The sequence below is a fragment of the Methylosarcina fibrata AML-C10 genome, assembly GCF_000372865.1.
In the GTDB taxonomy this organism is placed as follows: Bacteria; Pseudomonadota; Gammaproteobacteria; order Methylococcales; family Methylomonadaceae; genus Methylosarcina; species Methylosarcina fibrata.
Window position 1 is genome coordinate 4,646,867 of sequence record NZ_KB889965.1, and the last position, 57,671, is coordinate 4,704,537.

Consider the following 57,671-nt stretch of genomic DNA (forward strand, 5'->3'; position numbering starts at 1 on the left):
TTGGGGAGCTTGTATCCCTTGGTTTGGCTGTGGTGACAATCATTCAGATAATCCAAGATTGGAATGATCTTTGGCGTGAAGCAGACCGGATTTCAGCATCTGAGTCATAAATTAGCCATATAGCCCGCATAGGGCGGATTAGCAGAGCGTAATCCGCCGCATGGAAGGGATACAAAATGAGAGCAAGGTATTTAACAAACATACGAGGAGACAAGATCATGTCCTCAACAGATGAAACCTACACCTACCGCGGCGGCGAAAAACTGCCGCTGATGAAAAGCGCCAACGAATTCGTCGTACGGGCGAGTCCGGAGCGGCTCGAAACGCTGGGCATTACGGAGGCCGAGCAACTTTCGCCAGGTTCATCCAAGGTCACTACGACCGAGGACGAACTGGATGCGATGATGGCCCAGGCGGAAAATGTCGCCGTCACCCAACCGGCTTATTACGAAGCCGACAGCGGTCAGGAGTTTCTGGCGACCGACCGGATTCTGGTTACGTTCCGGGAAGCGCTGGCGCCTGAGAAGATCGACGAATTCGCCGGGCGTTACGGGCTGGTCATCAAGGAAACCTACAGCCCCCGTGACTATTTGTTCCAATTGACTGCGCACACCGGCATGGATGCCGTTGCGCTGGTGGTCGAACTGACCGAGAACGAGCCCTCGGTCGAAGCCGCCGAGAACGACCTCAATTACCGGGTGCAAACCTACCAGTTTGCCGTACCTGTCGATCCTAACTATGCGCGGCAATGGCATTTGCACAATCGCCTCAGCGATCCGGCAGTGGATGCCCGGTCGTCGTCCCGCTGCGAAGAGGCCTGGCGGATTTTAGATCATTTCGGCAGCTTTGACGTGGTGGTCGGCGTTACCGACGACGGCTGCAAACTCGGCCATCCCGACTTCGATTCCGCCAACAAGTTTGCCGGTTGGGGCTATTTCCGGGGCAACCGTTTGATTGTGCGCGAAGCGATCGATGCCAATCCTGCGGAAATGCACAAGACCGGCTCTAATCACGGCACATCCTGCGCCGGGGTGATCGCCGGGGAAGCGGATGCGGTGCTCACCGTCGGCGCCGCGCCGGGATGCAGGCTGCTGCCGATCCAATGGGAATCCGACGGTCCATCCTTGTTCATCAGTGACTCCAAGCTGCTGTCCGCCATTAATTATATGGCGGACAAGGTGGATGTGATTTCCAACTCCTGGGGCAGTAGTCCGACCAATTTGTTCGCAACAACGGTGCTGAACCGCATCGCGGCGCTGGCAACCTCGGGCGGGCGGCGCGGACGGGGCATCGTGTTCCTGTGGGCGGCGGGCAATGAAAACTGCCCGATTCAGCATACCGCATCAGTGGACGTCCCTTTTACCCGAGGCTGGCAATTCAATGCCGACGACACGCGCACCTGGGTGGGCGTCGAAACGTCGCGCCAGTTCCGGCACAATCTGGTCAATGTTTCCAACGTGATGTACGTGGCGGCGTTGGCAAGCAATGCGCAGCGCAGCCATTATTCAAACTACGGCACCGGCATAGCCATCTGTGCGCCTTCGAGCAACTCACACGAATATCTCCGACTCAGCGTAACGGGTCTTGGCATTACCACGACAACGGGCGACGGCAGCGGCGTAACGCCCAGTTTCGGCGGCACTTCCAGCGCCACGCCCTTGGTGGCGGGAATCGCCGCATTGACGATTTCCGCGAATCCGGATTTGACGGCGACCGAGGTGATTTCCGTGCTTAAACGCACGGCCGCCAAGGATTTGAGCATGACGGGTTATGCGCGCACGCCGCCGGCCAATTTCGACCCGACGCCGACGTGGGACGTTTCCCCGGTCGCGCCGTTTGACCGGGGCAATTTCACCCATACCGGCGCCCCGGAAAGAACCTGGAGTCCCTGGTTCGGGCATGGCCGGGTCGATGCCGCCGCCGCGGTCGCCGAAGCGCGCAGGCTGGCCGGCAATGGCGGGGCTGATCAAACAATCCAGATAAAAGAAGCGCCGAGCATTGCCATCCACGACAACAACCAGGGCGGCATCGAACGTCTGCTCAACGTAGCCAGCAACGGCAACATCCGCGATATCGCCTTGAATGTGGACATCACCCACACCTACGTTGGCGATTTGAACGTCAACCTTATCACCCCGAACGGCACGCGCATCGCCCTGCACCAGCGCAGCGGCGGCGACACCGACAACCTGATCCAAACCTATACGACTGCCACCACGCCGGGCTTGGCTTCCCTGCGTGGCCAGCCGGTGCAAGGCGCCTGGCGATTGCTGGCCAGCGATCTGGAAGCCAGGGATGTCGGCAAACTCAACCGCTGGAGTCTCAGGATCGAGCGGGACGCTTAGGAGAGATTATTTATGGCTGGCCAACTGCAAACCGAAAGCAAGGTTCCGATAGGCAAGGGGTTTACGCCGGCCCCGACCGGACTGTTACAGCGTAAATGTGCCTGCGGTAGGTATTCGATGGCGGGGGGCGAGTGTGAGGAATGCTCTAAAAACAAAGGCATCCTGCAACGAAAGCTGATGATTGGGGCCAGCAACGATCCCTTGGAACAGGAAGCGGATCGGGTGGCCGATCAGGTGATGTTAGCGCCAGTGCGTCACGGTGTTAGCGGCACTCCACTAAGACTTCAACGCTTTGCTGGGCAATCGAATGGACTGACGGACAGTGCGCCTGTCAGTGTGGACCAGGCACTTGCAAGTCCTGGAAGGCCGTTGGAGCCGGCTTTACGACTGGATATGGAGCAACGCTTCGGCTATGACTTTTCGCAAGTTCGGGTATATTCCGGGGCGATCGCGGAACGGTCGGCGCGGGATGTGAACGCCCAAGCCTACACAGTGCGAAATAAAATCGTGTTTGGTGAGGGGCGATTTTGTCCAGGAACGCAGGAGGGAAGGAGACTGCTTGTCCATGAGTTAACCCATGTTGTGCAACAGTCAGGTAAAAGTGAGATTGGCTCTTTTGAAAATAAGGAGACAGGCAGTTTAACCCACAACAATCTCCAACACCGAACAATTGGTTCTTTATCTGGTGATGACGCACAAAACTCGATATTACGCCGTCAGACATTGAGGGAACGCGCCGCACAAGTTGTAGCTCGTATCGAACACGCTATCGATCCTCGGACGCGTCAATTTATTTCAGATTTAATTGAGTCAGTGCGGCAGTCTCCACGGTATGTTGGAGAATTTATAACCGGGGATTTATGGGACGCAATACGAGAACACTGGCCTCAGATTCTTGCGGTAACGCTGGGCCTATTGGCAGTAGAAGGCATCATTGGCGCTCTCGGTGCAGCGCCCACTGGTGTTACTCAGATCATTGCCGCAATTCTTGAGGTCATCGTGCTCGCTGTGTTACTTACTTTCGTGGCAGTCGAAGTTACTGGTGTCGTACAAGAGGGTATACGGTGGTGGACAGCGGCACGTGAAGCGAATGGCGATTCGCAGCGGATTGCCGACGCATCCCGAGCATTTGTAAGGATGGTGTGGCATATATTGATGACCGTTCTTGCACTCGCTGGCGTGCGGGCTCGAGTACGTGGAGGAGCAGTCGGCCGAGTTACCGCTCCTTTCCGTGAAACACCTCCGCCAGTCTCTCCGGCTCAACTTCGACTTATACAAGGTGGTGATCAAAGCCCTGTACAGCTACGTGATGGCCGCGTAGTTTCGACACCACGATCGGCGCCACGATCAGGTCCACATGGACCAATGGCATCAGCTCGCGGTGCAGCAGAACCCGCTCGTTTACCTGAATCAGAACCTGTTCCTCAATCGCCAGAGCCTGTAGTACGCCCAGTTCCACAATCACAAGCAGACGTTTCGGGAGTGTCAGCGCCTCAACCAGGAGTGCAAGCTGGCCCTGCTCTGGGGGCTGGGGTTGCAACTGCGACCAGAACGGGGAGCACCCAGCGCAGGGACGCAGGTGCCTATCCCATCTTCTGGCCCGTGGTGTTTGGGCCGCCTTCGTTGTTTGATGTGCCGATTGTATTCTTTACACGGACGCCCAATGCGGAGCGCGACGAGAATTTCACTTTCGAAGTGCGCCGCGAGCTCTGGGCCCGATCTGGCAGAGATCCAGATCTACTTCCTAGCGACTACCATGCTCACCATATCGTCCCGCTGTTTCTAGGTGGAATGGACCAAGCACGCGGAAACATCATGTTTTTGCCAGGTCGCGTACATCTTCGCGGACACGCCGCCCTGGCTAACCAACCGCAAATGGAGACACCGCCACCTCCATTACAGCCGCTACCGGCAAACATCCTCAGACATCCGGCAGGCACTCGGTATGAGTTAGTGGGGTTTAAGTAAAATGAAAGCGGAAGTCAGGAGAATGCAATGAGCCTAAGACTTTTCGGAGAAGACGTTCTGTTCCTGCAACGGTTTTTGACCAGTGCGGGATTTTATAAAGATGAACTGGACGGCCGATATGGGGAGAATACGGATAAAGCACTCACCGAGTTTGAGCAAAAATCGCAGGAAATTGCCGATGAATTCGGCGCGTTCGATCCTCGTAGCGAGCGAAACATCAGGAGTCTGCAACTCAAAGCGCAGCGCGTGGCGCGAGTATTTTTGCGGACGGTGCGGGATGCGGAAATCGAAGCCCGTATTATTTCCGGTACGCGGACTTATGCGGAGCAAAACAATTTATTCAGGCAGGGCCGCTTCGGCAATCCTGGGCCGAAAGTCACGAAAGCCAGAGGCGGGCAGAGTAACCATAACTTCGGCATTGCCTGGGACGTCGGTATTTTCCGCGGCGGAGAATACCTGGATGAATCGCCTTTGTACCAAAAAGCCGCCGAAGTGGGCTTGACCGGTGAATTGGAATGGGGCGGCAACTGGCGCAGTTTTCCTGATCGTCCACATTATCAATTGTCAACCGGGCTCAAGCTGGCGATGGTGCGGGAAAAATTTGAAGGTGGGCAAGTTATTGTTTAGACGTTCCTAAACCCATCCTCATGCAGAAAATGGGCGTTTGAAAAAGAATAAACCAGGGTAAAACAAATTGGGACATGTCCTATGAGCGGCTTTTCTAATTCACCCAAACTGTTAAAAGGCGGCATCGTGCTGATCGATTCCGTGACTTCGTCGGTCAGGCGCATCATCGCGCTGCAATACAATCCCGACAGCATCTCGCGCACCCTGCAGGTGCAGGGCGTGGGTGCGGAAAGCGGTGACCGTTCGGAAGCACTGCGCTTAAAAGGCCCGCCCGTGGAAACCGTTAAGGTCGAGGCGGAAATGGACGCTACCGATCAGCTTGAAGAAAAAAATGGCGTAACCACGGAGGTCGGTTTGCATCCGCAACTGGCGACACTGGAATTGATCGTCTATCCAACCAGTTCTCAACTGCAAACCAATAACAGCTTGGCGCAATCCGGTACGCTGGAAATTGCGCCGATGGAAACGCCGTTGATGTTGTTCATCTGGAGCAAGCAACGCATCGTGCCGGTGCGTTTGACCGAATTCAGCATTACCGAGGAAGCTTTTGACGCCACCTTGAATCCTATTCGCGCCAAAGTCAGCCTGGGCATGCGCGTACTTAGCGTCAATGACATCGGTTTCAATCATAAAGGCGGCAGTTTGTTCATGAGCTATTTGCAGAACAAAGAACAGCTCGGGCAAAAAAGTCTCGGCGGAGATTTCAGCGCCTTGGGGATTACCGGCATTTGATAAGAGGACACAGCAATGACCGATCCGAACCTGGCATTACAACAACTTCTGCAAAGAGCCGAATTACCTTCCAGGCATTTCTCACCCACCAGCCGTTATTATGCGATTGAAACGGTAGTTTTTGAAACGGCTGAAGGTAAGCAAATCATTCACCTTAAACGCCGTTTCCTTCCACAACCAGAACGCTTCGAATTATTGCAAGAGCACTTGGTAACCCAAGGCGACCGGATCGACAACATCACAGCCCGCTATTTGGGTGATCCGGAGGCTTTCTGGCGTATCTGCGATGCAAATCGAGCTATGCGGCCGGAAGAATTGGAAGAGATTGGCCGCCGGTTACGGATTACCTTACCTGAAGGCATACCTGGAGCTCCGAATGCTTAAAGGAATTCATCTAACGTTGATGATTGGTCCGGCAGTGCCGATTCCTGCACCGCAAGCGGTGACGGATGCGCTGGCCAGCATCCAGGTGAACAGCGGGGGCCAACGCAGCGGATTCCAGCTTATTTTTAACGTCAGTAAAAATTCGCTGTTGCTGACGACCCTGTTGCCTGCCGGCTATTTCGACCCGATTTCCACGCGCGTTGTCATCATCGTGACTTTGGGCGGATTTCCGAACGTTATTATGGACGGGATTGTGACGCGTCAAGAAATGCAATCGAGCAACGAACCGGGGCAATCGACGTTGACCGTGACGGGGGAGGATCTGAGCGTATTGATGGACGTGATTCATATCAGGCGTCCTTTGCCGATGCCGGATGTAGCGAAAGTCTTTACCGTGCTGGCGCCGTATGCCGCTTTCGGCATCGTGCCTCTGGTCATCCCGCCGTTCATTCCGGTTTTGGAATTGGTGACTCGGGGTTGGAAGAGCCAGAATGAAACCGATCGCGCCTATCTGCAGCGCGTGGCGAGGGACAACGGCTTCGTATTTTATATCGAACCTGGACCGCTGCCTTTACAAAGTATCGCTTATTTCGGGCCGGACATTAATGTTCCGATACCGCAGCATGCCCTGAATACGAATATGGACGGCAATAGTAATGTCGATAGTCTCAGCTTTTCGCTGGATGGCATGGCAAAAAAGATACGAATTTATATCATAAACGATCCGATCACCAGGAAAATTCCGATCCCGATCCCAGTGCCGAACATCAATGCCTTCAAGCCACCTCTCGGACTGCGTCCGACGCCGCCGGCCCGTATTGAATTTGCCGATGACGTTGCCAGCAAGCAGCCGGATGAGGCCGCTCAAAGTATTCTGTCGTTTCTTATAAACAATTCCGATGCCATCTCTGCATCGGGAAGTCTGGACGTGCTTCGCTATGGCCATGTCCTGCGAGCGCGCCTTCTGGTGGGTGTAAGAGGCGCTGGAATTGCTTACGACGGTATGTATTATGTTAACAGTGTGACGCATAACATCAAGCGGGGTGAATACAAGCAGAATTTCCAACTCACACGAGACGGGCTGATTTCGAATACGCCAAAGGTGCTGCCATGACTGATGAAACGAAGTATTGGGGTAAATACCAAGGGACCGTCATCAATAATCTCGATCCGGAGAAGCGTGGGCGGTTGCAACTCGTCGTTACTAATGTCCATTCGCTTTTGCCGACAACCTGGGCCGAGGCGTGTGTTCCATTGGCCGGGCCAACAGGACCTCCAATGGGAGTGTATATGGTGCCGCCGATCGGGGCTGGCGTTTGGGTGGAGTTCGAAAACGGAAATGCCGATAAACCGATTTGGGTGGGGTGCCGTTGGGGGGCTCAATCCGATATTCCACTTGCGGCACTGGCAAGCAATCCCGCCGATCCCAGTATCGTCATTCAATCGCTGTTGCAGCAGGCGGTTATCGTCAGCGACATGCCGCCTTCGCCACCGCCGCCGGTGATGCCGCCTGTGCCGACGACAGGGGGAGTCATTCTACGTAGCTCAACCGGCGCTTATATTGTAGTCAATGATGCAGGCGTTTTTATCAGTAACGGGAAAGGGGCTTCCATTGACTTGATGGGCTTGTCTGTAATGATCAACAAACTGGCCTTAGTGGTGACCTGATATGGCTGAGTTTCTCGTTAAAATAATTGAACTACAGGTGACGTAATGCCGGGTTTTTTGATACAGGTCGGCGGAATTACCACCTGCTTTCACCAAAGCGGACTGGTGACACCGACGTTGGTGAATCCGCCCAGGGTCAAAGTCAATGGGGTTCAGCAAGTTCTTACGATTGCGGATGCGATGGTCGTGGCGGGCTGTTTGTTCAATGTGTCGGGAGCGCCCCATCCTTGCGTCAAGGTGCAGGTCGAGGCCGCGGCTCGCGTCAAAATCAATGGCCAGCCCGCAGCCATCCTGACGCCGGCAGCGCTGTGTTTGGCCGCCGATCTGGCCCCGCAGGGAATTCCGAATTCGGCAGCGACACAAAAGCGGGTGACGGCTACTTGAGGAGCAAACCAATGGCTATGAACATCGATTACCCTTTTCACTTCGACAGCCACGGACGTACCGCCACCACCGGCGACGACGACCACATCCGCGACATGATCGAGCAGTTTCTGTTCACCAATGCGGGCGAGCGAGTCAACCGGCCCGATTTCGGCAGCGGTTTGTTGCAATTGATATTTGCCTCGAACAGCCCGGAACTCGCCGCCGCCCTGCAGTTCACCGTGCAGGCGGGGTTGCAGCAGTGGTTGGGTGACGTTTTGGAGGTATTGGCTTTAGAGGTGATCAGCGTCGAATCCAGATTGCAGGTGGATCTGCAATACCGAGTACGGCGGACGCAGGAAGTACGAGTTGCAACATTTGAACGGAGCGTGCCATGAGTTGTGCAGACACATTGAATTGCAAACAGGAGCAACGCCGTCAGTTGATACGCCAAAAATATTCAAACGGTCTCGATTATCTGGAAGTGAGCGAAGACCAACTGACGCTGACGGTATTCTTCTTGGGCAAAGCGCCTCTTCATCTTGAAAAAGAGAATTTTCGGATTGAAGGAGGCAGGCGGATTACCGACATTCAGGTGACAAGGCTGCAAATCGACAGGAGCGAAGACACTGAAATAGACGATTGCGTCCATGTCACTGTGAATAAGCCGGGAGACTTTTCGACTTATTGTTTATGCTTGATCGAGATCGATCCCTTAACCAAAAAACCGGTTGTCGAGCGTGATGAAAACTGCCAACGGCGGTTTAAGCGCATGAGCGGCATCGATCCGCGCTATGACTGTCTCGAATTCAATTTCAAGGCCGGTTGTCCCAGCGACCTGGATTGTACGCCGCAACCTGCTTGCCCGCCCGAAAAACGCCCGGAGCCCGAGATTAACTATCTGGCGAAGGATTACGCCAGCTTTCGGCAATTGATTCTTGACCGTCTTGCCCTGATCATGCCGGATTGGAAAGAACGGCACGTTCCCGACTTGGACATTGCATTGGTCGAATTGCTGGCCTATGTCGGCGATCACTTGAGCTATTACCAGGATGCGGTCGCCACGGAGGCTTATCTGGATACGGCGCGGCTGCGGACCTCGGTGCGCCGCCATGTGCGCTTGATGGATTATCAATTGCACGAAGGCTGTAATGCCAGAACCTGGGCGTGTTTCAGCGTTGCCGGCGATTTGGCCGGCCTAAAACCAGACGATTTTTATCTGATTACCGATCCGGGGAGCGCCACGTTGGGCACTGTGCTGGATCATACGGCATTGCCCAAAACCTTGCCCAAGCCTTACCTGATTTTTGAACCGTTGGTAGAGGATGGAAATAAAACGCTTTCCTTCTGTTCGCACCATAATGAAATAGCGCTATACACGTGGGGCGATACGCAATGCTGTTTGCCCGAAGGTTCCACTTCGGCAACCTTGCTCGACCCCGGAGAAGCAACGCCGCCGGTGTCGGACCCTTCCTATGAATCTAAACCATGTCCTGGACCAGACGAGGATAAGAAAGAGAGCGCCATCCATCCGCCAAAAGATGCGGATTACCGGTTAAATCTGCAACCCTGCGACATCATTCTCTTTGAAGAAGTGAAAGGCCCGAAGACCGGAAATACCGCAGATGCCGACCCGTCCCATCGTCATGCCGTGCGTTTGACCAAAGCCGACAAAGCGCAGGACCCGCTGACCGGCACCCTGCTGTGGGAAGTCGAATGGTCGAAAGAAGACGCTTTGCCATTCCCTTTATGCATTTCCTCGATCAAACTGGCAGATTGCTCGTTGATTACCGACGTCAGCGTCGTGCGGGGCAACGTCGTGTTGATCGATCATGGTGAGACCCCTATCTCTTCCAAAGAGGACGTCTTAGGGCCGGTGCCTTCGGAACCCGTTCTGGCCGACTGCGGCGACGATTGCATCCCGCGTGAAAGTACTCTTATTCCCGGACGTTTTGAACCCCGCTTGCCCAGGGCCGACCTTACTTTCAGCCAACCCTTGTTCCCCTGCCGATCGAAGGAGCCACTCTGTTCTTCTGAACCCAAACTGACGCCGGCATCAGCCTTGCTCAAACAGGACGTTCGATCAGCCGTGCCGCAAGTGCGGCTTTATCAGGTTCGGACGGAAGCTGACAAGTGGGTTGTCGCCGATCATCCCGCCTGGGAAGCGCGGCTGGACTTGCTGAGCAGCGATGCCGAAGATAGGCATTTTGTGGTCGAAATGGAGGACGACCGGCGCGCCAGGTTACGTTTCGGCAATAACGAGCTGGGGCGATTCCCGGAGGCGGACACGCTCTTCCAGGCCGTCTACAGGATCGGCAACGGCTCTGTGGGCAATGTGGGCGCGGAATCCATTACTCGCATCGTCTTTCGAAATAATTTGCCGAACGGCGCCGAAATTACCGTTAGAAATCCTCTCCCTGCCGTGGGCGGCGTCAATCCGGAACCGGTGGCCGAGGCTAGGCTCTTCGCTCCGGACGCTTTTCGTAAAACCTTACAACGGGCGATCACCGCGGACGATTATGCCCGAATCGTCATGCGCGATTTCGCCGGCAAAGTGCAACGAGCTGCCGCCAAGCTGCTTTGGACGGGAAGTTGGCATGAAGTCCTGGTAGCCGTTGACCCGTTGGATACGGAAGAAACCGATCCGGAATTGCTGTGTGAAATTCGGCGCCATCTCTATCGTTACCAACGGATTGGACACGATGTGGCCGTGGCGCAGGCAGCTTATGTGCCTCTGGACATGGCCATGACCGTGTGCGTACTGCCCCATTATTTACGGGGACACGTTAACGCGGCGCTGCTCGAAGTATTCAGCAACCGGATTGGAAGCGCCGGCAGAAAGGGCTTTTTTCATCCGGATAACCTGAGTTTTGGCGACAATATTTATCTGAGCAAATTGGTCGCGGCGGCGCAAGCGGTCGAAGGCGTCGAAAGCGTGACGGTGACCAGACTGCGGCGATTTTCGGTTAATTCCGCCGATGCGTTCCCAGGCTCGTCCGAAATCGATGAAGCACTGATTACCGGCCTCATCAAACTCGGCCCGTTTGAGGTCGCGCAGTTGGACAACGATCCGAGTTTTCCGGAAAACGGCAGATTCACACTGGACATGCGAGGTGGACGATGAAACCCATGACCGAAGCCTGCGGATGTTGCGAAGGGATCGAGATCGTAACGCCCGAACCGACCGCGAACCGGCCGGGGCTTTCCTCGCTGTCGTATCGCATCGGTACGCATGCGGCCTTTCTGGAAACGATGCTGGCGCGTTTGTCGAGCAGCGATTACCCGGAACTCGCCGGGTTAGGAACGCGCGAAACCAATGATCCCGCCATCGCATTATTGGATGCCTGGGCCGTGATCGCCGATGTGCTGACGTTTTACAACGAGCGCATCATCAACGAAGGCTATTTACGCACCGCCACCGAACGTCGGTCGATATTGGAACTGGCGCGGCTGGTCGGTTACCAATTACGGCCCGGAGTGGCTTCCAGCGTGTATCTGGCTTATACCGTGGACGACAATTTCAAGGAAGAGGCGATCATTTCGAAAGGCGCAAAATCGCAAAGCATTCCGGGGCCGAACGAATTGCCGCAAACGTTCGAAACCAGCGAAGAATTGAAGGCGCGGGCGAAGTGGAATAATTTGAAGCCGAGGATGACGCAGCCGCAAACAAAGGACTCCATTCGCCAAGGCGACGGCAAAAATGCTCAGATCTATCTTAAGGGCATTTCAACTAACCTCAAGCCCAATGACCCGCTGCTTATTGATTTTATAGGCAACGATGACCCCACGACCTTCGATGAGCCCGATAACTTTATATTTGATCGTGTGAAGGAAGTTAAACCGGATCCTGAGAACAACCGAACATTGGTAATACTGCAAGCGGATTCCATTAAGAATTCCACTATAACGTCTGGCCAGGATGAGAATAACGGTATTGGGCTTATCGAAGCTCTCACCCAGGCCCCATCAGTTCAGCCTGCCAATTCGCTCAAACTCGAACGCGATCTTAAAGATCAATTCGGGAGAAGACAGAAGGAAGACGACATCTCTATTAATAGCAATGATACTAAAGTTACCAGTTCGGATCTTCGCAAAACACTCACAAGCGGAGAAGCCAGTAATGCCGTTTTAAAGGCTTTCGCACCGCTACTTCATGAAACCCTCGCGAATGCGGCTGCAAATGCCGAAGTAACTAAGCCGAATGGCATGAAGGTTTACGCCCTACGCGCCAAGGCAGGGCTCTTTGGCTCTAACTATCAGGGGATCCCTATCTCTGTCAAGTTAAACGATAGCTCATTCTTGACTGTTCAAATTCCAGTTGCTCTTGACAAATTATGGCCAAAGGAATTGGTAAGCAACATTACGGCGGGATTGGCAAAAATCGCTTTGGAACCACAAAACGAACAGCTCCAGAAAAATGGATGGCTTGTGATCGAACGTCCTGCATTGGAAATTGCCGATGCCCAAGTTGAACCAGACTTGGGATTACATATTGTCGATAGATCCGAATTTTTTGCGAATCTTAATCTATTCCAAACTAGAGCCTGCAAGGTGACAGGCCGAAAGCCTACAGTCCATAAAATAGAGGACGTTCAACAGATAAGCGTACAAGCCAGCCTTTTCACTGGAGCGGCTTCTAAAACCGATTTATTGACTATCGAAAAACAATGGCTGGCTGAAGAAGCGACAAAACCAGATGACTTTGCAAAATTGTTGAGTTGTATCTCTTTGCTTAAGGAAACCATCGTTTACACTCAAAGCGAAAAACTCGAGCTTGCCGAAGTACCGATAGAGAACGCCGTTTGCGGTAATGAACAAGAGATCATTGAGCTAGACGATCTTTATGACGGACTCGAAGCCGGTCGTTGGGTCGTTATTTCCGGCGAGCGCGAAATCAGCGGCACGAGCGGGATAAGGTTCAGCGAATTAGCGATGCTGGCGAGCGTTAGCCAAGATACGCGAAATATGGGCGCAGAAGAATTACAAGGGGACAAGCTCCATACTTTCATTAAGCTCGCCAACAAACTCAAGTATTGCTTCAAACGCGACACCGTCGCCATCTACGGCAACGTCGTCAAAGCCACCCACGGCGATACCCGCAAGGAAACACTGGGCAGCGGCGACGGAGCCAAGGCGCTGCCATCGTTCGTTCTCAAACAGCCGCCGCTGACCCATGTTCCGGCTGCCAAATCTTCCGGCGTGGACAGCACTCTCAAGGTCTTCGTCAACGATGTTCAATGGGATGAAACGGATGCGCTGGCAGGACTGTCCCCGGCCGACCGCCATTTCGTCGCCAAGACCGACGACGACGGCAAGACCACGGTGATCTTCGGCAATGGCAGGGAAGGCGCGCGCTTGCCGACCGGCATCGAGAACGTCAAGGCCGAATACCGCAACGGCATCGGCAAGCCGGGCAACGTTAAGGCCGGCCAGATCAGCCTGCCGATCACTCGGCCTCTGGGTGTGAAAGAGGTGATCAACCCCTTGCCCGCGTCCGGCGGCGCGGACAAGGAAAGCCGCGACCAAGCGCGCAAAAATGCGCCGCTGGCGGTGAAAGCGCTGGATCGGCTCGTCTCTGTGCGGGACTATGAAGACTTCGCACGAATTTATGCCGGCATCGGCAAAGCCCGCGCGGCGGAACTGAGCAATGGCCGCCGTCAGTCGGTGCATGTCACTATCGCCGGCAGCGACGACATTCCGATCGATCTTAACTCCGATTTGTACCGGAACCTGCGCCAATCCCTGCTGGATTTCGGCGATCCCTTCCAATCCTTACAGTTAGAGATACGCGAACTGATGTTTGTCGTCATCCAGGCCAATATCCGAATCCTGCCGGATTACCAATGGGAACCCGTGGTGACAGAAGTGCGCAGCGCCTTACTGGACGCCTTCAGTTTCGAGCGGCGCGAATTGGGTCAGGATGTGGTGTTGAGCGAAGTACTCAGCGTGATGCAGGCGGTGCGCGGCGTGGCCTATGTGGACGTCGATGCGTTCGGCGGCATACCGGAGAAACAATTTAAACCGGACAAAGGTCGGCAATTGCTTACTCCTGCCGAGATCGCCAAACATGTGCAAGAGTTTGTCGCCTTGCAGAAAAATCGCCCCAATACACGATTAACAGTTAATTTGGCGAATTTCGAACCAGAAGATCACGATCTGATCCACCCGGCCCAGCTTGCCTTTCTGACGCCGGAAGTTCCGGAAACCCTGATTCTCAATCAAATCCATTGAGGCCGCGCCATGACTGCCGTCGATAGAGATCGTCTCTACAAACTTCTGCCTTACATCTACCAATTACGCGACCACGAGCAAGGCGAACCGTTGCGCGCGCTGCTGCAGGTGATATCCGAACAGGTCGACAACGTTGAAGAAAATATTGCCCGGCTTTACGACAACTGGTTTATCGAGACCTGCGAAGACTGGGTCGTCCCTTATCTCGGTGATTTAGTCGGTTACACGCCGGTACACGAGGCCGGGGAGTCCGGCGAAATCACTACGCCGCAAGGCAGGCTGCGCAATAAAATCCTGATTCCGCGCCGCGAAGTCGCCAATACCATCCGTTACCGCCGACGCAAGGGCACACTGGCCTTGCTGGAGCAACTGGCGAACGACGTTTCCGGTTGGCCGGCGCGGGCGGTGGAGTTTTATAAACTGCTGGGCTGGACGCAGCATGTCAATCATTTAAGGCCATTTCAGGGCCGGACCGTGAATCTTCGCGATGGGAAGGTTTTAAACAAACTCGATACGCCCTTTGACGAATCGGCGCATACCGTGGATGTGCGGCGGATCAATTCCCCTCTAACGCAAGGCCGTCACAATATTCCCAGTATCGGTTTATTCGTCTGGCGTTTGAAAACTTATTCGGTCACGCAAACGCCGGCAAATCGATTGGAACATCGGCATTGTTACACCTTCAGCGTATTAGGAAACGAGGCACCGCTTTACACCCAATCGGAGCGCGAGACCGAACCAACCCAAATTGCAGGTGAACTTGATTTGCCGGTGCCTATAAGCCGACGTGCCCTGACTGAATTGACAAGGATTGATGGCGTCGAAATGCCGCGTGCTTCGTCGTCTTATTACGGCGATACCCGAAGTCTGGCGATTTGGGCGGAGGATTGGCCTGACAAAGGCTCTGTACAACCTATCCCTCGTAAACGTATTGTTCCCGCCGATTTAAGTGACTGGGAGAGCTACAAGCCGGCTAGAAATATGGTCGCCGTGGATCCTGAGCTGGGGCGAATCCTGTTTCATCCTAAACACCCTCCCAGGAAAGGCGTGAAGGTATCTTATCAGTACGCGTTCAGCGCGGATATGGGAGGAGGGGAATACCCGAGAAAGTTATCCCAACCGGCTGGAAGCAAACTGTATCGAGTTAACGCCAGTATCAAGGACAAAGAGTCTGAAGATATTTTCAATACGCTTCAAAAAGCCTTGAACAAATGGCAATCCGATTCGCCGCCGCAACATGCCGTTATTGAAATAACCGACAGCGGTTTGTACGAAGAGGCGCTGAACATCCGGTTAAAAGCGCGGCAAACGCTGCAAATCCGCGCCGCCAATAAAAAAAGGCCGGTCATTCTTATTCCCGACCGTTTCGATCAATTTACTGTGAACGGGGAAGAGGGTAGCTATCTCACGCTGGACGGACTGCTCATCGCCGGACGCGGCTTACAGATGGATGGGACAGAAACGGCGGGCTCTGGCTCTATGGCGGGAATTATAATCCGTCATTCAACCCTGGTTCCGGGCTGGTCGCTCGAACCGGACTGCGAATCCGATCAGATGGAAGAGTTGAGCATTGAGATCGCCAATGCTTATCCGTGCCTGACGATCGAGCACAGCATTATAGGCTCCATTCAGGTCAACAACGATGAAGTAAACAAGGAACCTATCCGGATTCGCATCAGCGACAGCATTCTGGATGCCGCCGGCAACGATGTCGCCGTATCCGGTTCGGGTTTTGCCCATGCCGTATTAACCATTGCCCGCAGCACCGTCTTCGGCCGTATCGATATCCATGCGATTGCCCTGGCCGAGAACAGCATTTTTATGGAAACGGTGAACGTCGCGCGCCGCCAATCGGGCTGTATGCGCTTTTGTTATGCGAGACCGGGTTCGCGCACGCCCAGGCGTTATCGCTGTCAACCGGATTTGGCGGAACAAGCCGCTGAAAGCGATTTAATTAAAACGGCTAAAGAAAACGGTCAATCGCTTCCCGGCCAAGAGGCTGTTAAAGCGGCGAAACGGTACGCGCAAGAACGGGTGCGGCCGCAATTTAGTTGTCATCGCTACGGTACCCCGGTGTATTGCCAATTATCCGATCATTGCGCCGAGGAAATAAAGCGCGGCGCGGACGATGAATCCGAAATGGGGGTGTTCCACGATCTGTTCCAACCCCAGCGTGAAGCCAATCTTCGCGCCCGCCTGGACGAATACATTCCTGCCCGGGCCGACGTCGGCATTATCCTGGCGAACTAACCATTGACTGAATAAGGAGCGTATCATGAAAGGCGATTTTTCCAGGCTGACGTTCGACGTCACCAAACATTTCAGCCGGGTCTTGATGCAGCAAGGACGGGTGCAACTGGACGCCGACTGGAATGAGCAGACGGCTATATTGCTGCATTATTTGCAGACGCTGGCCAAAGACTTGATTGGGGAGCATGGCGGGCCACGGGACAATTTGAGTTTTGAAATCACGCCCATAGACAAGGTCTCAAACGATTTTCAAATCGGCAGCGGTCATTATTATGTTGACGGCATTCTTGTTGAACAAGAAACAAATTTAATCTCCATAGAAATTGGAAACAATCATGACCAAATCAAAGTATCCGCATTAACTATTAACGAAGCAAAATTAAAAATAGGCCAATATCTTGAAGTAAGTAATGAAAACGAGACCAAGGTCGTTAAAATTACGGCTATTGTCCCGGAAAAATTATCGTTAACGGTAGACCCCAGTTTTAATACAAGCGGAGCGGCATTTGCGCGGCGCGTTGTAACTTATAGATCACAAGAAGACTATCCTTCCTCCACTTCTATTGAGCAAAATAAAACTTATCTTGTTTATCTTGATGTTTGGGAAAGGCATGTCGCTTATATTGAAGATGACAAAATTCGTGAGGTCGCGCTAGGTGGGCCGGATACTGCGACACGGGCAAAAATGGTTTGGCAGGTCAAAATAACAGATAAGCAGCCTGACGCAATAAAAGAGCTTAAAGACGTAACGCTGGATGGTAATGATTGGCGTGAATGGGTGTATGAGAAAGGGAAAAATCGATGGTCCGATTGGAAAAATCAATGGCAACCCGCCAATCGAGGTCTGCTCAAGGCGCAGGCAAAGCAAGACCGGAAAAAAGATGACGAGCCCTGTATAACGTCGCCCGAGTCCAGCTATCGCGGCGCGGAGAATCAACTTTACCGGGTTGAGATCCATCAAGGCGGAGAAGCGTGGGATGGTAAAAGCATGAAAGAGGGAAAAGCAACCTTCAAATGGTCCCGCGATAATGGCAGCGTTGTTACGGGGGTAAAACTCAGCGGAACGGAGCTCACCGTTGACAATCCCCGCGGACTATCCGAGAGAAAATGGCTGGAACTGACCAACGACAACCAGGAACTGCGCGGCTATCCGGGTTTATTGATTCAAATAAAAAGAATTGAATGCGATACCATAATGCTGGATATTACCGGTGCTATTAATCCGCCTGATGATGTGCCTCAGGGAGAAGTTTGGCCGACAAAAGCGCGATTATGGGAAAGCGACCAGATAACCATCTTGGAAAGTAACGGTAACACGGATAAAGATTGGCATAAGCTGGAATACGGCGTCCAAATCCAATTTCAACCTTCAAACCCTATAAACCACTACCGTACCGGCGATTACTGGCTCATTCCCGCCCGCGTTGCCACCGGCGACGTGGAATGGTCGGGCGAAGAAGGGAAGCCGGAAGCCTTGCCGCCGCACGGCATTGAACACCATTATGCGCCGCTTGCTATTATTAAAATTACCGCTACTGAAGTCACAAAAGAGGCAGAGCTTCGCAAGGAATTTGAGCCATCAGCGAAAGACATACCATAAAAAAACGACTTTCACATCCGCCAATGCGCTATTTGAAAAGCCGGTTTCCGAAGATTAAAAACAAGCGAGGATAACGATCATGAAAAAATTGACAGTTACCGCAGACGCCCTCAATCTTCGTTCTAAACCCAGTTTGCAAGGCGAAGTGATTGACGTCCTGAACAAAGGCGACGTGGTGGAATGGCTGGATTCATCCGGTGATGATTACTGGCGGAAAATTAAATTCGGCGCCAACACCGGCTGGGCATCGCACAAATACCTTACACCTGAAAGCGTTGATCTTCCCGATGAAATCAGATCGGAACCACCCTCGCCGTTTCCGTGGTTTGCCATCGCCCTGGGCGAAATAGGCGTCAAGGAAGTGTCGGGCAACGGCGACAACCCCCGGATCGTTGAATATCACAGATCGACCACCCTTCCTGCGCCTGATCGCTCCAACGATGAAACGGCCTGGTGTTCGTCATTTGCAAACTGGTGCGTCGAAAAATCCGGTCATGCCGGGACCGATTCGGCCTGGGCGCGTTCCTGGCTGAATTGGGGCCGAAGCACAGCCACTCCCGTGGTCGGGTGTATTGTCGTTTTTCGGCGCAACGTGAATTTCGGGCACGTCGGTTTTTTCATTTCAAAGACTGAAAGTACCATTAAAATTCTTGGCGGGAACATGAGCGATTCAGTCCGGATAGACGATTACCCGGTAAGAGATTTTCTGGGCTACCGGGTGCCGAGGTAAGTTGTGTTTTAAAGCCTGCCCGGCTTTTAGCTTGACCGGCCATCATGAATAAAGTCTGTATTTTGCCGGCAATTTTTCTGTTGGCCGGCACCTTTTGTCTGGCTGATCAACCGGCCTCCGTGCAAGTCATGGTTGGCAGCGATGATAATCTGGACGCATGTTCGGCCCTTGGCATGGTCTCCGGTCTTAAGTCCGGGCGGAATAGCTTTCTCGCGGTCAGGGCCGGCCCCGATAAACGATTTGCCATGATCGATAGGCTAAAAGCAGGCCAAAGAGTCTCTATTTGCCGTTCTTCCGAAAACGGAAAGTGGTACGGGGTTGTTTATTCTCGTAAGAGTGCCGAAGACTGCGGTGTCACCAGCCCGATTAACCCGGCCAGGCCGTACAACGGAAAATGCAGATCCGGCTGGGTAAATGCCCATTGGATCAAGTTACTCGCCGGATAGCGCATCGTCAGCTCAGGATTTTTCAGGCTTGCATGCCGAGGGGGGCACAATCTGTTCAGTCGGGCGTCTGGGATAATAATTATATGAACCGATGAGTTTTTGTTCTTTCTGTCCTCCCTCATAGGTTTGCACCTTGTGTGGTGAGCGAGTAAAGTGACGCCGGAGCCTCCGGCAGATTAAAATATATCTCAATAACCCCTGAAAATTTCCCATCCTCATCCGTTTTATTTAATGAAAACCCTATTGATTACCGGCAGCAATTCGGATATCGGCATGGCGGTTGCCCGCGCTCTGGCGGGCCGGAACTGCCGGCTCGGACTGCATTATTTCTCTCACCGCGAAAAACTCGAGCCGCTGACCGCCTGGCTGGACGGGCAGGGGAGAGAGTACCGTCTGTTTCAAGCCGATCTGACGGTGCCGGACAAGGCCAAAGCTTTAATCGGCGAGATCGTGACTGAATTCGGCCGTCTTGACGTGCTGGTCAATGGCGTCGGACCTTTCGTGTACAAGTCCGTTCTGGAGGTAACGCCCGACGAGTGGCTGGCCGACATCGATCTGAATTTGCACACCTGTTTTCATACCAGCCATTACGCTCTCGATGAGCTTAGGAAAAACCGCGGACAGATCATCAATTTTGCTTTTTCCGGCGTTGACAACAACAAGGCCTGGCCGATGTCGGCCGGCTACTGTGCCGCCAAAACCGGCGTGGTCGCTTTGACCAAGAGCCTTGCGGTCGCCCTGGCTCCGGACGGGGTCCGAGTCAACGCCATTTGCCCGGGATTGGTCGAGGAAGGCCATATCAGCCAGGAGGAAAGGCGGCACATGGCCGGTCAAATTCCTTTCGGACGGCCGGTCATGCCCGACGAAATCGGCAAAACGGCCGCCTGGCTGGTTTATGAAAGCCCGGAGGCGATGACGGGATCCTTGCTGGCGGTATCGGGCGGATGGGAATATTGATGGCGGGCGGTTTTTTTGAGTATGGCTGGGAAAAAAGGAAGACTATGTCCGAATACGCTGAATCTTCGATAGAGAATGAAGAAATGGTTCCGTTTGACCGGAAGAGTGTTTTTTTGGAGGTTTCGATCGGTGCGCAAACGCTTTCCCTAATTAATCAGGGAGAAGTGCTGAAGAGTTATCCGGTCTCTACGGCTAAAAACGGACCCGGCGAGCAGAGAGGCAGCGAATGCACGCCCAGAGGCTGGCATGTCGTCCGGGCAAAAATAGGCGAAGGGCAACCTTTGTACAGCGTGTTTATCGGCCGGCGGCCTACCGGAGAAGTGTACAGCCCCGAGTTGGGTCTTTCATATCCGCAGCGGGACTGGATTTTGACCCGGATCCTCTGGCTGGGCGGACTGGAGTCCGGCAAAAACCGTTACGGTCCGGTCGACAGTGCCTGGCGCTATATTTACATTCACGGATGCCCGGACGAGAGCATGCGTGGCCGGCCCGAATCGCACGGCTGCATCCGGATGCACAATGCCGACGTGCTGGACTTGTTCGAACGCGTGACGGCGGGAGTCAGGGTATTTATTCATGAATGATCCGGGATCTCTCCCTTGTTGCCGGGGCAGAGTTTTGCCTTGGCATTCCGTCATCATTAGCCCTTCTCCGTCTCCAACGAGGCATGAATGATGCGCATCGTTCTGGGTCTCGAGTACGACGGCAGTGCCTTTTGCGGATGGCAATGGCAGTCCGGCCTGCGCAGCATTCAATCGGTGCTGGAGCAGGCTTTATCGAAAATTGCCGATCATCCGGTCACGGTCGTTTGCGCCGGCAGAACCGACGCCGGCGTTCATGCCTTCGAGCAGGTAGTGCATTTCGATACCGAAGCGAAACGGGAACTCCATGCCTGGGTGCTGGGCGGTAACAGCCATCTGCCGGACGACGTCCGGATTCTCTGGGCGAAACCGGCGCAGGGCGATTTCCATGCACGGTACAGTGCGATTGCCCGGTATTACCGCTACATCATACACAATCGTGCCGTCCGGTCGGCCTTGTTGCCGAGGCAAGCGACCTGGTGTTATCCGCCTCTGGCGGCGGAAAAGATGCACGAGGCCGCGCAGTCTTTGCTCGGACACCACGATTTTTCCTCGTTCCGGGCTCAGGGTTGCCAGTCCAAAAGCCCGTTCCGTCTGGTTCATTTTATCGATGTGTTCCGGGAGGGCGACCGGGTCGTCGTCGATATCGCCGCAAATGCGTTTTTGCATCATATGGTCAGAAACATCGCCGGCGTCTTGATGGAGATCGGCACGGGCAAGCAGCCGGTAGGCTGGACCCGGGAACTGCTGGAAGTGAAAAGCCGGAAGCTGGGCGGCGTCACGGCGCCTCCCGACGGTTTGTATCTTGCGGGAGTGTATTATCCGGAGCGCTACGGCTTGGTCAATCATCCTGTTTTCGGCAAACTGCCCGCCGATGCCAGGCGCCATGAGCCGTAAAAGCGGCCATGACGTTTGAAGTATTGGAGCGCCCGGCTACGGGCAGCGCACGGGGAAGATGTTCGGTTGCGTTTTAAAAGCCTGAAGACTCAAATCGAACCCCGCAGGTAGCAAATCCAGATCGAGCCATTGTTCCCGGCCGAATCGTACCTGCAAGGGGTTCGAAAGAATAAAGGAGCGCTCGCTCCTTTATGTTTATTTAGGGATAGACCACTTTGGGTTCAAAGCTGGCGGCCGGATATTTGGGATCGAACTCGCTTTGTTTGGCTTTTGCCTGTTGCTGGCCCGGGCATCCGCTCGAACCGGCTGCGGGTGCGCTGGAGGCTGCCGCGGCCGCTTCCTGGTCGATGAAGACGACTTTGGGTTGGAAGTCGGAGGCGGGGTATTGGCTGTCGCTGGCGGCGGAGGCAGTGAATGAACCTAATGAAATCGCAACGGAAGTCAATCCCAAGATAACAGTTTTTTTCATATGATGATCCTCGAGTCATTATAATAAGCCGGGCTTTATTCTGAGGTTCCAAAAGAAAGCCTAATCGTCTTAGTATCCGGCAATTTGAGCGAATTGGCAACCCCGAATTTTCCCTTCTCGAATGAGCGGTGCTTACACAAGCTGCCGGATCAGCGGGTGATTTTGAATCAGATGCCGACGGAATGTTTCGACGGTATTTTCGTCGCTTCGCTCGTCTCTGGGGATTGGCACCCGGATTTCGCTGACGACCGTCATGGGCGCAGCGGACAGGAAAATGAGACGGTCGGCCAGAGCAATCGCTTCGCGCAGATCGTGGGTGACGAAAAGCACCGTATGCGGACGTTGCTGCCAGAGTTTCACCAACAGTTCACGGACCTGCCTGGCCGTCGGGGTGTCCAGCGATACGAACGGTTCGTCCATCAACAACAATTCGGGATCGATGGCAAAGGCGCGGATGATGGCCGCCCTTCGGCTCATGCCCAGGGACAAACGCTCGGGGTAGACGTGCTGCGAACGGGAAAGCTGCATGGCTTCCAGCAGGGAATCGATGACTCGGGGAGATGGCTCTCCGGTCGTCGCCAGTTCAATATTTTCCCGAACCGTACGCCACGGCAGCAGCCTCGGATTTTGAAAAACATAGCCGATTTTGGGTTGAACGTGCTGGTCGGCGAGGGTGATGTCGCCTTCGTAATCCAGGTCCAGACCGGCAACGATGTTCAGCAGCGTGGTTTTGCCGCAGCCGGAAGGTCCGACCAGACAGACAAATTCTCCGGATTCGAGTGAAAAATCCAGATCGGCGATGGCCCGATGCGGTCCGGCTTTGTCGACGGCCGGAAAGGTTTTATCGGTTATGCGGATGTGGATTCGGGTCACCGGCGCCATCTCTGGGATTTTTTGTCGAGAGGCTTCAATACGCTGACTTCGATCAGTTGAATCACGGCCACGAAGGCGACGGTATAGGCCAGAATGCTTGCCACGTCGAACAGTTGAAAAAACAGATGCAACTGGAAGCCGACGCCGTTGTTCCGGCCCAGGAGTTCCACCACTAAAATGATTTTCCAGATCAACGCCAAGCCCGAGCGAGTCGCGCTCATCAGGTACGGATGCAATTGCGGCAGAATGACGTGCACCAGCGTTTTGCGCCGGCTAAACCGGTAGCAGCGGGCCATGTCCAGCAGATCCTGGTCCAGGGCGCGCACGCCTTCCCTGATGGTGACGACGGCATTGGGCAGTTTGTTGACGACTACCGCCAATATCGCGGCCGATTCGGTCAGCCCGAACCAGACGTAGCAGAGAATGATGGTGACGAGAGCGGGAATGTTCAGAAAAATGACCAGCCAGTTGTCGAAAAAAGCGTCCAGTTTCTTGTTCCGGCCGAGGGCGATGCCGATGGCGCAGCCGAGCAGCATCGCTACCGTAAAACTGATCGCGAGTCTGAACAGGGTGGTGCCCAGGTGATAGGTTAATTGCCCGGAGGCGAGTTCCAGCCAGAACACGCCCGCCACGATCGCCGGCGACGGCAGGAGAGCGCTGTTTAAAGCCATGGCAAGGCCTTGCCAAAGTGCAAAAAAACTCAGCAGGGACAGGACGGGAAAATAGCTCTTCAGTCTGGCCAAAATCAACTGTTATTCTTCGATCGACCAGAAGGTGCCGGGTTGCAGATGCTCGGATTGTCCTGTCAGCTTGTTGCCGCTGAGCGTGCGCAGCAGGGCGTGGATGCGTTCGGCCGCCTGCTGTTCCTGCTTGCCCCAGCGTACGATCCGCCCTTCGCAATAACGCTGCCTTAGTCTGGCTTGCGTGGCCGGACCGTCCACCTTGGTCATCGGGATGATTTTACGCCAGGCGGCATCGCTGTCGCATAAGCTATTTTTGGCTTTTTGGCTTGCCTTGAAAAAATCGTTGACCGCTTTTTTGTGTTGCAGCGCCCAATTTCGATTAAACACATAGCCGAGGCTGGGGACCTCCTCTTTAATGCCCAATGCTTTCAACAAGTCCTTGCCGTCAATAATTTGCCGGTAACCGAGCGTTTCCAGCCGGACGGCGAAATGCCAGTAATTCAGCGCGGCGTCGATACGGTTTTGTTTGAGCTGCTCGTTGATCAGTGGCGGCGCGCCGAACACCTGTTCGGTCGCAGCTTTCAGATCGAACTGTTCCTTTTGCGCCAGGGCCTGCAATAACAGCCAGTTTTTGTCCAGCTCGCCGCCGGCGATGCCCAGCCGTTTGCCCTTGAGATCCTTGAGGGTGCGGATGGGGCTGGTATCCTTGACCATCAGCGCGCCCGATGTGGTCGAATACGGGTAGAAGGTGAAATCGGCGCCGCTCGAGCGAAGCTTCGAAACCCAGATCCAGTCGGAGACGATCATGTCGACAGCGTCCGATTGCAAGGCAATCTTGCCGGCTTCGGCATTTGCCAGGCGTTGTACGGACAATTGAAAATCGGCTGAAGCGGTATCGGGATCGTCCTGAAGCGCGGCCAGCTCCCAGTCGAAGGTACCCGAGGCCTGGACCCCGATGCGGAGGGTGATTTTATCAGCGGCCGCATGGTCGAACACGAACAGCAACCCTAAAGCGATATAGAAAAAAATAGTTTTCATGTCCTCTATCGTGACGGAAGCAATGGATTCTGTCTATTTTAACGTTATGCAAAGATTCCTGCGAGAGGGTCGAAATGGCTGATCAGGTTGAAATTCACCGATGTGCCCGGTCAGACAGGAATGCAGGATTGCCATGGGATCCTTTAAAGACTCGGCAGCTTCGAAATTGTTCGATTCCTGCTTCCGCCGGATGACGGCAACGCTCGGCTTTTCCAGGGAGCGTCCCGCTCGGCTGCCGGAAGTCGATATCTGAATCGGTACCCGGCAAAGGAAAGAACTTCGTATTTCTATGCCGAGCCGGATCCCGACGCTAAAGATTCTTTGTGTTCTGTGGAAAGAAGGTGTCATCAGGTTAGACAGGCGTTCCGGCCGCCGGGAGCCGGTTTTCCGAAAGCGCTAAGGCCGCGATTTCAGCTTCAGCGTTCGCTTTCTCTTTGTCCAGGTTGCAAATGAACGGAACTTCGGTAAACCGGGATCCTAATAATTCCGTTGCACCGAAAATTTGGCCAACAAGATCAAAGCTTCCTTGTATTCGGAATCGGGCAGGTGCTTGATGGCATTGATGGCGGTTTCGGCTTCCTGGTCGGCGCGCTGTTCGGTGTAGGCGATCGCCTGGGTGCGCTGCACGACGCCGTAGACTTCATGGAAGGCGTCGCGATTGCCGTTTTTGATGGCGTTGATGATGATTTCGGCTTCTTTTTCGGTGCCGTTCTGAATGGCGTAGATTAACGGCAGGGTGGGCTTGCCTTCGGCCAGATCGTCGCCCAGGTTTTTCCCCAAGTCTTCTTTATTGGCTTTATAGTCGAGTGCGTCGTCGATGAGCTGGAAGGCGATTCCCAGATGCTGGCCGTACCGGGCCAGACTTTCTTCGGTTTCGGCATCGGCATTGCAGATGACCGCGCTTAACCGCGTCGCGGCGCTGAATAGTATGGCGGTTTTTCGGGCAATCACCTGGAGATATTTTTCTTCCGTGGTTTCCGGGTTGTTGCAGTTCAAAAGCTGCAGAACTTCTCCTTCGGCAATGGCGGTGGTTGTTTTTGAAAGAATTTCCATGACGCGCAAATTGCCGGTGCGGACCATCATCTCGAACGCTCTGGAATAGAGATAGTCGCCGACGAGTACGCTCGCGGCATTGCCCCAGACCGCATTGGCCGAGTCCTTGCCGCGGCGAAGGTCCGATTCGTCCACCACGTCGTCGTGCAGAAGCGTTGCCGTATGAATAAATTCGATGACCGCCGCCAAAATCAGATGTTTGTCGTCGACTCCGGTCAGGGCTTTGGCCGCCAGCAACAACAGCATCGGACGCAGTCGTTTGCCGCCGTTGCCGACGATATAATGTCCCATTTGATTGATGAGCACGACATCGGAACTGAGTTCATCGATAATGAGCTGATCGACTGCCTTGGTTTCAGTTTTCGTTAAGTGCTTGATTGAATTAAAATCAATGGGCGCCGGGGAACTGAAGGCTTGGTGAGAGTGCAATGCCATGCTGTCTACTTAAGTATGGAAATTTTATTATTTTTCATAAGCTTGTTAACTATAAAACACTAAGCGGTTAAGCTGTTCTTAATGCGATAGTAAATCGCCCATGCTATTGAAAAAAGTATATTGATGTCAATAGCTTTTTTGTGATATTTTATTACGATCTTGGTAGCGCCGTGCAAACCCCGATTTGACACGGTATGGTTTTAAAAATAAAATTCTCTGTTCACTTTTAACAGATTAATGCTTGATGGAGCTTGCTCAGATGTATGCGGTAATTCAAACGGGTGGTAAACAATATAGGGTAGCCGAAGGGACTACCTTAAAAATAGAAAAACTGGAGCTGGGTACAGGCGACAGCATTGAATTTGATAAAGTGTTGATGATTCAATCCGGTGACGGAGTCAAAGTAGGTCTGCCTTACATCGAGGGCGGCAAGGTGACTGCGACGGTCAAGTCTCAAGGCCGGCACAAAAAGGTCAAGATCATCAAATTTAGAAGACGCAAGCACCATATGAAACAGATGGGGCACCGTCAATACTATACGGAAGTCCAGATTACTGGCATTTCCGCTTAATCGCTTAATTAGAGGGGATTCATTGTGGCTCATAAAAAAGCTGGCGGCAGTACACGCAACGGCCGCGACTCGAATGCGAAAAGGTTGGGCGTCAAGCGTTTCGGTGGTCAGTTGGTAACGGCTGGAAACATCATTGTCCGTCAACGCGGCACTCGTTTTCACGCAGGCGATAACGTCGGTTGCGGAAAAGACCATACCTTGTTTGCAACGGCTGACGGCAAGGTGGTTTTTGAAGTCAAGGGCAATAAAGGGCGTAAATTCGTCAGTGTTGTCGCTGCTTAAAACCTGCCGCCGCCCTCTATAATACCGGCGCGGCGGTAAAGTTTATGCTTAAAAAAGCTCCGCCACTCAACAGCGGGGCTTTTTTTGTTTTTATCGATTGGCAATCAGTGCGGCGTGTTTGAGATATGAAATTTGTCGACGAAGCAGAGGTTCGCGTCGAAGCGGGCGACGGCGGTAACGGCGCAATAGGCTTTCGGCGCGAAAAATACATTCCGCTGGGCGGTCCGGACGGCGGCGACGGCGGCGACGGCGGCAGCGTCTATCTGCTCGCTGTGGAAAACGTCAATACGCTGGCCGACTTTCGTTATCATACCGTGTTTCGGGCCGAGCGCGGACAGAACGGTATGAGCCGCAACTGCACCGGCAGAAAAGGCGAAGACTGCTACGTCCCCGTGCCGCTCGGCACGCTGGTGACCGATGCCGATACCGGAGAGGTGATCGGCGATCTGACCAGAACCGGAGAAACCCTGCTGGTAGCCCAGGGCGGATTTCACGGTCTCGGCAATACCCGTTTTAAAAGCAGCGTTAACCGGGCTCCTCAAAAAGCCACCAAAGGCACCGAGGGCGAGCATCGTACTCTTCATCTGGAATTGACCCTGATCGCCGACGTCGGCTTGTTGGGAATGCCGAATGCCGGCAAATCCAGCCTGATTCGCGCGGTTTCCTCGGCCAGGCCGAAAGTAGCCGATTATCCGTTTACCACGCTGCACCCCAATCTGGGCGTGGTCAGGGTGGATGATCTGCGCAGCTTCGTTATCGCCGACATTCCCGGCGTGATTGAGGGTGCGGCGGAGGGTGCCGGTCTGGGTTTGCAGTTTCTCAAGCATTTGTCGAGAACGGGATTGCTGCTGCACGTTGTTGACGTAGCGCCGTACGAGAGCGCCGATACGCCGGTCGAGGCGGCGAGAAAAATCGTTCATGAACTCGAAGAATGGAGCGACGAACTGGCCGCGAAGCCTCGCTGGCTGGTATTGAACAAAATCGACCGATTGCCCGGAGAAGAGAGGGGGGCTCATTGCCGGGCCATTGTTGAAGAATTGAATTGGGCCGGGCCGGTATACAACATATCGGCGATCAACGGGGAGGGCACCCGGGAGCTCATGTTTGCGATCATGGAATTTTTGGAACAGCAGCGACGGAAAAACAGTGAACAGGTCTGATTTTGCGCGGGTTAAGCGGGTTGTCGTAAAAATAGGGAGCTCGTTGCTCACCAAGGGTGGGCAGGGGCTCGATCAGGCGGCCATCGCGGATTGGGTTCGGCAGATGGCCGGATTAAGGAAAAAGTCGATTGAGGTGGTTCTGGTCTCGTCCGGATCGGTGGCCGAAGGCATGTGTCGGCTAGGTTTGAAAGTGCGTCCGAAGACCTTGCACGAGCTGCAGGCGGCCGCCGCGGTCGGTCAAATGGGATTGGTGCGTGTTTTCGATGATAATTTTCAGCGGCATGGCCTGCATGCGGCGCAAGTTTTGCTGACGCACGATGATTTGTCCGACAGACAGCGTTATCTCAACGCCAGAAGCACTCTATTAACTTTGCTTAAATTCGGCATTGTGCCGGTGATCAATGAAAACGATACCGTCGCCACCGAAGAGATTCGTTTCGGTGATAACGATACCCTGGCGGCATTGGTTGCCAATCTGGTCGAAGCGGAGCTGCTGATTATTCTGACCGATCAGAAAGGTTTGTTTACTGCGGATCCGGGCCTGTATCCCGAGGCGACGCTCATTTCCGAAATCGGCGTGAACGATGCCCGTCTGGAGAAAATGGCCGGAGAAAGCCGAAGCGGTCTGGGCCGCGGCGGCATGTACACCAAGGTGCGCGCGGCTCGGTTGGCTTCGAGATCGGGGGCGGCCACCGTGATTGCGGCGGGGGTGGTCGAGGACGTGATCACTGCCGTGATCGCCGGGAAAGAACTGGGTACTTTCTTTTTGCCGGACATGGAGCCTTTGGTGGCGAGAAAACGCTGGCTCGCCGGACAATTGCAAGTCAAAGGCCGGCTCGTGCTCGATGCGGGAGCGGTCAGGGTTCTCAAACGCGACGGTAAAAGCTTGTTGGCGGTCGGCGTAAAGTCGGTCGCCGGCCGGTTCGAGCGGGGGGAGCTGGTTTCCTGCGTCGATGAAGAAGGCTTGGAAATCGCCCGAGGGCTAATCAACTACGGCAAGAAGGAAGCCCAATTGATCGCCGGGAAAAGCAGTCTGGAATTCGAAAGGATTCTCGGCTACGCGGACGATGCTGAACTGATTCACCGGGACAATATGGTTCTGATCTAGAGAAGAGCCGATTCCGTGATACAAAAAAGGCCGCGAGTAATATTGTCCGGCCTTTTCTTAATCATTGATCCGGGAGAGGCTTTTTAAGCGATCGATTTTACTCTGGCGTTCAGACGGCTTTTGCTGCGGGCGGCTTTGTTTTTGTGAATGATGCCCTTGTTGACTGCCGAATCGATAATAGGCACAGCCGTATTGTAAGCAGCTTGCGCTTTTTCTTTGTCGCCCGCGTTAACGGCGGCAATGACTTTTTTAACGAATGTACGCAGATTGCTGCGTTGTCCTGCGTTGCGAATACGGCTTTTTTCCGCTTGTTTCGCGCGTTTTTTAGCTTGTGCTGTATTAGCCATAGTGTCTCGATGAGTGCAATGTTAAGTTAAATAGACCGCATATTATCTTTCCAAAACGCGCCATTGTCAACCGGTCCCTCGGTTAAAACAGTTCCATCGCGAGCATGATGGCGTCTTCGCGGCCGTTCTCCGCCGGATAATAGCCTTTCCTTATGCCGATTTCGTTGAAACCGATCTTTTTATATAAAGAAATTGCCACGGCATTGCTCGGCCTGACTTCGAGGAAGACGGTTTGCGCTTTGCCCCTGGAGTTTTCAATGACGTATTCGAGCATTTTCCGCCCGATGCCCTGATTTTGTTCGACAGGATCCACGCTGACGTTCAAGATGTGCACCTCGCCGACTGCCACCGACACGATGCAATAGCCTAGAATCCTGTCCATTTCTTCGCAGACCCTAAGGTCGTAATGTGCTTTGAAACAGTCCCGGAAAATGTCCTCGCCCCAGGGAAATTGATAGTTTTTTCTTTCGATCTCCATGACCGCGGGAAGATCCGATGCGGTCATTCGGCGTATCCGCATTAAATCCTTTCTCGAAACCGAATCGGGAAAGACCTTGGCATAAAACTCTTTGTCGGCATCGTACACTAGGAAGTTTTTAATCTTGTCCAGTAACCCTTGCATAATTAACCTTTAATATCTCGATAAGTTTGCAAAGCAAATTGCAGATCCGCCCAGGCTTTCTTCTTGTCCGGCAGATTTCGCAACAGATACGCAGGATGATAGACTACAACAAGCGGAATGCCATTTAAAGTATGGATTTTACCTCTCAGTCTGGCCAGAGGTTCGTCTGTCGCCAGCAGGGTTTGCGCCGCGATTCGGCCGACGGCCAGAATGATTTTGGGGCGAATCAGAGCCAGTTGCCGATTCAGATAATCCCGGCAGCTCGCCGCTTCTTCCGGCTTCGGATCGCGGTTTCCGGGAGGCCTGCATTTAAGAATATTGGCGATATAGACTTCTTCCCGGCCAAGGCCTATTGCACGCAACATTTCGGTGAGCAGCGCGCCGGCGTTGCCGACAAAAGGCTGGCCCTGCAAATCTTCCTGTTGCCCCGGTGCTTCGCCGATAATCATCCACTCGGTCTGCCGGTTTCCGGAACCGAAAACGGTTTGCGTCCGGCTTTCGCAGAGTGAGCATTTTCGGCATTGAGCCACTTCGGATTGCAGCAAATCCCATGATTCGGCTTCCGATAAGGCGATTGACGGTCGGGGTTCGGCGGAAGTTAGAACGGCGTTCGGGACGGGTGGTGCCGGTTGCTCGATTACCGGGGGCTTTTCTTCGTCGGGTACAGGATTTCTGGAAATCCAGACGTCGATTCCCATCGCTTTCAGATAATCAAGACGCGTCGTACGGTCGGCCATTACTTCGGCTTCTTCCGGGGAAACGAAGAAACTGCATAGAAAGTGGCGGCTAAGCCGTCTTTTTTCCGAAAGGTCTCGCCGGGGCTTTGCCCGGTTCCTCGTTCGGCGGGAAGCGGTCGGGGCTGTACAAGCACTTGCAAAAGTGATATTGCAGGCTTGCGGAATTTATCCACGCAATGTGCGGGAGTGGAAAAACATTTTCTTTCGTTCGCTGGCCGTGAATGAGAACGGAACGGCTCATTGGGGCTTTGCCCGGGCAGAATGCTTTTCGGCATCCTGCCCGTTGATCCTGGCGAATGCGGCCGGTTACACATCACCTTTTTGCGGATGACGGCGCCGTTCCGGGCTGTGCAGCTTGTTGACGGCATTGATGTAGGCTTTGGCCGAGGCGATGACGATATCGGTATCCGCGCCCAGACCGTTGACGATCCGTCCTTCCTTTTCGAGACGAACCGTCACTTCGCCCTGAGAGTCGGTGCCGTTGGTAATGTTGTTGACCGAATAAAGCTCGAGGCTGGCGTTGGACATGACCAACTGCTCGATGGCTTTCAAGCTGGCGTCAACGGCTCCGCCCCCATGGGAATTGCCGGTGACTTCTTTGTTGTCGATGCGCAGGGTGACTTTGGCATTAGGCACTTCGCCGGTTTCGGAGCATACCTTCAGGGAAATGAGCTTGACGTACTCGTCTTCCGACTCGAAGCTGGCTTCCGAAATCAATGCTTGCAAGTCTTCGTCGAAGATATCGTGTTTTTTATCGGCCAATTGCTTGAAGCGTAAAAAAACGTCGTTCAGCTCTTCTTCCGAAGTGAATTCAATGCCCAGTTCGGTCATCCGACTCTTGAAGGCGTTTCTGCCCGAATGCTTGCCGAGAACCATTCGGTTGGCCGACCAGCCGACGTCTTCCGCACGCATGATTTCATAGGTTTCGCGGCTTTTCAGGACGCCGTCCTGATGAATTCCCGCTTCATGCGCAAAAGCATTGGCGCCGACGATGGCTTTGTTGGGCTGTACGGGAAAGCCGGTAATGGAAGACACCAGTTTCGAGCAGGTCAGTATTTCCCGGGTATCGATGCCGGTATCGCAGGTGAAGACGTCCTGACGGGTGCGCACGGCCATCACCACTTCTTCCAGCGAGGCGTTGCCGGCGCGTTCGCCCAGACCGTTGATGGTGCATTCGATCTGCCGGGCGCCGTTCATGACGGCCGACAACGAATTGGCCACCGCCAGACCGAGATCGTTGTGGCAATGAACGGAAAAGACGGCCTTGTCCGAATTGGGGATCCGCTTGATCAGATTGGCGATGGTGGCGCCGAACTGCTGGGGAATGCTGTAACCGACCGTATCCGGGATGTTCAAGGTGGTGGCTCCGGCATCGATCACCGCCTCGAGAATCCGGCATAAAAAATCTTCTTCGGACCGTCCGGCGTCTTCGGGAGAGAATTCGACGTCGTCGGTATACTGGCGGGCGCGCTTGACCGCTCTAACGGCGTATTCGATGACCTGTTCCGGCTGCATGTGCAGTTTCATCTGCATGTGGATCGGAGAAGTCGCAATAAAGGTATGGATTCTCGAACGGGCAGCGCCTTTCAACGCCAGGCCGGCGCTGTCGATATCCTTATCCAAAGCTCTGGCCAGGCCGCAAACGGTGCTGTCCTTGATGACGTTGGCCACCGCCTGGACGGCTTCGAAATCGCCGGGGCTGGCGGCAGGAAATCCGGCTTCAATAACGTCGACTTTCAAGCGCTCCAGCGCTTTACCGATCCGGATCTTTTCGTCGCGGGTCATCGATGCGCCGGGGCTTTGCTCGCCGTCGCGCATGGTCGTATCAAATATAATCAATTTGTCTTTCATAAAAACTCCATGTATGGAGAAAGATCAACGAACGCGTTGATGCACATTAACTAACGAGGGTTGGATTAAATTGACGAGTAAGAATAATGCCCCTTAGGGCAGGAGTCTTGAGGACAGGTACGACCAGGCGGAATAAGCCGTGAGCGAACGTTCGCGGCTATCGATAACGAGAGGAAATGGCATCGGATATTGACTTGACATGGTTCGAGACTATACGCCAATAAAAGGGCTTTCTCAAGCAGATTTTACGATTTGCGGGCGGCCGCCCGGCGCCGGCGGCGCATGACCAGGGTCACTACAGGACCGGAAATCGCATAGATGAGTGACAATAAAAACAGCATGGTTTGCGGCTGAGCCATAATGAAGGCGATCGCCAGCATGACGCTGATCGCGGCAAAAAAAGTGACCTTGCCTTTCCAGTCGATGCCTTTAAAGCTGAAATAACGGAAATTGCTGACCATCAATAAGCCGGTGCCGGTGGTTAAGACCAAAGCGGGGAATTCCAGTATTTGCAGGTCGACGTCGTATTCGAGGGAAATCCAGATAAAGCCGGCGAGAATCGCGGCGGCGGCCGGACTCGGCAAGCCCTGGAAATAACGGCGGTCGGCCGTTTCGACCTGGGTATTGAAACGAGCCAGTCTCAAGGCGCCTCCCGCCATGTGGACAAAAGCGGCGAACAGGCCTATTTTGCCCAGACTGGAAAAAGCCCACAAATACATGACCAGGGCGGGCGCGGCGCCGAAGGAAACCATGTCGGAAAGGGAATCGTATTGAACGCCGAATTCGCTCTGGGTATTGGTCAATCGCGCCACTCGGCCGTCCAGTCCGTCGAGTATCATGGCCACGAAAATCGCGACCACGGCGGTTTCATAGCGGCCGCCCATTGCCGAAGTAATGGCATAAAATCCGGAGAACAGTGCGCCCGTCGTAAATAAATTAGGCAGCAAATAAATTCCGCGGCGGCGAATGGAACGTTTTTCATCGGTCATACTGTATTCAAGCCTTCGTTTTTCAAAATTATTAAATGTCCAGTTGCATGCCTGCCGGCGCCGTTACTCTCTGCGATCAATGCATTCCGGGCATTTTCGCAGCGCAGTGTTACGGCTATGTGAATCCCTGCGTTTTTAACCGTAAACGGCCCCCTTCGGGCCGGATCAGGCAACAACGTCGAGCACTGTTCCGCCTTTCTCATTCCGGTCCGAATCACCGGGCTTTATTGTAAATACCGTTAGTTAAAAGCGGGGAGCGGAGCCTGAAACTTCTGCGAAACGGCTTCGAATTATACAATGACCTTGCGGGCCATACCTAGATGAATCAACGGCTCCGGGCATTATTTCTTCTGCAGGGTGGTTCCGGCCGGTTTAAAGGTGTGAAGATCGACCGTTTGCCCGTAGGCGTCGGTAGCGCAGCCCCAAAAGAGCGGCTGATCCTGGGTGAAGCGCTTGCCCAGTTGCCAGGCGATTTCGGCTCGGGCCAGTTCGACGCCCAGATAAAAGGCATGGCCGCCGTCGGTTTCGACGCCCAGTTTCGGATAGAGTTCGAACGGATCCCGGGCGCTGTGAAAGCCGTCCCGGTTGAATATGTGAAGCCCCTCGGGACTGATCTGGATGCGGTAGCTGGGATCCTTAATCTGCGCGGCCAGCTCCCGGATTTCATCCAGTTGATACGGAAACGGCGCAATTTCATGCAGGGCCATCAAGCCCGGATCGATGTGTTTGGGCAGGGTATTTTGTTCTTTTGCGGCCAGCATGATACGGCGGGCCAGATCGGCTTCCTTGATGGCGCGGCAGGCGTGGCGGCTGACTTCCGTCGCTAAAATGTGGTTGACGTCGAGTTCCGAGCAGATGCCGAGGAGCAGGGCGTTCATGCCGGCGGTGTCGGCATGGGTCAGTTCGGTGAGGTTGCCGATGCCCATCATGATTTCAATGTCGGGATGGTTTTTTCTGACCTCATGATAACGCACCACCGACCGGGTAAAGCCGAAATGCAAAGGATCCAGAATCGGATCCACGATAAACGGCCGGTTTTTGGCTTGCAGCGCGTCGATGGCGCGGTCCAGGGAAGCCAGGTCTTCGTGTTTTTCGGGAATCAGAATCGGCGTGGACGCGACTTCATCGGCAATCCAGACGCTGCTTTCGTGCAAGCTGAGCAGAAAGTCGGCTCCCGCTTTGCCGCCCCTCAGCAGGTCCTGGTTGTCCAGGGAATCGAGGCTGACCGTAAAGCCCTCCTGCTTTAAAGTGCGAATGAGCTCTTCCATGTGCGGAAAAGGAGTGCTCGGCAGACAGCCGATATCGATGATGTCGGCACCGTTCTTTTTATAGTAATAGGCGCGTTTGACCGCGTCCTCGACGCTGATATTGGGCGCGTCGGTAATTTCGGCAAAGATTTTGACGTTGTACCGGTTTAAATCGTAGTGATGGGCGGCTTTGCCGAAATACGTCGGCAGGTCTTTCAGCTCCTCGGGCCCCCGCTCCACCGGAATGCCCAAATCCGCCGACAACGATTCCAGATCGCCGCGGCACCGGCCGGGAATGACGATGCGATGGGCTCCGAAAGTATCGGTTAATCGGCGCCGAATCATGTCGGCGGTCATCAGCGCCGCAACCTTGACGCCGATTTGATGCACCGTGTAAGTGAAATCCGGCCGCATTTTTTCCAAAATAGTATGAAGCTGTTTTTCCGCCAATTTTCCGGTAAGAAAAAGTATGTGTTCGCTCATGCCTTCGATTTAATGTTTTCTTAAACTTGGTCAATTAACCTATACAATGCCGGTGGCTATCGTCTATTCCCGCGCAACATGGGGTTGAAAGTTCAAGCCCCGCCACAACTATATTCTCCTTGAAATGCGCCTTCCCATGTTCATGGAGACGCTGATGCTTGGACATACGCTTTCCGGAACTGTTGACTCTCCTAGGGATAGAAATCGGTTAAACGGGTATCGTATACCTAAAACGTAGTTCACGGTGAACTATCTATTCGAAATTAATCGCTGAGTTCGGCACAGGAGCTTTTTACCATGTTCAGCCAATCCGATAAACCGCTCATTATGGGGATATTAAACGTTACCCCGGACAGTTTTTCAGACGGGGGCAACTTTTTATCCGTGAATGCCGCTCTGCGTCAAGCGCAACTGATGGTGGCGCAAGGCGCCGATATTATCGATATCGGCGGAGAATCGACCCGTCCCGGCTCCAGCCCGATCAATCCGCAGGAACAGATTCGCCGGGTCGTGCCGGTCATTGAAGAAATCAGGCTCCGCATGGGCAGCAACGTCAGGATCAGCATCGATACCACCCGGTCCGAAGTGGCCAGAGCCGCGCTGATGGCCGGAGCCAACATGATCAACGACGTTTCGGCCGGACAGGACGATCGCGCCTTGTTGTCCGTGGCTGCCCATTTCGAAGTGCCGGTCGTATTGATGCACAAACAGGGCGATCCCAAAACCATGCAGATGAATCCTTATTATGACGACGTCGTGCAGGAAGTCATACAAACGTTGGAGGAACGCATTGAGGAAGCGCTGCGGGCGGGAATCCCGCGTCATAGAATCTTTCTCGATCCGGGCATCGGTTTCGGCAAACGAAAACAGGACAATTTCGATCTGCTGGCGCATCTGGATGCGATTGTCGCGTTGGGTTTTCCCGTTCTGCTGGGGACCAGCCGCAAACAATTCATGGGAGCGCTGTGCCATGTGAACGCTCCGTCCGAACTGGTAACCGCCACCGCGGTGACCACGGCTTTGGGCGTCATGGCGGGCGTGCGCGTGTTTCGAGTGCACGACGTCAAGGAAAACAGGCAGGCGGCCGATGTCGCCTGGGCCATCAAGCAGAGCCGATAGAGGGAAGCCGAGGCCTGCGGAAAAACCGCCGACTTGACCAAGCAATCGTTACCGATCTTTTTTCCGGAGTGCTCAAGGAGAAAAGATTTTTTTGAACTCCCGATCAGGCGGCGCCGGGTAGGTGGTCGGCGGATGAATCCGGAATCAAGACGTCATCCGCCGACTTGTCTGCCAAGGCTCAGGCCGGTTGCCCGCTTCGAATGGTTAATTTTTGGCTTTTACTTCGAAACTGTAGTTGCCTCTGGCCGGGGCGCTCGCCTGTCCGGTTACCACCAGAACATACCAGCCGGGTGCGATATTTTCAAAGCTGACCGATGCCGTACTGCCGGAGGTGGTACCCGCCGCCACGAGCGTTTGAGTGGCGTCGTATAAATTGAGCTGGGGAGCCAGGATCCCGTCCGTTTTGGATCCTTTCACTTTGGCGCTCAATTTCGATAAAGATTCGGTAATTTTTATCACATATTCATGCGTATCGCCCGTCAGCAACAAGTTCCCTTTGGTTTTTATCGATTTGACCGGGGGGAAATTGATTCCGATAAATTCGGCGTTATCCGATCCGGACGCCCCGCTATCGAAATAATCGGAAGGATGGGAATAAGGCGCTCGAAACAAGGCATTGAGTCCTCGGCTCGTCGCGGCCCCCCAGGCCTTGGCCGAAGAGGTCAATTTTCCGGTCAGATCCAGTTCTGCATTGATTTGCGCCATGATCCCGTCGAAGAAATCCGGAGAGCCGTCCTGGTATCCTCCGGACGAGGTAAAATAATAAGAGGATTGAAAGACATAAGGAATGGCCTTCTTTTTTAAGATCTTATACAGGTCATACAAATACCCGCCCCAGATCTCGCCGGTGTAATGCTCTTCCGGAGTGCCGTAGTCGGGATAATCGACGTCCCGCGGGTACATCCGGGTGTTGTCCAGATTCCTTATATATTGCGGAAGCAACGCGAAGGCGACGTCCCCAATCTGCGGATCGTTCGGGGTATATAGAAAAGTATACCAGTCGGCATTGCCTTCTCCCATCGCGCGGCCGTAGCCGTTCAAATCTCCGTCGAATTGCGCGTTAAAACCGGACCAGTCCATGATGGCATGGGTAAACTCGTGCCGGAACACGTCTACGTCGATTGCAAGATCTTCCGAGCCGGGAGCACACGAGTTTTCATCGCCGAAGATAATGCCGGGCAGATTATTCAGGCCGATATTCGACGTATAACCGGCATTGCAATAGCCGTCTATGTTGACGACGACCGGAATGAACTGATTGTAAAAATAATTGGGGTCGGCAAAACTGTATTTGCTGATGACGTTCTTTTTCCACCATGCCCAAATGGTGTTGTGTTGATAATAAGTATGGACGGCGTCGAAATAATCCTTGTCGGCTGCCGGATCGGAAAGAAAGGAAAACTGGGTCGAGGTGGGATCGTTGCCGTTGTAATCGAGCACCAGGCTGTGTGTCCCCCACAGCCAGCCGGACGTGTTGCCCTCGTTCACGGTATACATATTTTTAAGGGAAACCTTGCTTATTTTTCCCGCGTGCCAGTTCGCGTTCGTCTTGTAGGCATTGCCTTTTCCTGATCTGATGTGAAGAATTTCATCGGCTTTATACAGGATGGCCCCCGTTTCGGCGTCGATGTGATAAACCCAGTAAGCAAAAGGATGGCTAGTCGAAGTGGCGATTTTCCAGATGTATTTGTGCGCGCCGTTGAACGGAGCAATGACCTTTTCCGCTTTCGATTCGGCCAGAGCCGCGCCGCTGTTGTGGTTCTGGATATCCTGGCGCGCCGCCGTTTTGGCGGCCTCTTCCGAAAGGTTGTCTTTATTGGTCAGGCGGACGTCTGCAATCAGGCTGTTCTGGACCATCGTGACCTGATTTTTTTTATTGGTATGCACCAGTATTTCGCCTCCCATGACCGGGACGCCGTTATGAATCTGGCGAAATCTGACGTGATCGCGTAACGCGGTTTTATCCACCTTGACGGCTTTCACGTCGGAAAGGTCGCTTTTGAGTCCGAATAAATCGTGCGATTCTTTCAGAAAAGCTTTGGCCGCGGTCTCCGGGCCGTCCGGATAGGGTTCGGAGGCGGCGCCGTACAGGAGTTTTATTTTGCCGTCTTTTGCCCGCTCTGCCGCTTGCCAGCGATGATGGTGTTGCGCATTAAAACGTGCGAAATCCGGATTGGTGTCGAGGGCACGGTTACCTTGAAAAAAACCGACGGGCGGTTTGCCCGAGTTGTCGATAGTAATGCCGCCGCCTTCTTCATAGCCCGAACTTTCGGCAAGGTCTTCCGGAGCCGCGTCTGCAACCTGGACGACTGAAGAGAGACCGAGCAGAATGGAAATCAGGCGCCAGGACTGGGTGGTTTTTATAGCCATATCTTCTCCTAATGGATTGAGCTTGGATTGTTTATTAAGCTACTGCCCCTAGCATAACGTTTTTGGGAGTTTGGAAAAAATTAATTCAGGATGAGTTTACCGGTAAATTACTTTCGCTGTTACTCTCGAGGAAAAGATAGTGCTGAAAGTATTGCCCGACATATATTCAAGATATCCGGGTTGAGAAAACTATCGTGATTCAAGCCGAGTTGTCAACGAAATTGAGAAACCGGATGGAATCTATTTTGACTGCGCCTGTATCAGGCATGAGCGTCATTTGTGGAGCGGAAAGCCACGGCAGGGTTTTGGCAAGCCGGTAACCGGGGATCGACTGTTTTCATTAGAAGAACAGAGCTTGTTTGAATTTGATTTTATTCGTAGTACTCTTTGAACAATATCGCCAGACGCAAGCGGTCCTGAACCTTCAGTTTCTGGAAAATGGAGGTTAAATGGGCTTTAACCGTTCGCTCCGAAATGTTCAATGCCGAGGCGATGATTTTATTGTTTTCTCCGGTGGAGATCATCCTGGCTACGTCCAGTTCCCTCAACGTGAGCGTTTTTAGATTATTTTTGAATTCGATTTTTTTCTGGTCGGGCAGAATGGGTTGCATTTTGTTCATGTTGATCAGCATGCCGATGACTTTGGGAACCAGATTTCGATTGATCCAGGTATCGCCGTTTAAAATACTGGTGGTCGCTTTGGAAAGTAACTGAATTGCCATTTCCGCTTCGCAATAACCCCAGTATCCCGCGGCCAGGGCCTCTATTTGTTTGTCTTCGGGCCACTTATGACCGATGATGAGGGATTTCAAACCGTAATTACTGAACAAAGGGAGAGCAGCGCTACCGGAATCGAATAATTTGCCGTCGATAATGATAAAGTGAATGGATTGCTGCTCAATGACATGGGGTGCTGTTTCAAGACTATCCAGCACCCGAACTTCATGTTCCCCGGAGAGGATTGCCTGCCAGGCTGATCCTGATTGAGAAACGGTTGATATAATCAAAACATTGGCCACTTCAATAAGTCCTTGAAAAGTTCTCTTACGGTATGTGGGGCAGCCCGAACCAACCTGTCTGCGTTTTCCTGGATTTCTGATAATTTTTCAAGAATGGGCTCTTCTGAATAAGCGTATGAACCAATTATAGTTTAACACAGTCTTTTTACGGTTTTGCCACGCGTATTCTACTTTATTTAAAAGTTAGAAAAATTCTTTACTCTTTAGTAAATAAACTCATGTTAATGATTGCCTTGTCTTCAGGATAGTCGGAATGGTTGTGGGATTGCCCATTCCCGGACTGCCGATTTCAAATCGCCAAATACCGCGGAGCCGTTGGCTTGATCGGAACGACATCCGGCTTTCCGGTCGAACTCGTTTCGCTGCTGATTTCTTATCGTTGAAAACGTCTGAATTTTTGCATGGGCAATTTGTATTTCTTTTTTAAAATGTGACTTATGAGGTTGTAGTGAGTAAAAAAGATAAATCTGCATTCGTCTGTACCGAGTGCGGCGCCGATTATCCTCGCTGGAGCGGACAATGCACCAGTTGCGGCGCCTGGAATAGCTTGAAGGAAGTCAGACTAAATTCGTCAGGTTCCGGTCGAGGCAGGCCTCCGGCAGGTTATGCGGGCACTCTATCCGAAGTTAAATTATTATCCGAAGTTTCCCTCGTTAATGAAGAAAGGCTGTCCACCGGCCTTTCCGAATTCGACCGGGTTCTCGGAGGCGGGATCGTCAGAGGCAGCGTCGTCCTGATCGGAGGTGCGCCGGGCGCAGGAAAAAGCACCATTCTGCTTCAGGTGATCGCCAACATCGCCAGCCGTGGCCTTCGTGTGCTTTACGTGTCCGGAGAAGAATCGTTGCAGCAAATTGCCGAACGAGCCCGCAGGCTGCGGTTATTAACGGACAATATCATGATGCTCGCGGAAACTTCGGTGCAAAGGATTTGTGAAGTGCTCGACGAAGTCAAGCCGCAGGTGGTCATTATCGATTCCATTCAGGTCGTTTATACGCCGGAAACGGAATCGGCGCCCGGCTCGGTTTCTCAGGTAAGAGAGTCGGCCAGTCATCTGACGCAATACGCGAAAAGAAATCACGTCGCCTTGTTCATGGTCGGCCACGTTACCAAGGATCAGTCTCTGGCCGGGCCCATGACCTTGAGTCATATCGTGGATACCCAGATTATTCTGGGGTCCACCGATGACGCGAGGTTCCGGGTGTTGAGGGCGGACAAGAACCGGTTCGGCAGTGTCGGCGAACTGGGTTTTTTCGCAATGGACAGCACCGGCCTGAAGGAGGTCAAAAACCCGTCCGCCATGTTTCTCAATAGGCCTGAAACGCCTTCTTCGGGCAGCGTGGTAACCGTACTATGGGAAGGAACGAGGCCGTTGCTCGTGGAAATCCAGGCGTTGGTGACCGAATGTCAGTACGGAAACCCGCGCCGGCTTGCGGTAGGGTTCGATCAAAACCGGCTGGCCATGCTGCTGGCCGTGTTATCCCGACACGGCGGGATTTTTACCGCCAGCGACGAAATTTATGCCAACGTCGTCGGCGGCATCAAAATAACCGAAACCAGTTCCGATTTGGCCATCGTCGTCGGCATCGTTTCCAGCCTGAAAAACCGGATCATCGCTCACGATACCTTTTTTTTCGGCGAAATCGGCTTGAGCGGCGAGATCAGGCCGGTGGCCAACGGTTATGCAAGATTGAACGATGCCGCCAAACACGGCTTTAAAAAAGCCGTCATACCCAAAGCGAACGCGCCTAAAAAATCCATCGAAGGTTTACGGATCCATGCGGTTGCCACGCTTTCGGAAGCTTTGAATGTCCTGTCGGAGTTATAAAAATGAACTCTCTTATCCCTAAGTTTCGACAGAAATGGCAATGACGGTCGCGGCGTTTTTCAGGTTGGCTTGTTTTTTCCTGACAGCGTCCCGGTCAGGATCGAGAATTTTCCGGTTTCGGTCGAAGAGGGAGGCGGGATCATTTCTTGAGCCGCGGCGGGCTTGATAATGCAACCAAGCCGGGACAGGCTCATGGATCAGGAAGAGTCGTTGAATGAGAATCCAATCCGTTTTTTCCGGACGGATTTAATTTAGAAAAAATTGCAGGCTCCGGTTGTTGATTACGAGAACGTCGTTGTGATTGAGTTTTAACGAGTTATCGTTAATCGGAACGTCGTTTAAGGTAATCGTGCCGATGTTTTCCAGTATCGACACGAAATAACCCTCTTTTCTTTTGGTGATGGCGACTATGCCGCTGCCGCTGCGTCCGATCTGCATGATTTTTTTTCTGATCGCGATGATTTTGCCGATATTTTCGCCGTTCAGAATCTGCAAATTAGCCGCCGGCAAGGAAATTTCGTCAGACTTCTGATTGAGAAGAGACAAGGGGAGCCGATCTAATTCGTCCATTTGAGACGGCGTATGACCCATTTCCTCGGTGCTGAAAAGAATGTCGTGCTTTCCCAGAGTAATCGTGTCGTTATCCTTGAGCGGCGCTTCTTTAATTTTTACTCCGTTCAACATCAGCGGAAAATCGTAATTCATTTGTTTGACGATGTGATCGTCGTCTCGAATGACGATCACGGCATGGGCAGGGGCCACGGCCAGACTGTCGATGATGATATCGTTGGTTTCATCCCGGCCAATGCGCACTATGCCTTTTTCAAATTGGTCGGAATGAATGACTCGGTCTTTAAAAAAAACGGTAAGTTTTGCCATTGACTCAAAATAAATTAACAGACTGAATTAATTATAGTAGGGAAATCCGGTTGGTCAAAAACCCGAGCTGTGTCAAAGATCAAGCAAATTTATGATGAAAAGATGAAAGTTGTCATCCCGACCAATAATTCAGTTGGTCTTCTCAAATTTAAAGATTAGTTCAATCGTTAAAGAATAAAAAACTTTTTTCATTTTTTATGAAGCGCGTTTTTTCGGTGTTCCAGAAAAAATTGTATTCTCGCCGTTAATAGTTTTCGAAAGTAGGGGAAAGACTGCGGAATAAAGCCTTGATTTATGGCGTGTTCGTCAAACCTTCCAATCCGTACACGTTACCGGCAGCCTCAATGTTCAACTTCTTCTGATAGGACCCTCTCTCGCTGATCGCGAAGCCCTCTTTGCGCCCCATTCGATTTTTTATGGTCTCTCTTAAACAGCGCAAAAACGTTCCATATTCTATACTTGAAAAGCCTGAAAAATAGTGAATTAACCGGGAGTCAATGGTGCGTTTAGGGGTTGTGCCGTTGATTCGTCTTTTTCTTGATTTATCCCCTCCAGAGCCTCTTAACCGGCGAGCAACCAGGCTGTATCAATATGTTACTCAGCCCGTCGGGCGCGTAAATCCACCTACTATTTAAACCAATGCAAAATCAATTTTTGGCAAACGATCTGAATGATCAATGGATTGATAATTTCAAGGACATCAAGATTCTCTCGTTGGACTGTTTCGACACCATCGTTTGGAGAAAAGTCGTTGAACCGACGGACGTCTTCTTCAATCTGCAAAATAGTGAGCTGTTCCGTGAATTGGGGATCACCGCTACGGTTCGTGGCAGAGCGGAATCCGCGGCTCGGCGCAAGAAAAATATTAGCCAGGGATCGACCGAAGTGTCGTTTAAGGAAATTTATCGAGAAATCCTGCCGCATGCCGATGATGCTCTTCTTGCCAGGTTGATCGATGAAGAGATCGATTGCGAGTTGCGTCACAGCTTCATTTTTGAGCCGGTAGCCAGGCTGATACGCCAAGCCAGGCTGAAAGGGCTCAAGATCGTTGTCGTCAGCGACACCTATTTTTCGGAGCAGCAGCTTAAGCGGCTGCTCTTTACGCTGATGCCGGATCTGGAAAACATGATCGATCATGTTTTCTGTTCCAGCACGATCGGCTTGTCCAAAGCGGGCGGTAACTGGAAAACGATTATCGCCGGACTGAACGTTCTGCCGAAGGAAATCTGCCATCTCGGCGACAACAGGATAGCCGACGTCGAAGCCCCGTCTCGTTTCGGCATTACTGCTTCGCTTCTGCGTCATCAATGTCCGTTGATAGCCGATCTACTTCGCCAACGTACCGACGTCGGCCTGCAACTGCTTCCCCACTTACGCTACCGCAACGCCGCTCCGAGTTATTTCCATGCTCAGTTTGCCGCAAAGGGCGAGGACCTCGCAGATCCCGTGCGCCAAATCGGCTATGCCGTGCTCGGTCCCATATTGTATGCGTTCGCCCATTTTATCCAGGACGAAGTGCGGCAATTTGAATCGGCCGGGGTGCCGGTCAAGATTGCCTTTTTACTGCGCGATGGTTACATGCCGTCCAGGGTCTATTCAACAATGACAAGGGGCGAAGTTGGCGCGGAAATCAACATATCGCGCTTTGCCTCCATTGCCGCCTCTCTGAATTCAAGGGAGGCGGTTATTGAAGTCCTGGCCAACAGTTTGACTCCGGACAGTATCCCGGCTCTTCTCAAGCAGTTTCTCATTCCTTCTCATCAGGCCCGAAAGATTCTGGGCCGATTACAGAATTCGGCTCATCCCGAATCGGAATTCGCTCGCTTTATACTTCGCGACGAGACGTTAAAAGAGATTTTTGCCAATTCTCGCGCCTATCGAGCCCGGCTCATGACTCATATAAGAAAACGGACGGGCGTACAATCCGGCGATACGTTGATGTTCATCGATCTCGGTTACAGCGGCACGGCGCAAACCCGTTTGAAATCGGTACTGAAGTCGGAGATGAACGTCGACCTGATCGGCCGCTATCTCATATCGAGTAAAGTAGCGGCCGATCAGACCGACCGAAAAGGCCTGATCGATCCGTCGTCGGTGGACGAACGGCTGGTTCTGACTTTGACTGCCTATATTGCGGCTTTCGAAATGATGTGCACGCAAGACCTGCCCAGCACGGAGAATTTCACTAACGACGGCGAACCTGTCTTTGCTCGGGAAACAACCAAAGCGAATCAGGCGAGCATCGTTGCAGACATTCAGAAGGCGTGCCTGCAATTTGTCACCGATTTCATAGAGACGCCGCAAAGCTGCCGACCGTCGTTCGACATGAGGGAAATGGCGGATCTTGCAGCCATCGAACTGGCGCGGTTGATCTACTTCCCGCTGCCCGAGGAGATAGACTGCCTTCGGCATTTTGAATTCGATTTCAATCTCGGCACCGATCTGAAATTTTCGATTGCCGACCTGGATGAGGGACTCATCGGAATGCGCCGTGAAGGGTTAGGCTTCATGAACAAAGAGTTTAGATCGATACGAATGAATTATCCGATCGAACTGAGGCATATAGATGTTTCTCTTTCGACGCTGCTGTTGTCCATCCAGCGTTATGGCTGGAGCGTCACTCCTGCTCGCGCCAGTTTCCGCCAAGAAACGCTCCCGGCCATCATTGCAAACCATAAGGAACACACGACCAGTACGGTGGATGCCTATGCGACTCACGACGGCTATTTTTGCCTGAACGTACCTGCCAGTTCAAGTTTCGACATCAGTGTCTTGCTGGGTCAACGTTATGAGTGCATTCAATTCGATTGCCTGCAAAAAGTCTGCTTGAACGATACGCGGATTAAATCCGAACTTCGCATTGGAGAGGAAGCCGTTTTCGACGGCATCATCAGTGTCGAACACGATCTAATTAAACTGGAAAATCATGGCATGCTTTATTTCCCCGCCTTGAAATCGGGCGAACCGGGTTATATGAGAAGACTGATCTTTCGTCCGATAATGCGCCGTGGCGAGGCATAGCTACCGCTCAAGCATGGGCGGCCTTCCCGGTCTTCCGGTCTTTGGTAATCCATAGAAAAAGAGCGATAGAAAACCATTGATTTATCCGTTAAACAATAGATGAAATTAAAACTGCGAGTTAATTTGTGAACGATAACGTCTCTATCAGTCATTACGCCCGGGCTTGTAACAACGATGGGTTACGAAGGGAAGGGGAGGAGCCGGATGAGGGCGCTCTTGAAAAAATTGCACGCGACGTAGCTTTATCCTGCGGTTACGGTAAGCTCCTTGATATCGGCCGCGGTGATGACCGGTTAACCAGGGAATTTGTCGGCATGGGCATGGATGCCGTCGGCATTGACGTTTCTCAAAACCTTATTCAAAAGACGAACAGTCGGTTTCCTGGCCGTTTCGAGCACGCGTCCGTTATTGACTTGCCTTTTGCCGACGGCGAGTTCGATACCGTCGTGTCAATTCATTGCCTTGAGTACATCGAACTCTCCGACGTTTCTGCCGCACTTCGAGAAATGCATAGAGTTGCTGATCGATATGTTTTTTTACGGATTGCTACCTTGTCTGAAGGAGATTCGAGCTCAATCGCGCAAGGGCGGGCATGGTGGGAGCGGCAATGTTTGGAAATCGGTTTCCGTAAACATCCGGCCTACTATTTATTGATCGATTACGAGTCTCTAAACAATGAAGAGGGATCAATATACATTCCATTGGAAAAAATCCCAAAAACGGCTCTGGCGACTTATCCGTTGCACAAGCTCGCCGACGAGCGCGATCTTCATATGGATATGTTGCGAGAAGTAGGGGAGCGATCGGATGCGCATGTGGTTCGCTATGAATGGGCATTGACCTTTATCCGGCAAGGCGCCAGAGTTCTTGACGCTGCCTGCGGTTTGGGTTACGGAAGTTATCTGCTTGGACAGCGCAGCCTTTGTGCTTCGGTTATGGGTATTGACGGCAGTGAGTTTGCCATCGATTACGCGCGTTCTAATTTTGCCGCAGTCGATAACAAATTGTCCTTTAAACAAGGTCTATTGCCTCACTGTTTAAGTCAATTTGAAGAAGGCAGTTTTGACGTCGTAATTTCGTTTGAAACGTTGGAGCACGTCGAATATCCGGAAGCGCTGCTTGCCGAGTTTGAACGGATTCTTGCTCCGTGCGGTCGAGTCATCGTCAGCGTACCGAACGATTGGAGCGATGAAACCGGTAAAGATCCTAATCCTTATCACTTCCATGTCTACACGCTTGAAAAATTAAGGCTGCAACTGTCCAGATATTTTTTACGGGAAACCGTATTTCAACAAATTGCCAGCGGTTGTAAAGTACGGGATTCGGCTAACGCGTGGCAACGAAGACCGCGAACGCTGCAGCAGGTTCCGGTCGACATTGACAGCCCCCCGGACAGTGAATGGTGGTTGATGTCCGGCCTGAAGGATTCGTTGAACACGAAGACCGCCGACGCGGAAATACTGCCCAAGCAAGTTTCTTATCCGGCTAAGGCAAACGATGAAGAAGCTTTCAGGCTTGCCGACGGACTGGTTCTTGCGGTTAATTGCGTGCCTGAAGACATCAGTCCGGCTATAAAAGTATTTTGGGAGCAAGTCGCTGATCAACTCGCCGGTTTAAATTTTACGCTGGTCATCGCCAGTACGGCAAGGTTGACCAGCGATTCCTTGAACGTCATCGATATTCCGTATGAGCTTACTGCTTTCCCCGGCATCTATCAGGTGAAGCCATCGTTGGGCGAGCCGATTGACGACCTGGACATCCGGGAAATCGCGGCATGGTATCGCTGCTCCATTGCCACCGCCGAGCGCAGCCTCCGAATCGTTACGGAGTTTTACAGAAATCTTCTGGAAACGCTTAAACCCTCTGCCGTGATTGGATGGCAGAGCATGAATCCGGGGGCTCGCTTACTGAAGAGGCTGGCTTGCCGGTCGTCCATCCCATATTGGACCGCGGAACGAGGATGGATCAAGGATACCTTAATGTTCGATCTTTGCGAAAACAACTTCCTGAGCGAAATGAACAGGAGCTTTGCGCTTGACAAAATCCTGAATGATTACTCGATCAACACGCAAACCGTCGAGCAACTGAGAGACCGTATAATTTCCGATGCATCGCCTGGACGCTATCCTAGCGAGGCTCCGATTTCGAGAAATACGTTCAGAGAGAAATATGCCATACCCAGAGAAGCTCTCGTTTTCGCATTCTTCACGCACGGCGAACCGAGCCTGAATTCCACCTATGAGGGCACGGTTCGGGAATTGCACGCCACGTCGATGCCCAAGCTGCAAACACAGATCGATCTGGTTTCGGACTATTTCATAGAAAAACAAATCTATTTCATCATTCAGGAACATCCGTTCAATGTCGCCGGCGGATATTGTTTAAGAGTGCGTGATTCGAAATTCATCATTAAATCCACGGAAAACATCCGTTCATTGCTGGATGCCGCAGATCACTACCTCTTCACCATAAGTACCATACAATACGAGGCGATCTTCTTTGAAAAAAGCTTCGGTTTACTTTCGAAAAGCTCTCTTTATCAGCAAAAAAGTCCGTATCTTTTTGACGATTACGAAAACGTGGAAGCATTCATCACGGCGATAACGAGCGCTTTGGACTGGCCGGAAAAATCTCTGGCGTTAAAAAAATACGTTGCCTTCATTTACGACAATTTTCTTTTTGATATAGAGGCCGCCCGTGTTGAAGAGAGTGCCCGACGTTTCGCCCGTCATCTTGCAAAATTCGTTCGGCCTGTCGATGCACGTCTGCCTGAGCGAATCGATCATTTTCTGGAAAAATGGACTCGGGTTTGAAGATTCGATAAAAAGTTTTCCGAATCGATTTTAGAGCGTTATGGCTATCGCTGTAGGCAGGGTTTTTCATGCAGGATCTACCTTTAGTCGACGAGAAAACTTCATTGTCGACCGAGTTGTTTTTGGAAGGCTTTCCGGAGTTTTTCCGAGAAAAAATTAACGGTTTTTTCAATTGAGGAGGAACTATCGGAGACGGATCCCATCTTATCAGCCGGTAAATTATCAATTCTTGATTATTTTTATGTGTTTTTACATAGCCAGGTTCATGTGTTAAGCTAATGGCCATAGTTTACGTATGAAACCTGCGGATGCAATCTTGGTTCTGACAATGACGGGACTGCACTTAGAGAGATAGAAATGACAGAAACAGGCGCAACACAATCGACCGTGCAAGAATTAATCGCAAGCTTGAAAGATTTGCCGGGAGCATTGTTACCCATTCTGCACGCCGTGCAGGACAAATTGGGCTACATTCCCGCCGAGACCGTTCCCGACATCGCGGCGGCGCTTAATCTTTCCCGTGCCGAAGTCCACGGCGTCATCAGCTTTTATCATTATTTCCGGGAAACTCCTCCGGGAAAAACCACCATCCATTTATGCCGTGCCGAATCCTGTCAGGCGCAGGGCTCCAAGCAGTTGGAAGCTCACGTCAAGAATAAATTAGGAATCGATTACCATCAAACCACTGCCGACGGTGCCTATACGCTGGAGCCTGTTTATTGCCTCGGATTGTGCGCCTGTTCGCCTTCCATGCAGTTGGGTGAAGACGTTTACGGCCGAGTTACGGCCGAAATATTTGACAGCCTTATTGACAGCGCGGAGTAATCGACATGAGCGTCAAAATTTTTGTTCCCTGTGATTCTGCCGCCGTGTCGCTGGGCGCGGACCGCATTGCTGCCTCGATCGTACAGGAAGCGGAACGGCGCGGCATTGCCGTCGAACTGATTCGTAACGGTTCCAGAGGCTTGTTCTGGCTGGAACCTCTTGTTGAAATCGCCACCGACCGAGGCCGGATCGCTTACGGTCCGGTGCAAGCGAAAGACGTAGCCGGCCTGTTTGACGCCGATTTTTTGGGCGGAGGCTCACACCCCTTGGCCTTGGGCTTGACCGAAGAGCTGGATTATTTCAAAAAACAGCAACGGCTGACCTTTGCCCGTATCGGAATTACCGACCCTGTCAGTCTGGAAGAATATGTTGCGCATGACGGTTATAAGGGCTTGAAGAAGGCCCTGACGATGACTGGCGCGGACATTGTCAAAGAAGTGACCGATTCCGGATTGAGAGGGCGGGGCGGCGCGGCCTTCCCTACCGGTATCAAATGGAATACGGTGCTCAATACTCCGTCCGAGCAAAAATATATCATCTGCAACGCCGATGAGGGCGATTCCGGCACGTTTTCCGACCGCATGGTGATGGAAGGGGATCCGTTCGTGCTGATCGAGGGCATGACCATCGCCGGCATCGCGGTAGGGGCGACTCAGGGCTACATCTATCTGCGCGTCGAATATCCTCATGCGCATAAGGCGCTGAATAGCGCCATAGCGAAAGCTTATCAGGCCGGTTATCTGGGCGACAACATTCTCGGCAGCGGCAAGAAGTTCGATCTCGAAGTGCGCTTGGGCGCCGGCGCCTATATTTGCGGCGAAGAGACGTCGCTGATGGAGAGCCTCGAAGGCAAGCGCGGTCTGGTGCGTTTCAAACCGCCGCTGCCGGCGGTCAGCGGTCTGTTCGGCAAACCGACCATCGTCAACAACGTCATCTCGTTGGCGTCCGTGCCCATCATTCTCGATAAGGGCGGGGCTTATTACCGCGATTACGGCATGGGGCGCTCGCGCGGCACCCTGCCGTTGCAACTGGCCGGCAACATCAAGCGGCCGGGCCTGGTCGAAGTCGCCTTCGGTTTGACTTTGCGGGAACTGCTTTACGATTTCGGCGGCGGTTCCGCTTCGGGCAGACCGATCCGGGCCGTACAAGTGGGAGGTCCCCTGGGTTCCTATCTGCCCGAGTCGCAATTCGATACGCCGCTCGATTACGAAGCGTTCGCCGCCATTTGGGCGGTGTTGGGTCACGGCGGCGTAGTCGCCTTCGACGATACCGTCGACATGGCCGAAATGGCGCGTTACAGCATGGAGTTCTGTAAAATTGAGTCCTGCGGCAAGTGCACGCCCTGTCGGATCGGCTCTACCCGCGGCATGGAAGTGATTACCGACATTATCGAAGGGCGCGATCTTGCGAAAAACGTTCCGTTGTTGCGCGACCTTTGCAATACATTGCTGAATGGATCCCTATGTGCTTTGGGCGGCATGACGCCTTATCCGGTGCTCAGCGCCTTGAACCATTTCCCGGAAGATTTCGGAATCGCCGGCCAAGCCGACGCTGCCTGATAAAGATTTGAGAGGTATTCGATATGTCGATGAATAAAGAAAAAGACTATGGCACGCCCGCCAAAGAATCGGAACAACTGGTCAATCTCGAAATTGACGGCTTTCAGGTCGTTGCGCCGGCAGGCACCTCGGTGATGCGGGCCGCCGCCAGCATCGGTATTGATATTCCCAGACTCTGCGCGACCGACAGCCTGGAGCCGTTCGGATCGTGCCGGCTGTGTGTCGTCGAAATTAAAGGAGGGCGCGGCATGCCGGCTTCCTGTACGACCCCGGTGGCGGAAGGCATGGTCGTGACCACGCAGAACCAACGGCTCGCCGACGTGCGCCGCGGCGTCATGGAGCTTTATATTTCCGATCATCCGCTGGATTGTTTAACCTGTTCGGCAAACGGGGACTGTGAACTTCAGGACATGGCCGGTGCGGTCGGTTTGCGCGAAGTCCGCTACAATCCGCTGGGGGAAAACCATCTGAACGCAGCCAAGGACCAAAGCAATCCTTATTTTACTTTCGACCCCAGCAAATGCATCGTGTGCTCGCGTTGCGTCAGGGCCTGCGAGGAAACCCAGGGCACTTTTGCTCTGACCATCGACAACCGGGGCTTTGCCTCCAAGGTTTCACCCAGCCAGAATCAGGCTTTCATGGATTCCGAATGCGTTTCCTGCGGCGCTTGCGTTCAGGCCTGCCCAACCGCCACGCTGATGGAAAAATCGGTTATTGAACACGGCCAGCCCGAACACGAGATCGTCACCACCTGCGCTTATTGCGGCGTCGGCTGCTCGTTCCGGGCCGAAATGAAGGGCGACCAGGTTATCCGCATGGTTCCGCACAAGGACGGCAAGGCCAATCACGGCCATTCCTGCGTTAAAGGCCGCTTCGCTTTCGGCTATGCCACCCATAAAGACCGCATCACCAAACCGATGATCCGGAAAAGCATCAAGGATCACTGGCAGGAAGTCAGTTGGGAAGAAGCGATTCAGTATGCCTCGTCCGAACTCAAACGCATTCAGGCCAAATACGGCCGGGACTCGATCGGCGGCATTACCTCTTCCCGCTGCACCAACGAAGAGACTTATCTGGTGCAAAAACTGATCCGTGCCGGCTTCGGCAACAACAACGTCGATACTTGCGCGCGCGTCTGCCACTCTCCGACAGGGTATGGCCTCAAACAAACCTTTGGCGAATCTTCCGGTACCCAGAATTTCGATTCCGTCATGAAGGCGGACGTGATTATGGTGATCGGCGCCAATCCGACCGATGGCCATCCGGTATTCGGTTCGCTAATGAAAAAGCGGCTGCGTCAGGGAGCGAAGCTGATCGTCGTCGATCCACGCGAGATCGATCTGGTGAAATCGCCCCATGTCCAGGCAAGCCACCATCTGAAATTAAAACCCGGCACCAACGTCGCTCTGATCAATGCCCTGGCGCATGTGATAGTTACTGAAAACCTGCTGGACGAGCGCTTCGTCAATGAACGCTGCGATGTGGCTTCGTATGTGAGATGGAAGGAATTTATCGCCCAGCCGCATCACGCTCCCGAGGTGGCCGAGTCCGTTACCGGCATTCTCGCCGGCGAAATTCGCGCTGCCGCCAGACTTTATGCCGGCGCAGAAAACGCGGCCATTTATTACGGCCTGGGGGTCACGGAGCACAGTCAGGGTTCAACCATGGTCATCGGTATCGCCAATCTGGCGATGGCGACCGGAAATTTGGGCCGCGAAGGCGTCGGGGTCAACCCGTTGCGTGGTCAAAACAACGTGCAGGGATCCTGCGATATGGGCTCCTTCCCGCATGAATTCCCCGGCTACCGCCACGTTTCCGATAACGCTACTCGTCAACTTTTCGAACAGGACTGGGGGGTAAAGCTGCAATCCGAACCCGGCCTGCGCATTCCCAATATGTTCGATGCCGCCAGCGACGGCACCTTCATGGGGCTGTATGTGGAAGGCGAAGATATTGCTCAGTCCGATCCCGACATCCAGCACGTCCATCATGCCTTGCGTTCGATGGAGTGCGTTATCGTGCAGGATCTGTTTCTTAATGAAACCGCAAAATTTGCGCATGTGTTTTTGCCCGGCTCTTCTTTCCTGGAAAAAAACGGTACGTTTACGAACGCCGAGCGCCGCATTTCGCCGGTCCGCAAGGTCATGGCGCCGCTGGGCGGCTATGAAGACTGGGAAGTCACCCAAATGCTGGCCAATGCGATGGGCTATCCCATGAACTACAGTCATCCTTCCGAAATCATGGAAGAGATAGCTCGTTTGACGCCGACTTTTTCCGGCGTAAGCTATGAAAAAATCGACCGGCTTGGCAGCATACAGTGGCCGTGCACGGCGGATGCTCCGGAGGGCACGCCGACCATGCATGCGGATCAATTCATGAGAGATAACGGCAAAGGCTTGTTCATGCTGACCGAATACGTGGCCACGCAGGAACGCGTTACTCCGAAATTCCCGTTGATCCTGACCACCGGTCGTATCCTGTCGCAATACAATGTCGGCGCGCAGACCCGGCGGACCGATAATGTCGTCTGGCATGCCGAGGATCGCCTTGAGATCCATCCACATGATGCCGAGGATAGAGGAATCGAAACAGGCGATTGGGTCGGTATCAAGAGCCGTGCCGGCGAAACGGTGCTGCGAGCTTTGATCACCGATAGGGTTCAACCGGGCGTGGTGTATACGACGTTCCATTTTCCGGAATCGGGCGCCAACGTTATCACGACCGACAATTCCGACTGGGCGACCAACTGTCCGGAATACAAAGTCACGGCCGTACAGGTGACGAAGGTCAATCAGACTTCGGAATGGCAACAAAAATACCACGACTTTTCCGAGCAGCAAATGGAATTGCTCGCCAAGGAATAACCGATGGCTAACGGTAACGTCGTCCTGCAATCGTTGTCTCCGGAATTAGGCTGGCCGAGTTATCAGCAAAGTCAGGTTGAACGCTGGAGCGCTCAGCAACAGTCGGTTCAGCAGGACTATGTTGCCGAAGAGGTGCCTGTCGCTCTGTTTTACAATGGCGAGCCTCATGTCGTGATGCTGATAACGCCGACCGATATCGAAGAATTCGCCTTAGGCTTCAGCATTACCGAAGGCATCATCGGTGAACCTTCGGAATTGCTCTCGACGCATGTGTATAACCGTTCCAACGGAATTGAAGTTCGTTTGCAGATTCCCGAGTCGCGTTTTTCCTGTCTTGCTGGTAAAGGCCGCAATTTGACCGGACGTACCGGCTGCGGCCTTTGCGGCGCCAGTACTTTGCAGCAAGCTGTCCGCCATACCGAACCGGTTAAAGGCGAACTGAAGCTGACAGAGTCGGAACTGAGCGAAGCCTTGACCGAAATCCGGCATTTGCAGAAGCTGAACCAGTTGACGGGCGCTGTTCACGCCGCCGCCTGGATCTTGCCGGGGCAGGGTATTCAATACGTTCGTGAAGATGTCGGCAGGCATAACGCACTGGATAAGCTGATTGGTCTGTTATTGCGTCTTGGTAAAAATCCGGCCTCGGGATTTGTGATTGTCACCAGTCGAGCCAGTTATGAACTGGTGCAAAAAGCTGCCAGTGTCGGCATCACTTTGCTGGCCGCAATGTCGGCCGCTACCGGTCTGGCGATACGGTTGGCCGATGAATCCGGGGTGACCCTGATCGGCTTCGCGCGCGATCACCAGCATGTCGTGTATACCCATTCGAGACGTTTAACTCATACTACATACCCTACTTTGATTACCTGATCTGTGCATGAATATTGAAAAATTGATAAAAATGGCCAATGACATCAGTGATTTTTTCAACTCGGAAAGCGATAAAGAACTGGCTGCTGAAGGCGTCAAAAAACATATATTAAGATCATGGGATCCAAGAATGAGGCAAGGTATCATCTCTTATTATCAACAGGACGGTAAAAAATTAAGCCCGCTCGCGCAAAGAGCCATAGAAAAGCTGATGTCTTGACCATTTCTTGTCCGCTTTCTCTTTTTTATTTGCTGTTTTATTCCCTTCCAGCTTCCTGTTGATGCCAGCCGGGGTAACCGAGAATTTATTCGCCCAGGAGACAACAACCCGGGCGAATAAATTCTTGGTGGCCCTTTATATTCTGCCGAGAGACTGCTACCGTCTCCCTATTCAATTAATCAAGGCGAATTTATAATAAATTCGGCGCCAATGGGTTGGCGATCGGGTCGAGATATTCCCATGTAATTCTGGAAGTCGAATTTGATGCGGTTGTAACCGTACAGGCGGTATAATCCCGAAGTAATCCATAATGAATCGACGACGATGAAAAGCGGCCATACTCCCTCAGTTTCCATTTCGATGAAATTTTCCATGTTGATTTTGTTAGGGATTGCTTTTATCGAATGCAGAGCCGACGACTTCAATCGATGGGCCTTGGTTTCTCAACCCACCCGGAGCAGCGAAGCCAGAAGCATAGGCACTTATACCGCCGGTTGCTTAAGCGGCGCTGCCGCATTGCCGTTGAACGGCGCCGGCTATCAAGTGATGCGCCTGTCGCGAAAGCGCTATTACGGTCATCCCGATCTGATTCGGTTTATTGAGCATCTCGGGCAAAGTGTTGCGGATCGACACTTGGGGGTGCTCTTCATCGGCGATTTGGCGCAGCCGAGAGGGGGGCCCACACTAACCGGTCATCGGAGTCATCAAACCGGCCTCGACGTCGATATCTGGTTTTTATTGTCGCAGCAAGCCGAATCGCGGCTACTCGCCTTCAATGAACGCGAATCCTGGAATGCGCCTTCCGTTCTTCTCGACCATTCCGATACCATTGATGTCAGGCAATGGTCCAAAGCCAACGAGAAAATTCTGGAGATAGCGGCCGTCATGCCCGAAGTCGACCGCATCTTCGTTAATCCCAGCATCAAGCGGCATCTTTGCCGAAACCATCGTTCTCAAAATTGGTTGAAGAAAATACGTCCGTGGTGGAAGCACGACGATCATTTTCATGTCAGGCTGAAATGTCCTGAAAACAGCCGCGACTGCCTGCCCCCGGAGTCGCTTCCCGAAGGAGACGGCTGCGATGCTTCTTTAGCCTGGTGGTTTTCGGCTGAGGCCAAGGCGCCGCCCAAAAAGGCCCCGGCTTCGGCAACGCCTCCGTTGCCTGTGCAATGCGAATCGATATTGAGAGAATGAAAGACGGCCTGTTAAGATTTCATTCTTTGTTCGACTTTATTTTTATATCACGACTGCCTGTCAATCATGGAATCTCGCTGTTTCTCGCCGGCCGCAACTGTCCTGGCTCCAGGCATCAGCCTTATCGAAGCCAGCGCCGGAACGGGCAAGACTTACACTATCGCCATGCTCGTATTGCGCTTTGTAGTGGAACTCGATGTTGCGATAGAGCAGTTATTGATTGTAACTTTTACCCGAGCGGCGACGGAAGAACTTAAAGACCGGATCCGGCAAAGACTCGCCGAAGCCAAAAGCGCGTTAACAGGACGGAAGGATACGGTAGACGGCAACGTGGCCCACTGGCTGGAAACTCTCGATATGGAGCCGGAACTGATCCGGAAGCGTCTGGACAGGGCGCTGCTTAATATCGACCAGGCGGGAATTTTCACGATCCACGGCTTTTGCCAGCGCGTCCTGAAGGAACATGCGCTGGAAAGTGGACAATTATTCGATGTCGCATTGACCGACGAACTGGCTCTGATCAAACAAAGCTGCGCAGACGATTTCTGGCGACAGCAGATCTATTCCCGCTCTCGCTGGGAAGTTTCCGTATTAACTTCGGTTTACAAGACACCGGACGAGCTCCTGGCCAGCATCGAAAGAGTGGCCCCTCATGTGTGCGTCTATCCTGACGCCGAAAATCTGGATGTGAAGCTGGAGGCGCTGAAACAGCATGCGGAATGCGCACGCTCCGGAATCGACGACGCGGTGCTCGGTTTGACGGCGCGTTTTGACGACGGCACCTTCAAATCCGGTTATACCGGATCTTTCAAACACTACTGCGATGAACTGCAAAGCTGGCTCAACGGCTGCGGCTTCGGAACTCCCTCGCCCGAAGCCTTCGAATGTTTGACGCAGCGCGCACTGCTGGATGCTTTGAGCGGAAGCAAATTCAAAACTACCAAGGCGCAGACTGCGGATGAGCGTAAAGCGGCCTATCTGGCCGAATTGGCCATCGATACCGCGCCTTTCGAGGCGCTCTGCAATGCCTTCAGGGAAGTCACGTTGACGCTGCGCAGAGGACTTCTTGAATATTTGAAGCTGGAACTGGACAAGCGGTTAATGCAGGCCAATGCCTTATCTTTCGATAATTTGATTTCGCATTTGTCGCAGGCGCTGCAGGGAGGCAAGGGCGAACGCCTGATCGCCGAACTGAGACAGCGTTTTAAAGCCGTGCTGATCGATGAATTCCAGGATACCGATACCAGCCAGTGGCACATTTTTTCATCGTTGTTTGCCGGTTCCGATCAATATTTGTACCTGATCGGAGACCCTAAACAGGCGATATACAAATTTCGCGGCGCCGACATATTTGCGTATCTGGCGG

At 53.0% G+C, this 57,671-nt stretch carries 48 protein-coding genes and 2 pseudogenes (2 of these 50 running past the window's edge); 35 read left to right on the top strand and 15 right to left on the bottom strand.

Annotated features, from left to right (window positions below; all coding sequences use genetic code 11):
• The 3 genes and pseudogenes from A3OW_RS27430 to A3OW_RS29180 all read left to right on the top strand — a co-directional run.
• Positions 1-110 carry the end of an eCIS core domain-containing protein gene (locus A3OW_RS27430; protein ID WP_198291349.1) on the top strand. The gene continues 1,369 nt to the left of window position 1, outside the view, so 110 of the gene's 1,479 nt are visible here — the last part of the coding sequence; its start codon lies beyond the left edge, outside the window; its stop codon occupies positions 108-110.
• A 108-nt stretch (positions 111-218) separates the two neighbouring features.
• Positions 219-2,345 (top strand): S8 family serine peptidase, encoded by a 2,127-nt coding sequence (locus tag A3OW_RS0122035; protein ID WP_020565627.1) that lies wholly within the window; start codon positions 219-221, stop codon positions 2,343-2,345.
• A gap of 237 nt (positions 2,346-2,582) precedes the next feature.
• Positions 2,583-2,933: pseudogene (locus A3OW_RS29180) on the top strand (eCIS core domain-containing protein); the annotation flags it as partial.
• Between the two features lie 682 nt (positions 2,934-3,615).
• On the opposite strand, the gene A3OW_RS28735 reads toward A3OW_RS29180, so the two are convergent.
• Positions 3,616-3,810, bottom strand: coding sequence for a hypothetical protein (locus A3OW_RS28735; RefSeq protein ID WP_232422414.1), 195 nt, complete (start codon positions 3,808-3,810; stop codon positions 3,616-3,618).
• A 530-nt stretch (positions 3,811-4,340) separates the two neighbouring features.
• Here A3OW_RS28735 and A3OW_RS0122045 point away from each other — a divergent pair.
• From A3OW_RS0122045 to truA, 16 genes are all read left to right on the top strand, one after another.
• A complete protein-coding gene (locus A3OW_RS0122045; protein WP_020565629.1) occupies positions 4,341-4,940 on the top strand; it encodes a M15 family metallopeptidase in 600 nt (199 codons plus the stop codon).
• Between the two features lie 81 nt (positions 4,941-5,021).
• Entirely contained in the window at positions 5,022-5,672 is a 651-nt protein-coding gene (locus A3OW_RS0122050) for a hypothetical protein (RefSeq protein ID WP_020565630.1), read from the top strand.
• A 15-nt stretch (positions 5,673-5,687) separates the two neighbouring features.
• Entirely contained in the window at positions 5,688-6,056 is a 369-nt protein-coding gene (locus A3OW_RS0122055) for a hypothetical protein (protein ID WP_020565631.1), read from the top strand.
• Complete coding sequence (locus A3OW_RS0122060) at positions 6,049-7,170, top strand: hypothetical protein (protein WP_020565632.1); 1,122 nt, start codon at positions 6,049-6,051, stop codon at positions 7,168-7,170. Before A3OW_RS0122055 ends, A3OW_RS0122060 begins: the two co-directional genes overlap by 8 nt.
• Complete coding sequence (locus A3OW_RS0122065) at positions 7,167-7,724, top strand: phage baseplate assembly protein V (RefSeq protein ID WP_020565633.1); 558 nt, start codon at positions 7,167-7,169, stop codon at positions 7,722-7,724. The genes A3OW_RS0122060 and A3OW_RS0122065 overlap by 4 nt, the downstream gene beginning before the upstream one ends.
• 45 nt (positions 7,725-7,769) lie before the next feature.
• Positions 7,770-8,108: a hypothetical protein gene (locus A3OW_RS25660; RefSeq protein ID WP_020565634.1), complete on the top strand. Its 339-nt coding sequence runs from the start codon at positions 7,770-7,772 to the stop codon at positions 8,106-8,108.
• Between the two features lie 11 nt (positions 8,109-8,119).
• A complete protein-coding gene (locus A3OW_RS0122075) occupies positions 8,120-8,485 on the top strand; it encodes a GPW/gp25 family protein (RefSeq protein WP_232422415.1) in 366 nt (121 codons plus the stop codon).
• The gene (locus tag A3OW_RS0122080) at positions 8,482-11,211 is read left to right on the top strand and encodes a putative baseplate assembly protein (protein ID WP_020565636.1); all 2,730 of its coding nucleotides are present in this window, start codon (positions 8,482-8,484) and stop codon (positions 11,209-11,211) included. Before A3OW_RS0122075 ends, A3OW_RS0122080 begins: the two co-directional genes overlap by 4 nt.
• On the top strand, positions 11,208-14,318 hold the full coding sequence (locus A3OW_RS0122085) for a putative baseplate assembly protein (RefSeq protein WP_020565637.1): 3,111 nt from the start codon (positions 11,208-11,210) through the stop codon (positions 14,316-14,318). The genes A3OW_RS0122080 and A3OW_RS0122085 overlap by 4 nt, the downstream gene beginning before the upstream one ends.
• A 9-nt stretch (positions 14,319-14,327) precedes the next feature.
• Complete coding sequence (locus A3OW_RS0122090) at positions 14,328-16,568, top strand: hypothetical protein (RefSeq protein WP_020565638.1); 2,241 nt, start codon at positions 14,328-14,330, stop codon at positions 16,566-16,568.
• Between the two features lie 25 nt (positions 16,569-16,593).
• Positions 16,594-18,168, top strand: a complete 1,575-nt coding sequence (locus A3OW_RS0122095; protein ID WP_020565639.1) for a DUF6519 domain-containing protein — start codon at positions 16,594-16,596, stop codon at positions 18,166-18,168.
• 79 nt (positions 18,169-18,247) lie between these two features.
• Positions 18,248-18,898: an SH3 domain-containing C40 family peptidase gene (locus A3OW_RS0122100; RefSeq protein ID WP_020565640.1), complete on the top strand. Its 651-nt coding sequence runs from the start codon at positions 18,248-18,250 to the stop codon at positions 18,896-18,898.
• 44 nt (positions 18,899-18,942) lie between these two features.
• Complete coding sequence (locus tag A3OW_RS0122105; protein ID WP_020565641.1) at positions 18,943-19,344, top strand: SH3 domain-containing protein; 402 nt, start codon at positions 18,943-18,945, stop codon at positions 19,342-19,344.
• 231 nt (positions 19,345-19,575) lie between these two features.
• Complete coding sequence (locus A3OW_RS0122110; RefSeq protein WP_020565642.1) at positions 19,576-20,301, top strand: SDR family NAD(P)-dependent oxidoreductase; 726 nt, start codon at positions 19,576-19,578, stop codon at positions 20,299-20,301.
• A gap of 83 nt (positions 20,302-20,384) precedes the next feature.
• Complete coding sequence (locus tag A3OW_RS0122115; protein WP_026223841.1) at positions 20,385-20,885, top strand: L,D-transpeptidase; 501 nt, start codon at positions 20,385-20,387, stop codon at positions 20,883-20,885.
• A gap of 90 nt (positions 20,886-20,975) precedes the next feature.
• Positions 20,976-21,779 (top strand): tRNA pseudouridine(38-40) synthase TruA, encoded by an 804-nt coding sequence (truA, locus tag A3OW_RS0122120; protein WP_020565644.1) that lies wholly within the window; start codon positions 20,976-20,978, stop codon positions 21,777-21,779.
• 199 nt (positions 21,780-21,978) lie between these two features.
• On the opposite strand, the gene A3OW_RS0122125 is transcribed toward truA, so the two are convergent.
• The 5 genes from A3OW_RS0122125 to ispB all read right to left on the bottom strand — a co-directional run bounded on the left by A3OW_RS0122125 (position 21,979) and on the right by ispB (position 26,330).
• Positions 21,979-22,248, bottom strand: a complete 270-nt coding sequence (locus tag A3OW_RS0122125; protein WP_020565645.1) for a hypothetical protein — start codon at positions 22,246-22,248, stop codon at positions 21,979-21,981.
• A 132-nt stretch (positions 22,249-22,380) separates the two neighbouring features.
• The gene (locus A3OW_RS0122130; RefSeq protein ID WP_026223843.1) at positions 22,381-23,121 is read right to left on the bottom strand and encodes an ABC transporter ATP-binding protein; all 741 of its coding nucleotides are present in this window, start codon (positions 23,119-23,121) and stop codon (positions 22,381-22,383) included.
• Positions 23,118-23,792 (bottom strand): ABC transporter permease, encoded by a 675-nt coding sequence (locus A3OW_RS0122135; protein WP_085984356.1) that lies wholly within the window; start codon positions 23,790-23,792, stop codon positions 23,118-23,120. The genes A3OW_RS0122130 and A3OW_RS0122135 overlap by 4 nt, the downstream gene beginning before the upstream one ends.
• A gap of 81 nt (positions 23,793-23,873) precedes the next feature.
• The gene (locus tag A3OW_RS0122140; RefSeq protein ID WP_020565648.1) at positions 23,874-24,842 is read right to left on the bottom strand and encodes an ABC transporter substrate-binding protein; all 969 of its coding nucleotides are present in this window, start codon (positions 24,840-24,842) and stop codon (positions 23,874-23,876) included.
• Between the two features lie 477 nt (positions 24,843-25,319).
• The gene (gene ispB, locus A3OW_RS0122150) at positions 25,320-26,330 is read right to left on the bottom strand and encodes an octaprenyl diphosphate synthase (RefSeq protein ID WP_020565650.1); all 1,011 of its coding nucleotides are present in this window, start codon (positions 26,328-26,330) and stop codon (positions 25,320-25,322) included.
• A 259-nt stretch (positions 26,331-26,589) separates the two neighbouring features.
• On the opposite strand from ispB, the gene rplU reads away from it, so the two are divergent.
• The 4 genes from rplU (at position 26,590) to proB (ending at position 29,451) form a co-directional block, all read left to right on the top strand.
• Positions 26,590-26,901, top strand: a complete 312-nt coding sequence (gene rplU / locus A3OW_RS0122155; protein ID WP_026223844.1) for a 50S ribosomal protein L21 — start codon at positions 26,590-26,592, stop codon at positions 26,899-26,901.
• A gap of 24 nt (positions 26,902-26,925) precedes the next feature.
• Positions 26,926-27,183, top strand: coding sequence for a 50S ribosomal protein L27 (rpmA, locus tag A3OW_RS0122160; RefSeq protein ID WP_020565652.1), 258 nt, complete (start codon positions 26,926-26,928; stop codon positions 27,181-27,183).
• Positions 27,184-27,308: 125 nt separating this feature from the next.
• Positions 27,309-28,343, top strand: coding sequence for an Obg family GTPase CgtA (cgtA, locus tag A3OW_RS0122165; protein ID WP_020565653.1), 1,035 nt, complete (start codon positions 27,309-27,311; stop codon positions 28,341-28,343).
• Entirely contained in the window at positions 28,330-29,451 is a 1,122-nt protein-coding gene (gene proB / locus A3OW_RS0122170) for a glutamate 5-kinase (protein ID WP_026223845.1), read from the top strand. The genes cgtA and proB overlap by 14 nt, the downstream gene beginning before the upstream one ends.
• An 83-nt stretch (positions 29,452-29,534) precedes the next feature.
• On the opposite strand, the gene rpsT is transcribed toward proB, so the two are convergent.
• The 6 genes from rpsT to A3OW_RS0122200 all read right to left on the bottom strand — a co-directional run bounded on the left by rpsT (position 29,535) and on the right by A3OW_RS0122200 (position 35,727).
• Entirely contained in the window at positions 29,535-29,798 is a 264-nt protein-coding gene (gene rpsT, locus A3OW_RS0122175) for a 30S ribosomal protein S20 (RefSeq protein WP_020565655.1), read from the bottom strand.
• An 82-nt stretch (positions 29,799-29,880) separates the two neighbouring features.
• The gene (rimI, locus tag A3OW_RS0122180) at positions 29,881-30,420 is read right to left on the bottom strand and encodes a ribosomal protein S18-alanine N-acetyltransferase (protein ID WP_020565656.1); all 540 of its coding nucleotides are present in this window, start codon (positions 30,418-30,420) and stop codon (positions 29,881-29,883) included.
• A 2-nt stretch (positions 30,421-30,422) separates the two neighbouring features.
• Positions 30,423-31,157, bottom strand: a complete 735-nt coding sequence (locus A3OW_RS0122185) for a uracil-DNA glycosylase (RefSeq protein WP_020565657.1) — start codon at positions 31,155-31,157, stop codon at positions 30,423-30,425.
• Between the two features lie 306 nt (positions 31,158-31,463).
• Positions 31,464-33,008, bottom strand: coding sequence for a 2-isopropylmalate synthase (locus tag A3OW_RS0122190; RefSeq protein ID WP_020565658.1), 1,545 nt, complete (start codon positions 33,006-33,008; stop codon positions 31,464-31,466).
• 245 nt (positions 33,009-33,253) lie between these two features.
• Entirely contained in the window at positions 33,254-33,997 is a 744-nt protein-coding gene (gene pssA, locus A3OW_RS0122195) for a CDP-diacylglycerol--serine O-phosphatidyltransferase (RefSeq protein WP_020565659.1), read from the bottom strand.
• A 341-nt stretch (positions 33,998-34,338) separates the two neighbouring features.
• The gene (locus tag A3OW_RS0122200; protein WP_020565660.1) at positions 34,339-35,727 is read right to left on the bottom strand and encodes a DUF6513 domain-containing protein; all 1,389 of its coding nucleotides are present in this window, start codon (positions 35,725-35,727) and stop codon (positions 34,339-34,341) included.
• Positions 35,728-36,024: 297 nt separating this feature from the next.
• On the opposite strand from A3OW_RS0122200, the gene folP reads away from it, so the two are divergent.
• Positions 36,025-36,846 carry a dihydropteroate synthase gene (gene folP, locus A3OW_RS0122205; RefSeq protein ID WP_020565661.1) on the top strand — a complete coding sequence of 274 codons (822 nt, stop codon included), beginning with the start codon at positions 36,025-36,027 and terminating at the stop codon, positions 36,844-36,846.
• Between the two features lie 204 nt (positions 36,847-37,050).
• Here the strand turns inward: folP and A3OW_RS0122210 are convergent, their stop codons facing one another.
• Together A3OW_RS0122210 and A3OW_RS28740 are read right to left on the bottom strand one after the other, a co-directional pair.
• Positions 37,051-39,216 (bottom strand): hypothetical protein, encoded by a 2,166-nt coding sequence (locus A3OW_RS0122210; RefSeq protein WP_020565662.1) that lies wholly within the window; start codon positions 39,214-39,216, stop codon positions 37,051-37,053.
• A gap of 371 nt (positions 39,217-39,587) precedes the next feature.
• Positions 39,588-40,151, bottom strand: coding sequence for a response regulator transcription factor (locus tag A3OW_RS28740; RefSeq protein WP_020565663.1), 564 nt, complete (start codon positions 40,149-40,151; stop codon positions 39,588-39,590).
• A 532-nt stretch (positions 40,152-40,683) separates the two neighbouring features.
• Between A3OW_RS28740 and radA the strand changes: the two genes are divergently transcribed.
• A complete protein-coding gene (gene radA, locus A3OW_RS0122225) occupies positions 40,684-42,060 on the top strand; it encodes a DNA repair protein RadA (protein ID WP_026223846.1) in 1,377 nt (458 codons plus the stop codon).
• A gap of 246 nt (positions 42,061-42,306) precedes the next feature.
• On the opposite strand, the gene A3OW_RS0122235 is transcribed toward radA, so the two are convergent.
• Complete coding sequence (locus A3OW_RS0122235) at positions 42,307-42,939, bottom strand: FHA domain-containing protein (RefSeq protein ID WP_020565667.1); 633 nt, start codon at positions 42,937-42,939, stop codon at positions 42,307-42,309.
• A gap of 639 nt (positions 42,940-43,578) precedes the next feature.
• Between A3OW_RS0122235 and A3OW_RS0122240 the strand changes: the two genes are divergently transcribed.
• The 10 genes and pseudogenes from A3OW_RS0122240 to recB all read left to right on the top strand — a co-directional run.
• The gene (locus A3OW_RS0122240) at positions 43,579-45,960 is read left to right on the top strand and encodes a hypothetical protein (RefSeq protein ID WP_020565668.1); all 2,382 of its coding nucleotides are present in this window, start codon (positions 43,579-43,581) and stop codon (positions 45,958-45,960) included.
• Between the two features lie 125 nt (positions 45,961-46,085).
• Positions 46,086-46,505: pseudogene (locus A3OW_RS29185) on the top strand (class I SAM-dependent methyltransferase); the annotation flags it as partial.
• A gap of 6 nt (positions 46,506-46,511) precedes the next feature.
• Positions 46,512-48,773: a class I SAM-dependent methyltransferase gene (locus A3OW_RS26680; RefSeq protein WP_232422416.1), complete on the top strand. Its 2,262-nt coding sequence runs from the start codon at positions 46,512-46,514 to the stop codon at positions 48,771-48,773.
• Between the two features lie 357 nt (positions 48,774-49,130).
• Positions 49,131-49,598 carry a formate dehydrogenase subunit gamma gene (locus A3OW_RS0122255; protein ID WP_026223847.1) on the top strand — a complete coding sequence of 156 codons (468 nt, stop codon included), beginning with the start codon at positions 49,131-49,133 and terminating at the stop codon, positions 49,596-49,598.
• A 5-nt stretch (positions 49,599-49,603) separates the two neighbouring features.
• Positions 49,604-51,157, top strand: a complete 1,554-nt coding sequence (locus tag A3OW_RS0122260; protein ID WP_020565672.1) for a formate dehydrogenase beta subunit — start codon at positions 49,604-49,606, stop codon at positions 51,155-51,157.
• Positions 51,158-51,180: 23 nt separating this feature from the next.
• Complete coding sequence (fdhF, locus tag A3OW_RS0122265; protein WP_020565673.1) at positions 51,181-54,021, top strand: formate dehydrogenase subunit alpha; 2,841 nt, start codon at positions 51,181-51,183, stop codon at positions 54,019-54,021.
• A 3-nt stretch (positions 54,022-54,024) separates the two neighbouring features.
• Positions 54,025-54,891: a formate dehydrogenase accessory sulfurtransferase FdhD gene (gene fdhD, locus A3OW_RS0122270; RefSeq protein WP_020565674.1), complete on the top strand. Its 867-nt coding sequence runs from the start codon at positions 54,025-54,027 to the stop codon at positions 54,889-54,891.
• A gap of 7 nt (positions 54,892-54,898) precedes the next feature.
• Entirely contained in the window at positions 54,899-55,111 is a 213-nt protein-coding gene (locus A3OW_RS0122275) for a formate dehydrogenase subunit delta (RefSeq protein WP_020565675.1), read from the top strand.
• 372 nt (positions 55,112-55,483) lie between these two features.
• Positions 55,484-56,305 (top strand): penicillin-insensitive murein endopeptidase, encoded by an 822-nt coding sequence (gene mepA / locus A3OW_RS0122285; RefSeq protein WP_020565677.1) that lies wholly within the window; start codon positions 55,484-55,486, stop codon positions 56,303-56,305.
• A gap of 66 nt (positions 56,306-56,371) precedes the next feature.
• Positions 56,372-57,671 carry the 5' portion of an exodeoxyribonuclease V subunit beta gene (recB, locus tag A3OW_RS0122290; RefSeq protein ID WP_020565678.1) on the top strand. The gene runs 2,207 nt beyond the window's last position, so 1,300 of the gene's 3,507 nt are visible here — the first part of the coding sequence; the start codon lies at positions 56,372-56,374; the stop codon falls past the right edge of the window.

Coding starts and splice junctions, on each gene's coding strand:
- A3OW_RS0122105 (WP_020565641.1), top strand. CDS start 18,943: ATGAATAAAGTCTGTATTTTGCCGGCAATTTTTCTGTTGGCCGGCACC.
- fdhF (WP_020565673.1), top strand. CDS start 51,181: ATGTCGATGAATAAAGAAAAAGACTATGGCACGCCCGCCAAAGAATCG.
- A3OW_RS25660 (WP_020565634.1), top strand. CDS start 7,770: ATGCCGGGTTTTTTGATACAGGTCGGCGGAATTACCACCTGCTTTCAC.
- folP (WP_020565661.1), top strand. CDS start 36,025: ATGTTCAGCCAATCCGATAAACCGCTCATTATGGGGATATTAAACGTT.
- A3OW_RS0122060 (WP_020565632.1), top strand. CDS start 6,049: ATGCTTAAAGGAATTCATCTAACGTTGATGATTGGTCCGGCAGTGCCG.
- A3OW_RS0122080 (WP_020565636.1), top strand. CDS start 8,482: ATGAGTTGTGCAGACACATTGAATTGCAAACAGGAGCAACGCCGTCAG.
- rpsT (WP_020565655.1), bottom strand. CDS start 29,798: ATGGCTAATACAGCACAAGCTAAAAAACGCGCGAAACAAGCGGAAAAA.
- A3OW_RS0122075 (WP_232422415.1), top strand. CDS start 8,120: ATGGCTATGAACATCGATTACCCTTTTCACTTCGACAGCCACGGACGT.
- cgtA (WP_020565653.1), top strand. CDS start 27,309: ATGAAATTTGTCGACGAAGCAGAGGTTCGCGTCGAAGCGGGCGACGGC.
- A3OW_RS0122200 (WP_020565660.1), bottom strand. CDS start 35,727: ATGAGCGAACACATACTTTTTCTTACCGGAAAATTGGCGGAAAAACAG.
- rimI (WP_020565656.1), bottom strand. CDS start 30,420: ATGCAAGGGTTACTGGACAAGATTAAAAACTTCCTAGTGTACGATGCC.
- A3OW_RS0122035 (WP_020565627.1), top strand. CDS start 219: ATGTCCTCAACAGATGAAACCTACACCTACCGCGGCGGCGAAAAACTG.
- A3OW_RS0122275 (WP_020565675.1), top strand. CDS start 54,899: ATGAATATTGAAAAATTGATAAAAATGGCCAATGACATCAGTGATTTT.
- mepA (WP_020565677.1), top strand. CDS start 55,484: ATGTTGATTTTGTTAGGGATTGCTTTTATCGAATGCAGAGCCGACGAC.
- A3OW_RS0122190 (WP_020565658.1), bottom strand. CDS start 33,008: ATGAAAGACAAATTGATTATATTTGATACGACCATGCGCGACGGCGAG.
- ispB (WP_020565650.1), bottom strand. CDS start 26,330: ATGGCATTGCACTCTCACCAAGCCTTCAGTTCCCCGGCGCCCATTGAT.
- A3OW_RS0122065 (WP_020565633.1), top strand. CDS start 7,167: ATGACTGATGAAACGAAGTATTGGGGTAAATACCAAGGGACCGTCATC.
- A3OW_RS0122055 (WP_020565631.1), top strand. CDS start 5,688: ATGACCGATCCGAACCTGGCATTACAACAACTTCTGCAAAGAGCCGAA.
- A3OW_RS0122050 (WP_020565630.1), top strand. CDS start 5,022: ATGAGCGGCTTTTCTAATTCACCCAAACTGTTAAAAGGCGGCATCGTG.
- fdhD (WP_020565674.1), top strand. CDS start 54,025: ATGGCTAACGGTAACGTCGTCCTGCAATCGTTGTCTCCGGAATTAGGC.
- A3OW_RS0122115 (WP_026223841.1), top strand. CDS start 20,385: ATGGTTCCGTTTGACCGGAAGAGTGTTTTTTTGGAGGTTTCGATCGGT.
- A3OW_RS0122085 (WP_020565637.1), top strand. CDS start 11,208: ATGAAACCCATGACCGAAGCCTGCGGATGTTGCGAAGGGATCGAGATC.
- A3OW_RS0122140 (WP_020565648.1), bottom strand. CDS start 24,842: ATGAAAACTATTTTTTTCTATATCGCTTTAGGGTTGCTGTTCGTGTTC.
- A3OW_RS0122240 (WP_020565668.1), top strand. CDS start 43,579: ATGCAAAATCAATTTTTGGCAAACGATCTGAATGATCAATGGATTGAT.
- A3OW_RS0122260 (WP_020565672.1), top strand. CDS start 49,604: ATGAGCGTCAAAATTTTTGTTCCCTGTGATTCTGCCGCCGTGTCGCTG.
- A3OW_RS0122110 (WP_020565642.1), top strand. CDS start 19,576: ATGAAAACCCTATTGATTACCGGCAGCAATTCGGATATCGGCATGGCG.
- pssA (WP_020565659.1), bottom strand. CDS start 33,997: ATGACCGATGAAAAACGTTCCATTCGCCGCCGCGGAATTTATTTGCTG.
- rplU (WP_026223844.1), top strand. CDS start 26,590: ATGTATGCGGTAATTCAAACGGGTGGTAAACAATATAGGGTAGCCGAA.
- A3OW_RS0122090 (WP_020565638.1), top strand. CDS start 14,328: ATGACTGCCGTCGATAGAGATCGTCTCTACAAACTTCTGCCTTACATC.
- truA (WP_020565644.1), top strand. CDS start 20,976: ATGCGCATCGTTCTGGGTCTCGAGTACGACGGCAGTGCCTTTTGCGGA.
- A3OW_RS0122255 (WP_026223847.1), top strand. CDS start 49,131: ATGACAGAAACAGGCGCAACACAATCGACCGTGCAAGAATTAATCGCA.
- A3OW_RS0122135 (WP_085984356.1), bottom strand. CDS start 23,792: ATGGCTTTAAACAGCGCTCTCCTGCCGTCGCCGGCGATCGTGGCGGGC.
- A3OW_RS0122210 (WP_020565662.1), bottom strand. CDS start 39,216: ATGGCTATAAAAACCACCCAGTCCTGGCGCCTGATTTCCATTCTGCTC.
- A3OW_RS0122185 (WP_020565657.1), bottom strand. CDS start 31,157: ATGGCCGACCGTACGACGCGTCTTGATTATCTGAAAGCGATGGGAATC.
- A3OW_RS0122100 (WP_020565640.1), top strand. CDS start 18,248: ATGAAAAAATTGACAGTTACCGCAGACGCCCTCAATCTTCGTTCTAAA.
- A3OW_RS0122095 (WP_020565639.1), top strand. CDS start 16,594: ATGAAAGGCGATTTTTCCAGGCTGACGTTCGACGTCACCAAACATTTC.
- A3OW_RS0122045 (WP_020565629.1), top strand. CDS start 4,341: ATGAGCCTAAGACTTTTCGGAGAAGACGTTCTGTTCCTGCAACGGTTT.
- A3OW_RS0122235 (WP_020565667.1), bottom strand. CDS start 42,939: ATGGCAAAACTTACCGTTTTTTTTAAAGACCGAGTCATTCATTCCGAC.
- A3OW_RS0122125 (WP_020565645.1), bottom strand. CDS start 22,248: ATGAAAAAAACTGTTATCTTGGGATTGACTTCCGTTGCGATTTCATTA.